Annotated in this window: 52 protein-coding genes and 1 pseudogene (2 of these 53 running past the window's edge); 30 read left to right on the top strand and 23 right to left on the bottom strand. The window is 70.4% G+C overall.

The genetic code is table 11. The annotated features are described in order from the left end of the window. Nucleotides 1–123, top strand: partial view of a coenzyme F420-0:L-glutamate ligase gene (locus tag ACZ4A5_RS15920; protein ID WP_467583203.1) — the end only. It extends 1209 nt beyond the left edge of the window; 123 of the gene's 1332 nt are visible here — the last part of the coding sequence; its start codon lies off the left edge, out of view; its stop codon occupies nucleotides 121–123. A gap of 266 nt (nucleotides 124–389) precedes the next feature. Here ACZ4A5_RS15920 and ACZ4A5_RS15915 read toward each other — a convergent pair whose 3' ends face one another. The 3 genes from ACZ4A5_RS15915 to ACZ4A5_RS15905 form a co-directional block, all read right to left on the bottom strand. Beyond that, nucleotides 390–1292: a DNA-3-methyladenine glycosylase family protein gene (locus tag ACZ4A5_RS15915; protein WP_467583201.1), complete on the bottom strand. Its 903-nt coding sequence runs from the start codon at nucleotides 1290–1292 to the stop codon at nucleotides 390–392. A gap of 76 nt (nucleotides 1293–1368) precedes the next feature. Then, nucleotides 1369–2451 (bottom strand): mannose-1-phosphate guanylyltransferase, encoded by a 1083-nt coding sequence (manB, locus tag ACZ4A5_RS15910; protein ID WP_467583198.1) that lies wholly within the window; start codon nucleotides 2449–2451, stop codon nucleotides 1369–1371. Between the two features lie 83 nt (nucleotides 2452–2534). Further along, nucleotides 2535–4037 (bottom strand): peptidoglycan recognition protein family protein, encoded by a 1503-nt coding sequence (locus ACZ4A5_RS15905; RefSeq protein ID WP_467583195.1) that lies wholly within the window; start codon nucleotides 4035–4037, stop codon nucleotides 2535–2537. Nucleotides 4038–4175: 138 nt separating this feature from the next. Between ACZ4A5_RS15905 and ACZ4A5_RS15900 the strand changes: the two genes are divergently transcribed. The 7 genes from ACZ4A5_RS15900 to ACZ4A5_RS15870 all read left to right on the top strand — a co-directional run bounded on the left by ACZ4A5_RS15900 (nucleotide 4176) and on the right by ACZ4A5_RS15870 (nucleotide 11588). Continuing rightward, complete coding sequence (locus ACZ4A5_RS15900) at nucleotides 4176–4928, top strand: TIGR03089 family protein (protein WP_398870287.1); 753 nt, start codon at nucleotides 4176–4178, stop codon at nucleotides 4926–4928. A 123-nt stretch (nucleotides 4929–5051) separates the two neighbouring features. Then, nucleotides 5052–6356, top strand: a complete 1305-nt coding sequence (locus tag ACZ4A5_RS15895; protein WP_467583192.1) for an LCP family protein — start codon at nucleotides 5052–5054, stop codon at nucleotides 6354–6356. A gap of 227 nt (nucleotides 6357–6583) precedes the next feature. Beyond that, nucleotides 6584–8374, top strand: coding sequence for an LCP family protein (locus ACZ4A5_RS15890; RefSeq protein ID WP_467583189.1), 1791 nt, complete (start codon nucleotides 6584–6586; stop codon nucleotides 8372–8374). A 152-nt stretch (nucleotides 8375–8526) separates the two neighbouring features. Next, nucleotides 8527–10260 carry an LCP family protein gene (locus tag ACZ4A5_RS15885; protein WP_467583186.1) on the top strand — a complete coding sequence of 578 codons (1734 nt, stop codon included), beginning with the start codon at nucleotides 8527–8529 and terminating at the stop codon, nucleotides 10258–10260. A 174-nt stretch (nucleotides 10261–10434) separates the two neighbouring features. Next, a complete protein-coding gene (locus ACZ4A5_RS15880) occupies nucleotides 10435–10896 on the top strand; it encodes a hypothetical protein (protein ID WP_467583183.1) in 462 nt (153 codons plus the stop codon). A 4-nt stretch (nucleotides 10897–10900) separates the two neighbouring features. Further along, entirely contained in the window at nucleotides 10901–11251 is a 351-nt protein-coding gene (locus ACZ4A5_RS15875) for a hypothetical protein (RefSeq protein WP_467583180.1), read from the top strand. 10 nt (nucleotides 11252–11261) lie between these two features. Continuing rightward, a complete protein-coding gene (locus ACZ4A5_RS15870; RefSeq protein WP_467583177.1) occupies nucleotides 11262–11588 on the top strand; it encodes a DUF4288 domain-containing protein in 327 nt (108 codons plus the stop codon). A 39-nt stretch (nucleotides 11589–11627) separates the two neighbouring features. Here the strand turns inward: ACZ4A5_RS15870 and ACZ4A5_RS15865 are convergent, their stop codons facing one another. Beyond that, nucleotides 11628–12644, bottom strand: coding sequence for a glycosyltransferase family 2 protein (locus tag ACZ4A5_RS15865; RefSeq protein WP_467583175.1), 1017 nt, complete (start codon nucleotides 12642–12644; stop codon nucleotides 11628–11630). Between the two features lie 221 nt (nucleotides 12645–12865). Here ACZ4A5_RS15865 and ACZ4A5_RS15860 point away from each other — a divergent pair, with 221 nt between their 5' ends. Beyond that, nucleotides 12866–14335, top strand: coding sequence for an LCP family protein (locus ACZ4A5_RS15860; RefSeq protein WP_467583172.1), 1470 nt, complete (start codon nucleotides 12866–12868; stop codon nucleotides 14333–14335). Between the two features lie 268 nt (nucleotides 14336–14603). Beyond that, a complete protein-coding gene (locus tag ACZ4A5_RS15855; protein WP_467583169.1) occupies nucleotides 14604–15392 on the top strand; it encodes a VOC family protein in 789 nt (262 codons plus the stop codon). 18 nt (nucleotides 15393–15410) lie between these two features. Here the strand turns inward: ACZ4A5_RS15855 and ACZ4A5_RS15850 are convergent, their stop codons facing one another. Beyond that, entirely contained in the window at nucleotides 15411–16709 is a 1299-nt protein-coding gene (locus tag ACZ4A5_RS15850) for an LCP family protein (protein WP_467583166.1), read from the bottom strand. 119 nt (nucleotides 16710–16828) lie between these two features. Here ACZ4A5_RS15850 and ACZ4A5_RS15845 point away from each other — a divergent pair, with 119 nt between their 5' ends. Continuing rightward, entirely contained in the window at nucleotides 16829–17377 is a 549-nt protein-coding gene (locus ACZ4A5_RS15845; RefSeq protein WP_398870276.1) for an acyl-CoA thioesterase, read from the top strand. 238 nt (nucleotides 17378–17615) lie between these two features. Here the strand turns inward: ACZ4A5_RS15845 and ACZ4A5_RS15840 are convergent, their stop codons facing one another. Next, nucleotides 17616–18776, bottom strand: a complete 1161-nt coding sequence (locus ACZ4A5_RS15840) for an acyl-CoA dehydrogenase (protein WP_361528501.1) — start codon at nucleotides 18774–18776, stop codon at nucleotides 17616–17618. A 207-nt stretch (nucleotides 18777–18983) separates the two neighbouring features. Between ACZ4A5_RS15840 and ACZ4A5_RS15835 the strand changes: the two genes are divergently transcribed. Continuing rightward, nucleotides 18984–20324 carry a UDP-glucose dehydrogenase family protein gene (locus ACZ4A5_RS15835; RefSeq protein WP_467583162.1) on the top strand — a complete coding sequence of 447 codons (1341 nt, stop codon included), beginning with the start codon at nucleotides 18984–18986 and terminating at the stop codon, nucleotides 20322–20324. A gap of 307 nt (nucleotides 20325–20631) precedes the next feature. Here the strand turns inward: ACZ4A5_RS15835 and ACZ4A5_RS15830 are convergent, their stop codons facing one another. From ACZ4A5_RS15830 to ACZ4A5_RS15820, 3 genes are read right to left on the bottom strand one after another with little or no spacing between them, the layout of a single operon-like run. Beyond that, the gene (locus tag ACZ4A5_RS15830) at nucleotides 20632–21813 is read right to left on the bottom strand and encodes a dipeptidase (RefSeq protein WP_467583248.1); all 1182 of its coding nucleotides are present in this window, start codon (nucleotides 21811–21813) and stop codon (nucleotides 20632–20634) included. 5 nt (nucleotides 21814–21818) lie between these two features. Then, nucleotides 21819–22349 carry a 5-(carboxyamino)imidazole ribonucleotide mutase gene (purE, locus tag ACZ4A5_RS15825; protein ID WP_467583159.1) on the bottom strand — a complete coding sequence of 177 codons (531 nt, stop codon included), beginning with the start codon at nucleotides 22347–22349 and terminating at the stop codon, nucleotides 21819–21821. Further along, nucleotides 22346–23497, bottom strand: coding sequence for a 5-(carboxyamino)imidazole ribonucleotide synthase (locus ACZ4A5_RS15820; RefSeq protein ID WP_467583156.1), 1152 nt, complete (start codon nucleotides 23495–23497; stop codon nucleotides 22346–22348). The genes purE and ACZ4A5_RS15820 overlap by 4 nt, the downstream gene beginning before the upstream one ends. Before the next feature lie 204 nt (nucleotides 23498–23701). Here ACZ4A5_RS15820 and ACZ4A5_RS15815 point away from each other — a divergent pair, with 204 nt between their 5' ends. Beyond that, nucleotides 23702–24208: a GtrA family protein gene (locus tag ACZ4A5_RS15815; protein ID WP_467583153.1), complete on the top strand. Its 507-nt coding sequence runs from the start codon at nucleotides 23702–23704 to the stop codon at nucleotides 24206–24208. 46 nt (nucleotides 24209–24254) lie between these two features. Here ACZ4A5_RS15815 and ACZ4A5_RS15810 read toward each other — a convergent pair whose 3' ends face one another. Both ACZ4A5_RS15810 and ACZ4A5_RS15805 read right to left on the bottom strand, forming a co-directional pair. After that, complete coding sequence (locus ACZ4A5_RS15810; RefSeq protein WP_467583150.1) at nucleotides 24255–25514, bottom strand: ATP-binding protein; 1260 nt, start codon at nucleotides 25512–25514, stop codon at nucleotides 24255–24257. Nucleotides 25515–25575: 61 nt separating this feature from the next. Next, a complete protein-coding gene (locus ACZ4A5_RS15805) occupies nucleotides 25576–26256 on the bottom strand; it encodes a response regulator transcription factor (RefSeq protein ID WP_366004334.1) in 681 nt (226 codons plus the stop codon). A 468-nt stretch (nucleotides 26257–26724) separates the two neighbouring features. Here ACZ4A5_RS15805 and ACZ4A5_RS15800 point away from each other — a divergent pair, with 468 nt between their 5' ends. Next, the gene (locus tag ACZ4A5_RS15800) at nucleotides 26725–28257 is read left to right on the top strand and encodes a peptide MFS transporter (RefSeq protein WP_467583146.1); all 1533 of its coding nucleotides are present in this window, start codon (nucleotides 26725–26727) and stop codon (nucleotides 28255–28257) included. 81 nt (nucleotides 28258–28338) lie between these two features. Here ACZ4A5_RS15800 and ACZ4A5_RS15795 read toward each other — a convergent pair whose 3' ends face one another. The 6 genes from ACZ4A5_RS15795 to ACZ4A5_RS15770 form a co-directional block, all read right to left on the bottom strand. Further along, complete coding sequence (locus tag ACZ4A5_RS15795; protein ID WP_467583143.1) at nucleotides 28339–29325, bottom strand: neocarzinostatin apoprotein domain-containing protein; 987 nt, start codon at nucleotides 29323–29325, stop codon at nucleotides 28339–28341. Next, nucleotides 29322–30155: a COG1470 family protein gene (locus ACZ4A5_RS15790; RefSeq protein WP_467583140.1), complete on the bottom strand. Its 834-nt coding sequence runs from the start codon at nucleotides 30153–30155 to the stop codon at nucleotides 29322–29324. The genes ACZ4A5_RS15795 and ACZ4A5_RS15790 overlap by 4 nt, the downstream gene beginning before the upstream one ends. Before the next feature lie 386 nt (nucleotides 30156–30541). After that, complete coding sequence (locus tag ACZ4A5_RS15785) at nucleotides 30542–31459, bottom strand: SDR family oxidoreductase (protein ID WP_467583137.1); 918 nt, start codon at nucleotides 31457–31459, stop codon at nucleotides 30542–30544. A 100-nt stretch (nucleotides 31460–31559) separates the two neighbouring features. Beyond that, nucleotides 31560–32969: an MFS transporter gene (locus ACZ4A5_RS15780; protein WP_467583134.1), complete on the bottom strand. Its 1410-nt coding sequence runs from the start codon at nucleotides 32967–32969 to the stop codon at nucleotides 31560–31562. Between the two features lie 5 nt (nucleotides 32970–32974). Further along, nucleotides 32975–34459 (bottom strand): 4-hydroxyphenylacetate 3-hydroxylase family protein, encoded by a 1485-nt coding sequence (locus ACZ4A5_RS15775; protein ID WP_467583132.1) that lies wholly within the window; start codon nucleotides 34457–34459, stop codon nucleotides 32975–32977. A gap of 72 nt (nucleotides 34460–34531) precedes the next feature. After that, nucleotides 34532–35791: a flavin-dependent oxidoreductase gene (locus tag ACZ4A5_RS15770; protein ID WP_467583131.1), complete on the bottom strand. Its 1260-nt coding sequence runs from the start codon at nucleotides 35789–35791 to the stop codon at nucleotides 34532–34534. Between the two features lie 245 nt (nucleotides 35792–36036). Between ACZ4A5_RS15770 and ACZ4A5_RS15765 the strand changes: the two genes are divergently transcribed. Then, on the top strand, nucleotides 36037–37008 hold the full coding sequence (locus tag ACZ4A5_RS15765) for an AraC family transcriptional regulator (protein WP_467583128.1): 972 nt from the start codon (nucleotides 36037–36039) through the stop codon (nucleotides 37006–37008). 6 nt (nucleotides 37009–37014) lie between these two features. Here the strand turns inward: ACZ4A5_RS15765 and ACZ4A5_RS15760 are convergent, their stop codons facing one another. From ACZ4A5_RS15760 to polX, 3 genes are all read right to left on the bottom strand, one after another. After that, nucleotides 37015–37842, bottom strand: a complete 828-nt coding sequence (locus tag ACZ4A5_RS15760; protein ID WP_467583125.1) for a polyphosphate polymerase domain-containing protein — start codon at nucleotides 37840–37842, stop codon at nucleotides 37015–37017. After that, on the bottom strand, nucleotides 37839–38453 hold the full coding sequence (locus ACZ4A5_RS15755) for a DUF4956 domain-containing protein (RefSeq protein WP_467583122.1): 615 nt from the start codon (nucleotides 38451–38453) through the stop codon (nucleotides 37839–37841). The genes ACZ4A5_RS15760 and ACZ4A5_RS15755 overlap by 4 nt, the downstream gene beginning before the upstream one ends. A 346-nt stretch (nucleotides 38454–38799) precedes the next feature. Further along, complete coding sequence (polX, locus tag ACZ4A5_RS15750) at nucleotides 38800–40518, bottom strand: DNA polymerase/3'-5' exonuclease PolX (RefSeq protein ID WP_467583119.1); 1719 nt, start codon at nucleotides 40516–40518, stop codon at nucleotides 38800–38802. Nucleotides 40519–40808: 290 nt separating this feature from the next. Here polX and ACZ4A5_RS15745 point away from each other — a divergent pair, with 290 nt between their 5' ends. Beyond that, nucleotides 40809–41453: a trimeric intracellular cation channel family protein gene (locus ACZ4A5_RS15745; protein WP_467583116.1), complete on the top strand. Its 645-nt coding sequence runs from the start codon at nucleotides 40809–40811 to the stop codon at nucleotides 41451–41453. A 78-nt stretch (nucleotides 41454–41531) separates the two neighbouring features. Further along, the gene (locus ACZ4A5_RS15740; protein WP_467583113.1) at nucleotides 41532–41975 is read left to right on the top strand and encodes a MerR family transcriptional regulator; all 444 of its coding nucleotides are present in this window, start codon (nucleotides 41532–41534) and stop codon (nucleotides 41973–41975) included. Here the strand turns inward: ACZ4A5_RS15740 and ACZ4A5_RS15735 are convergent. Next, nucleotides 41947–42831 (bottom strand): TIGR03619 family F420-dependent LLM class oxidoreductase, encoded by an 885-nt coding sequence (locus ACZ4A5_RS15735; RefSeq protein WP_467583110.1) that lies wholly within the window; start codon nucleotides 42829–42831, stop codon nucleotides 41947–41949. The genes ACZ4A5_RS15740 and ACZ4A5_RS15735 overlap by 29 nt on opposite strands. 431 nt (nucleotides 42832–43262) lie before the next feature. Continuing rightward, nucleotides 43263–44351 (bottom strand): beta family protein, encoded by a 1089-nt coding sequence (locus ACZ4A5_RS15730; protein WP_467583107.1) that lies wholly within the window; start codon nucleotides 44349–44351, stop codon nucleotides 43263–43265. Nucleotides 44352–45129: 778 nt separating this feature from the next. Between ACZ4A5_RS15730 and ACZ4A5_RS15725 the strand changes: the two genes are divergently transcribed. The 7 genes and pseudogenes from ACZ4A5_RS15725 to ACZ4A5_RS15695 all read left to right on the top strand — a co-directional run bounded on the left by ACZ4A5_RS15725 (nucleotide 45130) and on the right by ACZ4A5_RS15695 (nucleotide 49644). Then, nucleotides 45130–45414, top strand: coding sequence for a hypothetical protein (locus ACZ4A5_RS15725; protein WP_121796848.1), 285 nt, complete (start codon nucleotides 45130–45132; stop codon nucleotides 45412–45414). Beyond that, complete coding sequence (locus ACZ4A5_RS15720; RefSeq protein ID WP_467583102.1) at nucleotides 45411–45809, top strand: type II toxin-antitoxin system VapC family toxin; 399 nt, start codon at nucleotides 45411–45413, stop codon at nucleotides 45807–45809. The genes ACZ4A5_RS15725 and ACZ4A5_RS15720 overlap by 4 nt, the downstream gene beginning before the upstream one ends. 251 nt (nucleotides 45810–46060) lie before the next feature. Beyond that, on the top strand, nucleotides 46061–46210 hold the full coding sequence (locus ACZ4A5_RS15715) for a hypothetical protein (RefSeq protein ID WP_467583099.1): 150 nt from the start codon (nucleotides 46061–46063) through the stop codon (nucleotides 46208–46210). 144 nt (nucleotides 46211–46354) lie between these two features. Further along, entirely contained in the window at nucleotides 46355–46513 is a 159-nt protein-coding gene (locus tag ACZ4A5_RS15710) for a hypothetical protein (protein WP_467583097.1), read from the top strand. 497 nt (nucleotides 46514–47010) lie between these two features. Continuing rightward, nucleotides 47011–48099, top strand: coding sequence for a hypothetical protein (locus ACZ4A5_RS15705; protein WP_467583094.1), 1089 nt, complete (start codon nucleotides 47011–47013; stop codon nucleotides 48097–48099). A gap of 254 nt (nucleotides 48100–48353) precedes the next feature. Beyond that, nucleotides 48354–49292: pseudogene (locus ACZ4A5_RS15700) on the top strand (IS5 family transposase). After that, a complete protein-coding gene (locus ACZ4A5_RS15695; protein ID WP_467583092.1) occupies nucleotides 49222–49644 on the top strand; it encodes a hypothetical protein in 423 nt (140 codons plus the stop codon). Before ACZ4A5_RS15700 ends, ACZ4A5_RS15695 begins: the two are co-directional and overlap by 71 nt. A gap of 40 nt (nucleotides 49645–49684) precedes the next feature. Here ACZ4A5_RS15695 and ACZ4A5_RS15690 read toward each other — a convergent pair whose 3' ends face one another. Next, the gene (locus ACZ4A5_RS15690; RefSeq protein WP_467583089.1) at nucleotides 49685–50182 is read right to left on the bottom strand and encodes a DoxX family protein; all 498 of its coding nucleotides are present in this window, start codon (nucleotides 50180–50182) and stop codon (nucleotides 49685–49687) included. Between the two features lie 34 nt (nucleotides 50183–50216). Here ACZ4A5_RS15690 and ACZ4A5_RS15685 point away from each other — a divergent pair, with 34 nt between their 5' ends. The 6 genes from ACZ4A5_RS15685 to ACZ4A5_RS15660 form a co-directional block, all read left to right on the top strand. Then, nucleotides 50217–50822, top strand: coding sequence for a TetR/AcrR family transcriptional regulator (locus tag ACZ4A5_RS15685; protein WP_467583086.1), 606 nt, complete (start codon nucleotides 50217–50219; stop codon nucleotides 50820–50822). 410 nt (nucleotides 50823–51232) lie between these two features. Further along, nucleotides 51233–53680: a hypothetical protein gene (locus ACZ4A5_RS15680; protein ID WP_467583083.1), complete on the top strand. Its 2448-nt coding sequence runs from the start codon at nucleotides 51233–51235 to the stop codon at nucleotides 53678–53680. A gap of 2 nt (nucleotides 53681–53682) precedes the next feature. Further along, nucleotides 53683–54561: a thiopeptide-type bacteriocin biosynthesis protein gene (locus ACZ4A5_RS15675; RefSeq protein ID WP_467583080.1), complete on the top strand. Its 879-nt coding sequence runs from the start codon at nucleotides 53683–53685 to the stop codon at nucleotides 54559–54561. Nucleotides 54562–54678: 117 nt separating this feature from the next. Beyond that, nucleotides 54679–55698 (top strand): ABC transporter ATP-binding protein, encoded by a 1020-nt coding sequence (locus tag ACZ4A5_RS15670; RefSeq protein WP_467583077.1) that lies wholly within the window; start codon nucleotides 54679–54681, stop codon nucleotides 55696–55698. After that, on the top strand, nucleotides 55695–56456 hold the full coding sequence (locus ACZ4A5_RS15665; protein WP_467583074.1) for an ABC transporter permease: 762 nt from the start codon (nucleotides 55695–55697) through the stop codon (nucleotides 56454–56456). Before ACZ4A5_RS15670 ends, ACZ4A5_RS15665 begins: the two co-directional genes overlap by 4 nt. Nucleotides 56457–56510: 54 nt before the next feature. Beyond that, on the top strand, nucleotides 56511–56541 hold the beginning of the coding sequence (locus ACZ4A5_RS15660; RefSeq protein WP_467583071.1) for a hypothetical protein. The gene runs 404 nt beyond the window's last position; the window shows 31 of its 435 coding nt (coding positions 1–31); its start codon is at nucleotides 56511–56513; the stop codon falls past the right edge of the window.

Below are 56541 nucleotides of genomic sequence, written 5' to 3'. Positions count from 1 at the left end.
CGGTCCGTGCTCGGTCTTCCGGCGGGCTGGTCTCCTATGGGGGCGGTCGCGGTGGGGCGGGCCGCGGGGGAGCCTCGGGAGCGGGGGGCGCGGAGCGTGTCGTCTTTTATCGAGGTGCGGTGAGGTAGGGCGGGGGTCTGTGGCTGGGCGCCGTGGCCTTGTGCGGGCCGGTTCGCCGCCTGCGGCGGGAGCGGCCTGCGGCCGCGTCCTCAATCTCCCCCAGACTCCGTCCGGGGGTGCCCCCAACGGGCTGGTTTGTTCCCCAGCCCCGCCCCTTCCCGAAACCGGGGGCAAGCCCCCAGACCCCCGCACCCACCACAACCAAAGCCCGGCCGGCGCTTGAGGCCACCCCAACCGCAAGCCGACCACTCAGCAAAGCGACACGCGCCTCAGATCGCCCTGATGTCGTTCACCGAAAAGCGTGGAGCCCTGCGCGGCGGAGCCACCCCCGTGAGCAGGATCAGCCGGCACGCCCGGTGGCGCTGGCCCGCGTAGGGGGACAGCAGGTCGAGCATGGTCGCATCGTCCGCCCCCCGCCGCCCCGTCAGCGCATAGCCGACGATCTTCGGCAGGTGCAGGTCCCCGACCGTGACCGCGTCGGTCGCGCCGTTGCTTCGCTGGAGGGTTTCCGCGGCCGTCCAGGGGCCGATGCCGGGGACGGCCTGGAGGCGGGCGGCGGCCTGGCGTTCGTCCATGGTGGCGGCCTCCTCCAGGCGGGCGGCCACCCGGGCGGCGCGGACGATCGTCGCGGACCGCTTGCCGTCCACGCCTGCCCGGTGCCACTCCCAGGAGGGGAGCAGGGCCCAGCCCCGGGGGTCGGGCATGACGCGCATGCGGGGGGCGGGGCCGGGGGCGGGTTCGCCGTGGCGCTGGAGGAGGAGGCGCCAGGCGCGGTACGCCTCGTCGCTGGTGACCTTCTGCTCCAGGACCGAGGGGATGAGCGACTCCAGGACCAGCCCGGTGCGGGCCAGCCGCAGCCCCGGGTTGCGGCGGTGCGCCTGGTGCACGAGGCGGTGGCGGGGGGTGAAGGCGCCGGGGTCGTCCGAGCCGCCGAGGAGGGCCGGGAGGCGGTCCAGCAGCCAGTCGGCGCCGGGGCCCCACGCCTCGGCGCGCACCTCGCCGCCGCGGGCGGTCACATGGAGCGTGCCCGGACCGTCCGGGGTGCGGCTGGCGCGCCAGACGGAGCCGTCCGCCGCCACCTGATAGGCCGGGTCGCCGGGGCCGCGCGCGAGGACGCCGAGGGTGCGCCCCAGGTCGTACGGGCCCGACGGGACCCATGTGCGCGTCGCCATCCGGCCAGCCTACGTCGGCGGACCGACAATCGGAGGCCCTGAGTCCACTTAGCGGGCGGGAGCGGGCCCCGGCCCGCTACTGGTCGGAGGAGAAGCGGATCGCGCCCGCGTCGATCCGCGCGCCGCACCAGATCCGCGCCCCCGCCCGGAGCTCGTTGTCGGCGCCGATCTGCGCGCCGTCACCGATGACCGCGCCGTCCAGGACCGTGCGCGCCCCGATCCGCGCGCCCGCGCCCACCAGGGAGTCGCGCACCCGCGCGCCGGCCTCGATGACCGCGCCGTCGAGGACCGTGCTGCCGTCGATCCGCGCGCCCGGCTCCACGACGGCCCCGGCGCCGATCACGGTGCCGCCGGTGAGCTTGGCGTCCGGGGCGACGTCCGCGGTGTCGAGGACGAGCCGGTCGCCGCAGCGGCCCGGCACGGCCGGGGAGGGGGCCCGGCCGAGTACCAGGTCGGCGGAGCCGCGTACGAACGCCTGCGGGGTGCCGAGGTCGAGCCAGTAGGTGGAGTCGACCATGCCCTGGAGGTGCGCGCCCGCCGCGAGCAGCCCGGGGAAGGTCTCGCGCTCGACCGAGACGGGCCGGTCGGCGGGGATGGAGTCGATCACCGAGCGGTTGAAGACGTACGCGCCCGCGTTGATCTGGTCGGTGACGATCTCCTCGGGCGTCTGCGGCTTCTCCAGGAAGGCCGTCACCCGGCCGGTGGCGTCGGTGGGCACCAGGCCGAAGGCGCGAGGGTCCTCGACCCGCGTCAGGTGCAGGGAGACGTCCGCTCCCGTGGTGCGGTGGGTGCCGACCAGCGCCTCGATGTCGAGGCCGGTGAGGATGTCGCCGTTGAAGATCAGCACCGGCTCGTCCGGCGCCGAGCGCAGCCGGGAGGCGACGTTGCGGATGGCTCCGCCGGTGCCGAGCGGCTCCACCTCGGTGACGTACTCGAGGTGGAGGCCGAGGGCGGACCCGTCGCCGAAGTACGGCTCGAAGACCTCGGCCAGATAGGACGTGGCGAGCACGACGTGCTCGACCCCTGCGGCGCGGGCCCGGGCCAGCTGGTGGGTCAGGAACGGCACGCCCGCCGCCGGCACCATCGGCTTCGGCGTGTTCATCGTGAGGGGGCGCAGCCGTGTCCCCTTGCCGCCCACCAGGAGGATCGCTTCAGTCACCTTGTCGTCTCTGCTTCCTGCTGGGGACGGGGCTTGATCGGCGGCCAGTTTATGCAGACCGGCGGCTTCCGCCAGCCCCCCGGTCAGCGGCCCTGGAGGCGGGCGGCGGCCGAGCGGGCCGTGCCGAGCCTGCTGTAGAGGCGGTCTCCCGGGCACTCCGTGGCGTAGCCGTCGCGGTGTCCGGAGATGGCCTTGAGCTTGACGGAGGTCCCCTTCTTGAAGAGGTTTCCGCCGCCGGACACCAGGGTCGCGGTGCCGCGCGGGTTCACCCCGAACAGGCCGAGTTTCCATGCGGTGAGGGAGGACAGGGCGTTCACCGCGGCCTTGGGCGGGGTGGAGCTCGCGAAGCTTCCGAGGACGGCGATGCCCATGCTGTTGGTGTTGAAACCGAGGGTGTGGGCACCCATGACCGGCTTCGCCACTCCGCCCGCGCGGCCTTCGTAGATGGTGCCGCACTTGTCGACGAGGAAGTTGTAGCCGATGTCACGCCAGCCGCTGCTCACGACGTGGTAGCGGTAGATACCACGGATGACGGAGGCGGACTCGGAACAGCTGTAGTTGTTGCCGGAGGCCGTGTGGTGGACGAAGGCGGCCTTGACGGTCTTGGTGTACGCGAAGGCGCGCTCGCGGAGCGATTCGTCGGCTCCCCAGCCGGCCCGGGTGACGATACGCGGGCGGGAGGCGGTGTAGCGGCCGTCGGGGGCGGTGTGCTCGCCGGAGTCCGAGGGGCCGTCCTGGTCGTAGCCGTCGTCCGGGTCGCCGCTGACCCGGGAGTCGCCGCTCTCGTCGCTGTCGTTCCAGTCGCTGGAGTCGCCGGAGTCGTCGTTCTCGGTGTCCCCCTCGGGCTCGTCCGAGGGCATTCTGCCGCGGCCGGTGCCGGTGGCGGCGACGTCGGAGCGCGCGGCCTTCCGGCCCGCGGCGGGGATCTCGGTGGCGCCGAGCGGGGCGAGCGGGGCGTTGGCGGCGGAGCTGGCGCGTTCCTCGTCGGTGCCGGGCGGCACGACGGGAACGCGACGGGACTGGTGGGCCGGGGCGGCGCCGGGGTCGACGAGTTCGAGGCGCATGCCGGCGGGCAGGGCCCGGCCCTCGGGGGTGCGCTCGGTGGCGGCGTCGGGGCGGACGCGCAGCTGGATGGCGTCGGAGGCGCCGACCCACAGGGGTGCGGTGGAGCCGCGCAGCCGGCCGTTGCGCGCCTCGCGGGAGTCGAGGTCGGGACGGTCGTCGTCATGGGTCTGGACGTCCTGCCAGCCGGACCACGCCCGGCTGCCCACGGCACGGGTGCGCACCTGGGCGCGGCCGCGGAGCTCGGCACCGGCGTCGTCCCACACGATGCCGATCAGGGAGAAGGGCTTGACCTCGCGCTGGGGCACGCCCTGTTCGGCGGGTCCGTTGGTGCGCGCCCGGTCGAAGCCGCCGAGGCGGACCAGCGGCACGGACTGGGTCGAGCCGGGGACGGTGTTCGGGGCACCGGTGAACGAGGTCGTCCCGGAGGAGGCGTTCGCGGGGGCGATCCCCGGCGAGGTGGCCAGGAAGGGCAGGCTGAGGGCGGCGGCGCTGACCGTCGAGGTGACAAGGAATCCACGCATGACAGAAATCCTGGACATATACGGATAAGTCTGTCCATTCAAAGTGGGCCGGAAAGTGACGCCCAGTCGGCCCCCGCGCGGCCCCGCGCGCGCTTTCCCGACTGCCCGTCAGCGGCCTCGCCGCGTACCCTGGCGGCGATGAACGCCACCGATCGCACCCCCGCCGACCTGCTGCGTTCCGCGCTCGCCGCGGACCCGGCCCGCCCGCTCGTGACCTTCTACGACGACGCCACCGGCGAGCGCGTGGAACTGTCCGTGGCCACCTTCGCCAATTGGGTGGCGAAGACCGCCAACCTGCTCCAGGGCGAGCTCTCCGCCGAGCCCGGCGACCGGCTCGCGCTGCTGCTGCCCGCCCACTGGCAGACGGCCGTCTGGCTGCTCGCCTGCTCCTCCGTCGGCGTCATGGCCGACGTGGGCGGCGACCCGGCCGCCGCGGACCTGGTGGTGAGCGGCCCGGACACCCTTCAGGAGGCGCGCGCCTGCTCCGGGGAGCGCGTCGCGCTCGCCCTGCGCCCGCTGGGCGGCCGGTTCCCCCAGCCGCCGGAGGGCTTCGCGGACTACGCCGTCGAGGTGCCCAGCCAGGGCGACCGGTTCGCGCCGTACGCGCCCGTCGACCCGGACGCCCCCGCGCTCGCGGTGGACGGCCTGGAGCTGACGGGGGCCCAGCTGGTCGAGCGGGCGCGCACCGACGCCTTCCAGCACGGGCTGGGCAGCGGCTCGCGGATGCTCTCCGGCCTGCCGTACGCCACCTGGGACGGCCTCTCCGCCGGGCTGTTCGCGCCGCTCGCCGCCGGGGGCTCGGTGGTGCTGTGCCGCAACCTCGACCGGCTGTCCGGCGGCGGCCTGGACAAGCGCCGGGAGAGTGAGCGCGTCACCGTGACGGCCCTCTGACGCTGCCGCATCGCCGGGACCGCGCGATGATCGGGGATACGCGCCGGCCCCGAGCACACCGCCGGCACCGCACGGAAAGGCCCGGCAGAGGCACGTACCACCCCGTGAGGGAGGGACGCAGCTGTGAACGACGGCACCGACGCGCCCTTCCTCGCGCCCCGGCGGCGGCGCCGCTGGCTGCGCTGGCTGGCACTGGCCCTGGCCGTGCTGACGCTCGCGCTGGCCGCGGTGGGCTGGGTGCTCTACGAGCGGCTCAACAGCAACATCCACACCGACACGGACACCGCGAACGAGCTGGCGCAGTACGAGCGGGAGCGCCCGACGGCCCTGGTGGCCGGGGCGCAGAACATCCTGATCATCGGCTCCGACACCCGCGGCGGACCCGGCAACGGCGAGTACGGCGAGGACAGCGGGACCCAGCGCTCGGACACCACGATCCTGCTGCACGTGTCCGCCGACCGGCGGAGCGCGACGGCCGTCAGCCTGCCGCGTGACCTGATGGCGCAGATCCCCAGCTGCCGGCGCCCGGACGGCAGCCGGACGAACGAGCGGTTCGCCCAGTTCAACTGGGCCTTCGAGCTCGCGGGCCCGGCCTGCACGATCCGTACCGTCGAGAACATCAGCCATATCCGGATCACCCATCACGTGATCGTGGACTTCAGCGGCTTCAAGCGGCTGGTGGACGCGGTCGACGGGGTCGAGGTGTGTCTCAAGCAGCCGATCGACGACCACGAGGCGCGCCTCAAACTGCCCGCGGGCCGTCAGGTCCTGCACGGGGAAGAGGCGCTGGGCTTCGTCCGCGCCCGCTACAGCCTCGGCAACGGCAGCGACACGGAGCGGATGGGCCGACAGCAGGCCTTCCTGGGCGCGCTGTTCACCGAGATGCAGAGCGACGGCGTGCTGCTCAACCCGACGCGGCTCTACCCGGTGCTCGACGCGGCGACCTCCTCGCTCACCACGGACGCCGGGCTCGGCTCGCTGCGGAAGCTGTACGACCTGGTGCGCACGGTGCGGGGCATCCCGAGCGACCGGGTGCAGTTCCTGACGGTGCCGCGCCGCCCGTATCCGTACAACACGGACCGCGACGAGCTGGTGCAGCCGGACGCGGACCAGCTCTTCCGGCAACTGCGGGAGGACAAGCCGGTGTCGGTGAGCGCGAACGTCCGCCCGGCCGACAGCAAGCCCGGCGGCGCGCACCCGGGCGGTGGCACCGGCCGGCACGGCAAGGCCGAGGAGCCCGGGGCACCGGAGGGGACCGCGGGACCGGAGGCACCGGGCGGCTACCAGGCGCCCACCGATCCCGCCGCCCCGACGGACCCGGCCGGCACGGCATCCCCTCCCTCGACTCCCTCGGCTCCCTCGACTCCCTCGCCCACGGCGCCCCCCACGTACGAGGGAACCACCGCCGCTCGCGGCAACTGTGGATGAATCCCCCGAAACGTATGATCGGGTTTTTCGCGGCCGCGAAAGGATTGGGCAGATTGCCCAGTTGTAGGGGAGTGGAATTTGTCACCGGCGTCGCTCGACGCTGAACTGGGCGGATAGTGTGAGCGATCCGGTGCGCACGGCCGGGCTGACCGCGCACTGAAAGACGACGTGACCGAGCGCCTCGGGGGGCAGGCGCCGCGTGGCACCGACGGAGGATTCAAGCGACCGTGGACGCGCAAGGCCGTGGGCGGGCGGGCGGCATCGACCCCGCCGACCAGTGGGTCTTCGACCCCGAAACCGGCAGCTACGAGCTGCGCCTCGACCATGCCGAGGGGTCTGATCCGGCCTCCGCGCAGGGTTCGCCCCCCGCGGCCGTCACCACCCCGCCGGCCGCGACGAGTTCCTTCGTCCCCTCCGGGAGAATCTCCTCCAAGAGCCCGGGAACCGCGGCGCCCAAGGCGATGCCCGGGCAGCGCGGCACCGGCGGTGGCGGCGGGCGCAGGGGCGGCGGTCCCAAGGCGGCGGCCGCGGGCCGGCGGCGGCCCAGGCCGAAGAAGACCGCGAAGAAGAAGGTCCTGCTCTGGACGGGCGGCTCCCTCGCCTTCGTCCTGGTCGGCGGCTCGCTGGGCGCGTATCTGCTCTACGAGCACTTCAACAACAACCTCAGCAAGGTCGACGTCGGCGTGGACAACGCGGCCGTCACCAAGGGCCCGGTGAACATCCTCGTCATCGGCACGGACAAGCGCTCGGGCAAGGGCAACGAGGGCTACGGCGACGACGGCAGCGTCGGCCACGCCGACACCACGCTGCTCTTCCACGTCTCCGAGGACCGCTCCAACGCCACGGCGATCTCCATCCCGCGCGACATGATCACCGACATCCCGGAGTGCACGACCAAGCAGGACGGCAAGACGAAGACGATCCCCGGCTCCAAGGGCGTCCGCTTCAACGAGAGTCTGGGCCAGGAGGACCGCGACCCCGGCTGCACCTGGCGGACCGTCGAGGCGCTCACCGGGCTGAAGGTCAGTCACTTCATGATGGCCGACTTCAACGCCGTCAAGCAGCTGTCCACCGCGGTCGGCGGCGTCGAGGTGTGCCTGGGCAAGGACATCGACGACCCCAAGTCGCACCTGAAGCTCAGCAAGGGCCGGCACGACATCGAGGGCGAGGACGCGCTCGCGTTCGTACGGACCCGGCACAGCGTCGGCTTCGAGAGCGACCTGGACCGCATCAAGCTCCAGCAGCAGTTCCTGAGTTCGATGATCCGGAAGATGAAGTCCGGGGACACCTTCTCCAACCCCAAGAAGCTCTACGACCTCGGCGACGCGGCGACCAAGTCGCTCACCGTCGACACGGGCATAGGCTCGGTCAGTGACCTGACCAAGCTGGCGAAGGATCTCAGCCGCGTCAACATCAAGAACATCACCTTCGCGACCCTGCCCGTCCTCGACAACCCGGCCGACGGCAAGGTCCACAAGACCGTCGTCCTGGACAAGCCCAAGGCCGACCCCCTGCTGGCCATGGTCAAGCGGGACGTCTCCCTGACCGAGGTCAAGGAGAAGGAGAAGAAGGAACAGGACGCCAAGGACGCCAAGCAGCAGGCGCTGCTCAAGGGCCCCATGGCGGCGCCCGCGGCCGTGCGGGCCAAGGTGCTCAACGGCAGCGGCAGGATCGGCGCGGCCCAGGAGGCCGTCGCCTGGATGCAGAACTCCAAGGGCATGCCGCGCACCACCAACGGCGGCAACGCGCCCGGCGGCAAGAAGGTCGACAAGACCGTGCTGGAGTTCGCGCCCGACCAGGCCGACCAGGCGCGGCGGCTCGCCGACGCCATGGGGCTGCCGGCCGACGCCCTCAAGGAGACCGCGGCCGCCGCCGGTCCGATGGCGGACATGACGCTCACGCTCGGCGCCGACTTCAAGGCCGCCGGCACCCCCGTCTCCGCACCCGCGGCGCCCGAAAAGGCCCCGGAGGGCATTCAAAAGGTCGAAGCGGACGACAAGAACATCTGCGCCAAGTGAACCTAGGCGTGGCACACACGCATCTCACTGGTCGGGCCACCCTCCGGTGAGGCGCGTGGCCCGCCCGTGCGCGCGGAACGACCCGCGCCCACGGCGCACCAGAGACGGCATGCCTGCCCATCGGGCCGGAAGCACCATTCAGGGGAGGCCCGATGCGGCAGAGCAGTGTGCGGGGGTCGCGCTCGCGCGGCCGCGTCCCGGGAGCCCGTGACGGCGCGGGGAAGAAGAGCGGCGAGGGCGCGTCCGGCGACGGCGGCGCGAAGGGGACGCCGCCGTCCCGCCGCGCGCGCATAGCGCGAATAGCCCGCTGGACCGCGCTCTGCCTCGCGGTCCTGGTCCTCGGCACCTCCGCCGCGGGCTACTTCTACTACCAGCACCTCAACGGCAACCTCAAGAAGGACGCCCTCAACCTCGGCGACAAGCGCCTCGACCGGAGCGCCGCCAACGCCGAGGGCCAGCGCCCGCTGAACATCCTCCTGCTGGGCTCGGACAGCCGTAACACCCCCGAGAACGTCGCACTCGGCGGTGCCCGCGAGGACGCCGACCGCAAGCCGCTCGCCGACGTCCAGATGCTGGTGCACGTCTCGGCGGACCGTACGAACATGTCGGTCATCAGCGTCCCGCGCGACACCCGGGTGACGATCCCCAAGTGCACCGACCCGGAGGACGGAAAGGTCTACCGCGAGACCAGCAGCCAGATCATCAACACCAGCCTCATGAACGGCGGTCCGGGCTGCACGGTCGCCACCTGGGAAGAGCTCACGGGCATCCCCATCGACCACTTCATGATGATCGACTTCTCCGGCGTGGTGAGCATGGCCGACGCCGTCGGCGGCGTGCCGGTCTGCGTCGACAACAACGTCTACGACAGCAAGTCCGGGCTGCGGCTGGAGAAGGGCGAGCACAAGGTCAAGGGCGAGCAGGCGCTCCAGTGGCTGCGCACCCGGCACGGCTTCGAGGACGGCAGCGACATAGGCCGGACCCACGCCCAGCACATGTACATGAACGCGATGGTCCGTCAGCTGAAGTCCGGCACCAAGCTGAGCGACCCGGGCCAGCTCACCGGGCTCGCCGAGTCCGCCACCAAGGCGCTGACGGTCGACAAGGACCTCGGCTCGGTCAAGAAGCTCTACGACCTGGCCGAGGACCTGAAGCAGGTGCCGTCCGGCCGGATCACCATGACGACCATGCCGTGGGCCACCGACCCGCAGGACCCGGACGCGCACGTCGTCCCCAAGGCGGGCGACGCGGACAAGCTGTTCTCGCTCGTGCGCAACGACGTCGCGCTCGACGGCAAGGACAAGAAGAAGGACCCCAAGTCCGTCCCGTCGGCGCCCGCCGCGCCCAAGGGCAGCGTTCCGGTGACCGTCTTCAACGGCACGGGCACCGCGGCCCAGCCCGTGGCCACCGGCCGGGGCAGCGACATCGCGGCGTTCCTCGTCGGGAAGGGCTTCACCAAGGCCACCGCCGACTCCACCCCCCGTTCGCAGCTCGACACGACGCTCAGCTACTCCAAGGCGTCCCAGCGCGGTGACGCCGAAGCGGTGGCCAAGGCCCTCGGGCTGCCGGACAGCGCGCTGCGCATGTCCACCGCGGTCGACGAACTGACCCTGGTCATCGGCGCCGACTGGCGCTCGGGCACGGCCTACCCCAAGGACCGCGCCGGCGCGGACGACACGAAGGACGGCACCGACGGCAAGACGGACGGCGGCGCGTCCGGCGACAAGCCGGGCGACAAGGGCGACGACAAGTCCGGCGACAAGAACGGCGGGAAGTCCGGCGACAAGAAGAAGGACGCCGACAACAAGGCCCCGGAGAGCGCGGACCCGCTCAACGGCAACGACACCTCCGCCTGCATGAAGGTCAATTCGCTGAATCGTTTCTGACGGCGGAAGCCGCACGTCGGCCTTACGAGCGTACGGATGAGGGGCCGGACCCGGGCGGGGTCCGGCCCCTCACCGCCGTGACGGGTGAGAGTTCCGCGATCCCGGTGACTTCGCGTAGCGCTCCCGATACTCTCTGCGCCTGTGGCTCAGAAGCGCTCACGAAAGGCAGCTTGCATGAGGAACGTCTCCCGGGTCTGCGTACTCGCCGCGGTGAACCTGCTGGCGGCCCTCGCGGCGGTGACGGGGCAGGCCACGGCCGCCCCCGCCGAGAAGGCCCCCGGCGTCCGGGTGCTGGAGGAGTGCCGCAACGACGGCACGTCCTTCACCGACAGGCTCATCCCCGGCCACTGCCTCCGCAACGGCGGCTACCGCCTGGAGATGCAGTACGACGGCAACCTCGTCCTCTACTCCGGATCCCGCGCCTGCTGGGCCAGCGGCACCGACGGGACCAACGAGGTCTACGCGAAGTTCTCCGGGGACTGGAAGCCCGACTCCCCCTATATGACGCTGGAATCGCCCGTCGGGGAGCTGCGGAAGTACCGCGGGAAGTACACCGGGCTGCACAAGAGCGGCAACGTCAGCCTCAACAACAAGGGCGAGGTCTGGATCGCCTACGGGAAGATGGCGGGCTGCTGACCCGATGCGCACCCACCACCACGAACGCCGGGGTGCCGTGCGGGCGCTCGTGACCCGCTGCGTGCTGGCCGCCGTCCTCGCGGGCGGCGCGGCCACCGGCCTCCCCACGGCCGCGGAGGCGGCCACCGCTCCCGTACACCTCGCCCCCGGGCACCGTCTCGGCGACGCCTGCGCGGCGAACGACAACCTGGGGGAGATCGCCACCAACTTCATCTCCCGCTGCCGCAAGGGCTCCATCCGTTCGGTGTTCCCCGGGCAGCACTACGGCGACACCCTGGGCTATCTCAAGGGCTGCCGCCTGAGCACGTGCAACACCGCCTGGAAGCTCCTGAACGACAACCGCTTCAAGAAATAGCCGGGGAATCATGCCCACTTACGTCGCTGTCCTCCTGTGCGAGTCCTCGTCCGACATGGACGGTCACACCCCGCTCTACCAGGAGAGCTTCGTCCTGCTGACGGCCGAGGACGAGGCACGGGCCCGTGAGAAGGCCGAGGCGCACGGCAAGGGCCTGGAGACGAGTTATGAGAACGAGGCCGGTGAGCTGATCATCTGGCGGCTGCGGCACGTGGTCGACGTCAGCGAGGTGCTCGACGAGCGCCTGGCCGACGGCTCGGAGCTCTACGTCCGGCACTTCAGGAACTACACCGCCTACCGCTCCTTCGAGCCGCTTCTCTCGGGGGAGCGGATCTGACGCCTCCGTGGGGACCGGCGCACCGGTCCCCACGGACGGTCAGCCGTTCTTCACGGCCGGGCGGCGGCTGGCGATGACCTTCTTCGCCAGGGAGCGCGGGCTGGTCAGGAAGCCGTAGCCCCACGACATGTGCATGGTGGCCAGCGCGAGGGGGATCTGCGCCCGCGCCTTCAGGGGCAGTCCCTTGCCCGCCGGGACCGAGCCCGCCACGATGGCGGCCAGATAGCCGCCGGGCACGACCAGCGCCCACGGGCTGACGGTCGCCCCCGCGACCACACCCGCCGCGATGGCCACGACAGCGGTCGGCGCCGCGAGGTAGCGGAGGTTGATCGACCCCTGGTGGTAGCGGGCGACGACGTGCCGCCAGCGGCCGTAGTCCTTGTACTGCTTGGCCAGCGCCCGCACCGTCGGGCGCGGCCGGTAGGAGACCTTGAGCTCCGGGGAGAACCAGATCAGGCCGCCGGCCTCACGGATCCGGAAGTTCAGCTCCCAGTCCTGGGCGCGGATGAACTCCTCGTTGTAACCGCCCTGCCGCTCCAGCGCCTCGCGCCGGAACACGCCGAGATAGACGGTCTCGGCGGGCGCGGCGGCGCCGCCGGTGTGGAAGGCGGCGTTGCCCACGCCGATCTTCGACGTCATGGCGGCGGCGACGGCCATCTCCCAGGCGTTCTCGCCCTCGGCGTGCATGATGCCGCCGACGTTCTGCGCGCCGGTCTCGTCCAGCAGGCGCACGGCCGTCGCGATGTAGTCGGGCGAGAGCATGCCGTGCCCGTCGACGCGCACCACGACCGGATGGCGGGACGCCTTGATCGCGGCGTTGAGCGCGGCGGGCGTCCGCCCGGTGGGGTTCGGCACGGTGTGGACGCGGGGGTCCTCCTCGACGAGCTCGGCGGCGATCTCGTCCGTACGGTCCGTGGAGGGGCCGAGGGCGATCACGACCTCCAGCTCTCCGGCGTACTCCTGCTCCAGGATGTGCCGCACGGACGTGCGCAGGTGCCGCTCCTCGTTGAGGACCGGCATGATCACGGAAACGGCGGGCGGCTGCTGTTCGGGCATGGTTCCTCGGGGGTACGGGGGTCACCCACCCGGCTGGGCCGGGGTCGGCGGAATCGTCGGTCACGTTACCGCTAATGGCGGACACCGGCGCTGTCCGGCCGGGTGGCCCGGTGACCCGGAACGGCGTGGGGGCACGGCCCGCTGATCGTATTGACCTACCGTTGCCGGTCCCTGGCCCGCCCCAGGTCGCCCCTGCTGCCGTCCGTCGCGGAGGTCTCCCCATGACCGCACCGGCCCGCACGACCCGCACGAACGGACCGCGCCACGGCGCCCCCCGCCGACCACGCTGGGGGGTGCGCGTCGCCGCGGGCGTGGCGGCGGTGGTCCTGGGCACCGCGGGGGTGGGGCACGCGGTGGTCAGCGGGATCGACAGCCGCATCGGCCGGATCGACGTCTTCCGGGGGCTGTCCAACCGGCCGGCGAGCGGGCAGGGCACCAATCTGCTGATCGTCGGCACGGACGCCCGGGACAAGATCACCGAGGAGCAGCGGCGGCTCTACCACCTGGGCGGCGCGCCCTGTCACTGCACCGACACGGTGATGCTGGTGCACCTCTCCGCCGACCACGACCGGGCCACCGTGGTCAGCCTGCCGCGCGACACCTACAGCGAGATCCCCGACCACCTGGACGAGGCGGGCCGCCCGCACCCCACCCACGTGCAGAAGCTGAACGCGGCGTACGCGGAGGGCGGGCCGGCGCTGACCGTACGGACGGTGGAGCACCTCACCGGTGTGCACATCGACCACTATCTGGAGGTCGACTTCACCAGCTTCATGAAGACCGTCGACGAGGTGGGCGGCGTGCGGCTGTGCACCGACCGGCCGCTCCAGGACCCCTTCAGCGGGCTGAACCTGCCGGTGGGCACGAGCACGCTCAACGGCGGCCAGGCGCTGCAGTACGTACGCTCCCGCCACCTCGACGGGGCCGCCGACCTGGGCCGGATGCAGCGGCAGCAGCGCTTCCTCGCGGCGCTGCTGCACCGGGTGTCGCAGAGCGGGGTGCTGCTGAACCCCGTGATGTTCCAGCAGGTCGCCGAGACGCTGCTGGGCTCGGTACGCGCCGACCGGAGCTTCGACAGCGGCGAGCTGATCGGGCTGGGCCAGGCCATGCGCAATCTCAAGCCCGCCGCCACGGAGTTCCTGTCGGTGCCGATCGCCTCCGCGAACTTCCCGGTGCCGCGCGTCGGCTCGACCGTGAAGTGGGACGACGCCGCCTCCGCCAGGCTCTTCCAGGCCCTGCGCGAGGACCGGCCGCTGACCGCGCACGCGCCCTCCCGCCTCCACGACGCGAAGGCCCCGGCCCGGCGGCAGGAGGCGCCGACGCCGGTGGAGGTGGCGCCCTCGGAGGTCCGGGTGCAGGTCTACAACGGCAGCGGCCGCCAGGGCCTGGCCCGCGCCACGGACCAGGGGCTGCGCGCCATGGGCTTCAGCACGACGGGCCTCCCCACGGACGCGTCCGCGGGCCCCGCCCAGGCGCGCACGGTGATCGCCTACGACCCCCGCTGGGACCGCTCGGTCCGCTCCCTCGCCGCGGCCCTCCCCACGGCGGAACTCCACCCCGTCCCGGGCCAGGGCCCGCTGATGCGCGTCACCCTCGGCACGGACTTCACGACCCTCCACGCGGTCCGCGCCCGGGCGCCGCAGAGGGCGGGCGCGGAGGTGATGACGGGGGACCGGGTGGTGTGCCCTTGAGGGGCTCTACGGGCGTTCGGCGCGCACCAGGAGCGTGCCCTCGTCCTTGCCTTCCGGAGGGGCGACGACCTCAGTCGTGACGTGCGTGAAGCCTGCCGCTGCCAGCAGAGACGGCTCGCGCCTCGCGGAGCGCGGCTCCCGGTTCCTGCCCGGGGCGGGGCGGCTCGCGGAACCCCGGACGGGCCCCCGCCGCTGGCGGGGGCCCGGTGGTGCGCGGAGGGTGGAGACACGGGGGGTCACCGCATCGCGTCCCCGAGAGGCAGTCGACATGCCCGATGTAACCGGTCCGTACGCGCCCGGCACCCCCTGCTGGATCGACCTCATGGTGCCCGATCAGCAAGCCGCCCTGGACTTCTACCGTGATCTCTTCGGGTGGCAGGGCGAGGTCGGGCCGCCGGAGACAGGTGGGTACGCCGTCTGCACGCTGCGCGGCAAGCCGGTGGCCGGCATCATGACCGCGATGTCGCCGGACGGCGGGCCGACGCCGCCGACCGTGTGGACCACCTATCTCGCGACCGCCGACGTGGACGCCACCGAGCGGAAGGTCACGCAGGCGGGCGGCAAGGTGATGATGCCGGCGATGGACGTGATGACGCTCGGCCGGATGTCGGTCGTCTCCGACCCGGCCGGCGCGGTGGTCGGCCTGTGGCAGGCCCGGGACTTCCCCGGCGCGGGCGTCGTCAACGAGCCCGGCGCGCTGATCTGGAACGAGCTCGACACCAGCGACACCGGCGCCGCCTCGGCGTTCCTCTCCGCCGCCCTGGGCATCAAGGCCGATCCCATGGAGGGCGCGGACGGCTACTTCGCGCTCAGTGTCGACGGGCGGACCGTCGGCGGGATGCAGGGGCTCGACAAGCTGCCGGAGGGCACGCCCCCGCACTGGCTGACGTACTTCGCGGTCGACGACACGGACAGCACGGTCGACGCCCTCGTGCGCGCGCGGGGCAATGTCCTCGTGCCGCCGTTCGACATGATGGCGGGCCGGATGGCCGTCGTGCAGGACCCGCAGGGCGGCATCTTCGCCGTGATCAACGCGACCGGGCCGGAAGCCGCCTGACCCGGTGCGCGCCCGGCGTCACTTGTCGGCGGCGGTGACCTTCTCGTCGTTCTTGAGCTGGTCGAAGAGCTGCTTGGCCTTGACCGAGTCCCACTTGACCGCCACGCCGTCGCTCCGGGTGGGCAGGCTGGGATTGGAGATCGGCACGGTCAGCTGCTTGCCGTCGCCGCCGGTGACACCCTTCATCGACCAGAACATCGACATCAGGTCCGTCAGCCCCATGTCCTTGTCGACGACGAGCGTGTCCAGCCCGGAGCCGATGACGGGGTAGAGGCGGAAGGGGTTGAGGACCGTGGACGGCGAGGCCGCCTGCTTGGCGAGGGTGTTCAGGAACTTCTGCTGATTGCGCATCCGCCCCAGGTCCTGGTCGGCCTCCTGGTGGCGCTGGCGTACGAACGCGAGCGACTGCGTGCCGTTCAGCGTCTGGCAGCCCGCCTTGAAGTCCGCGCCGGAGTCACGGTCCTTCACCGGCTTGTCCAGACACATGTCGACACCACCGAGTGCGTCGACCAGATTGCGGAAGCCGCCGAAGCCGATTTCCGCGTAGTGGTCGATACGCAGTCCGGTGTTGTACTCGATGGTCTGCGCCAGCAGCTCCGCCCCACCGTCCGAATACGCCTCGTTGAGCTTGTGCGTGGACGCGGGGAACCGCTTGCCGGACTGCGGCCCGGTGAAGGCGGGGATCGTGACGTACGAGTCGCGGGGCAGGCTCAGCATCGTCGTGCCGTTGTCGCCCGTGTGCAGGATCATCATCGAGTCGGTGCGCTTGCCGTCCGCGGACCCGGTGTGGAGGTCCTTCTTGTCCTGGTCGGACAGGCCCTCGCGGCTGTCGGAGCCGACGATCAGGTAGTTCGTGCCCTTGCCGCCGGAGGGGCGGTCCTTCACCTTGCTGAGGTCGACCTCGCGGCGCATCTTCGAGTCGGCCCAGAAGTACGTGCTCACGGAGACCGCCAGCAGCAGCACGACGAACGCGATCAGGCCGACCGTGATCCGCTTGCGCCAGTTCGGCGGGCTGGTCCGGCCGCCGCGGCCGCGCGGGCCCCGGCCGTCGCCGCCACCGCCGCCGCCGTTCGGGCCCACCGGGCCGCCGTGCCCGTAGACCCGGCCCGTGTTGTAGCCGTCGCCGGGACGGGGGGCCGGGGGCGCGCTCGTGCCGCCGCCGGAGGAGTTCTGGCCGGGTACCGGCCGGTACGGGCGCGGCGGGGCGTCACGGCGGACATGCGGCATGGCGCGGACGCCCTCCGGCTCGGCGCTCGTGCTGCCGCGTCCGTACCGGTCCCGCCGCTCGTCGTTCCGCCCTTCGCGCCAATCACTCATGGAGTCGAGTGTGCCCGCCCGTACGGCCGACAGACGGGCGGCTACATGATCGGGGCAGGGCTGTTGCAGAGCTGATGCAAATCCGGTCCCGTGGAGCGCCCGGGCATACAGTGGTGGACATGACCATTCAGGACCCGGATCTGGAGTCGGATATATCGGGCAAGCCGACGTCCGCCTCGCGCACGACCCTCTCGCACATCATGACCGCGGGTGACACGAACCTCCTCGGTACGGTCCACGGCGGCGTGATCATGAAGCTGGTGGACGACGTCGCCGGCGCGGTCGCCGGCCGCCACTCCGGTGGCCCCGCCGTCACCGCCTCCATGGACGAGATGGCCTTCCTCGAACCGGTCAAGGTCGGCGATCTCGTGCATGTGCAGGCCCAGTGCAACTGGACCGGCCGCAGCTCCATGGAGATCGGCGTGCGGGTGATGGCCGAGCGGTGGAACGAGTCCACCCCCGCGGTCCAGGTCGGCAGCGCGTATCTGGTCTTCGCGGCCGTCGACGACGGGGGCAAGCCGAGGCGGGTGCCGCCGGTGGAGCCGGAGACGGAGAAGGACCGGCGGCGTTACCAGGAGGCGCAGATCCGCCGCACGCACCGGCTGGCCCGCCGCCGGGCGATCATGGAACTGCGCTCCTCGCGCGAGGCCGAAGGGCTGGCCGACTAGCGGGTTCGCGGGCGCGGGCGCCTGAAACGCGGCTGCGCCGCGGATCCGCAAGCGCCGGACGGGCCGCGTGAGGGCCGGGGCGGGCCGCGTGAGGGCCGAGGCAGGCCGCGTGAGGGCCGAGGCGGGCTCCTGCGCCACCCGGCGCGGACGGCCCCGCCGGAGGACAGCCCGGACGGCCTCGCAGAGCCCACGCGAACGGCCCCCGGCAGCACGCCGAGGGCCGTCACCCGCGAAAGCCCTACTTCGGCAGGTTGCGCGCCATCACGATGCGCTGGACCTGGTTCGTGCCCTCGTAGATTTGCGTGATCTTGGCGTCGCGCATCATGCGCTCCACCGGGTAGTCACGGGTGTAGCCGTAGCCGCCGAGGAGCTGGACGGCGTCCGTGGTGACCTCCATGGCGACATCGGAGGCGAAGCACTTGGCCGCGGCACCGAAGAAGGTGAGGTCGCCGTCGAGGCGCTCGGACTTGGCCGCGGCCGAGTACGTGAGCTGGCGGGCGGCCTCCAGCTTCATCGCCATGTCGGCGAGCATGAACTGGATGCCCTGGAAGTCGGCGATCGGCTTGCCGAACTGCTTGCGCTCCTGGACATAGCCCTTGGCGTAGTCCAGCGCGCCCTGCGCGATGCCCAGCGCCTGCGCCGCGATGGTGATGCGGGTGTGGTCGAGGGTCTTCATCGCGGTCGCGAAGCCGGTGCCCTCCTCGCCGATCATGCGGTCGGCGGGGATCCGGACGTTGTCGAGGTAGATCTCGCGGGTCGGGGAGCCCTTGATGCCGAGCTTCTTCTCGGGCGCGCCGAAGGAGACGCCCTCGTCGGACTTCTCCACCACGAAGGCGGAGATGCCCTTGGAGCGCTTCTCGGGGTCGGTGACGGCCATGACCGTGTAGAACTCGCTGACGCCCGCGTTGGTGATCCAGCGCTTCACGCCGTTGAGGACGTAGTGGTCGCCGTCGCGCACGGCCTTGGTCTTCATGCCGGCCGCGTCCGAACCCGCGTCGGGCTCGGAGAGGGCGTACGAGAACATCGCCTCGCCCTTGGCCAGCGGGCTCAGATAGCGCTTCTTGAGGTCGTCCGAGCCGGAGAGGACGACGGGCAGCGAGCCGAGCTTGTTGACCGCCGGGATCAGCGAGGAGGAGGCACAGACGCGCGCGACCTCCTCGATGACGATCACGGTGGCCAGCGCGTCGGCACCGGCGCCGCCGAACTCCTCGGGCACGTGCACGGCGTGCAGATCGGCGGCCACCAGCGAGTCGAGCGCCTCCTGGGGGAAGCGGCCCTCCTCGTCCACCTCGGCGGCGAACGGCGCGATCTTCGCCTCGGCGAGCGAGCGCACGACCTTGCGGAGCTCGTCGTGCTCCTCGGAAGGCCGGTACAGGTCGAAGTCCTTTGTTCCCGCCAAGGCGTGCTCCCCTGAGAGTTAACTACCGTTTAGTAACCCAATTCTAGAGGCGACGTCCGGACGGGTATACGTGAGCTTGCCGACAGCGTCCGCACGGCGGTCCGCACCGCGCCGGAGGGGTCATGGCGTCTCCCGAGATCCTTCCCGGGGCACGCCCCGACTATGCTCGGGCAGCGCAATCCGGCCCGTCAGCACATGGAGCACCGCATGGCCCCCAGGATCACCGTGATCGGCACCGGCTACCTCGGCGCCACCCATGCGGCCGCCATGGCCGAGCTCGGCTTCGAGGTGCTGGGCCTCGATGTGGTGCCCGAGAAGATCGAGATGCTCGGCCGGGGCAAGGTCCCGATGTTCGAGCCCGGCCTGGAGGAGCTGCTCGGCCGCCATGTGGCCGGCCTGGAGGGCTCGACCGGGCGGCTGCGCTTCACCACCTCCTGGGAGGAGGTCGGCGAGTTCGGCGACGTCCACTTCATCTGCGTGAACACCCCGCAGAAGCACGGCGAGTACGCGTGCGACATGTCCTACGTCGAGGCCGCCGTCACCGCCCTCGCCCCCGTGCTGCACCGGCCCGCGCTGGTCGTCGGCAAGTCGACCGTCCCGGTCGGCAGCGCGGCGCGGCTCGCGGGGCTGCTCGCCGGGCTGGCCCCGGCGGGCGCCGACGTCGAGCTCGCCTGGAACCCGGAGTTCCTGCGCGAGGGCTTCGCCGTCCAGGACACGCTGCGCCCCGACCGGATCGTCGTCGGCGTCGCCGGTGAGCGCGGCGAGAAGCTGCTGCGCGAGGTGTACGCGACCCCGATCGGCCAGGGCACGCCGTTCGTCGTCACCGACTACCCCACGGCCGAGCTGGTGAAGACCGCCGCGAACTCCTTCCTCGCCACGAAGATCTCCTTCATCAACGCCATGGCCGAGGTCTGCGAGGCGGCGGACGGCGACGTGGCGAAGCTCGCGGAGGCCATCGGCCACGACGAGCGGATCGGCAAGAAGTTCCTGCGGGCCGGCATCGGCTTCGGCGGCGGCTGCCTGCCCAAGGACATCCGGGCCTTCATGGCCCGCGCGGGCGAGCTGGGCGTCGACCAGGCGCTGACCTTCCTGCGCGAGGTCGACTCCATCAACATGCGCCGCCGCGGCCACATGGTCGAGCTCGCGCGGGAGGCGGTCGGCGGCAGCTTCCTCGGCCGTCGGGTGGCCGTGCTCGGCGCCACGTTCAAGCCGGACTCCGACGACGTACGGGACTCCCCGGCGCTCAATGTCGCCGGGCAGATCCACCTTCAGGGCGGGCAGGTCACCGTCTACGACCCCAAGGGGATGGAGAACGCCCGCCGCCTCTTCCCGACGCTCGCCTACGCGCCGACGGCGCTGGACGCGGTGCGGGGGGCGCATGTGGTGCTGCACCTGACGGAGTGGGGGGAGTTCCGGGAGCTTTCTCCCGCGGAGCTGGGGGGTGTGGTGGCTGAGCGGTGTCTGCTGGACGGGCGCAATGCGCTGGACGCTCGCGCTTGGCGGGAGGCCGGGTGGACGTTCCGGGCCATGGGGCGGCCGCAGGCTTAGTTTTTTGCGGCTCCGCCGCGGGGGGGGGCGTTCGCTTGCGCCTGCGGCGGGCTTTTTCCCCTACCCGCCCCTTCCCGAAACTGGGGCGCGTGCCCCAGGCCCCCGGCTGTCCCGCCGTTGCCGCCTGCGGCGGGAGCGGCCTGCGGCCGCGTCCTCAAACGCCGGACGGGCTGGATATCCAGCCCGTCCGGCGTTTGAGGACAACGCGCGAAGCGTGTTGCTGGGGGTCCGGGGTCTCCCCGGTCTCGGGAAGGGGCGGGTAGGGGAAAAAGCCCGCCGCAGGCGCAAGCAGCCGCACCCTGCGGGATCAGCCGTCCAGGGACTCTCGCGTCGCGTTCGACGGGCCCCTCGTCGTGGTGGCAGCCACGGACTCCGCCGCCCGCAGCACCCGCACCGCGTTCCCCCACGTCAGCTTCGCCAGATCCGCCTCCGACCAGCCGCGGCGCAGAAGCTCCGCGATCAGGTTGGGGTAGCCGGACACGTCCGGCAGGTCGGTCGGGGTGAAGGCCGTGCCGTCGAAGTCGCCGCCGATGCCGATGTGGTCGACGCCCGCGAGCTCGCGCATGTGGTCGAGGTGGTCGGCGACCGTCGATGTGGTGGCGAGGGGGCGGGGGTTGGCCGCCTCGAAGGCGCGGTGGACGGCCATCGCCTCGGCCGTGGTGTCGAGGTGGTGCAGGCCGTGGGCCCGCATGTTCTCGTCGGCGGCGCGGGTCCAGGCGACGGCCTCGGGGAGGATGAACTTCGGGACGAAGGTGGCCATGGCCATGCCGCCGTTCGCGGGCAGTGCCGCGAGGACGTCGTCCGGCACGTTGCGCGGGTGGTCGCAGACGGCCCGCGCGGAGGAGTGCGAGAAGATCACCGGCGCCTCGCTGACCCGCAGGGCGTCCCGCATCGTGTCGGCGGAGACGTGCGAGAGGTCGACGAGCATGCCGAGGCGGTTCATCTCCCGCACGACCTCCTCGCCGAAGGCGGTCAGCCCGCCCGCCACGGGCACGTCCGTCGCGGAGTCGGCCCACGGGACGTTGTCGTTGTGGGTCAGCGTCATATAGCGCACGCCGAGGCGGTGCAGGGCGCGGAGCGTGGCGAGGGAGCTGTTGATGCTGTGACCGCCCTCGGCACCCATGAGGGAGGCGATCCGGCCCTCGGCGCGCGCCGCCTCCATGTCGTCCGCGGTGAACGCGAGCCGCAGATCGGCGGGGTAGCGGGCGGTCAACTGGCGTACGGCGTCGATCTGTTCCAGCGTGGCGCTGACGGCCTCGTCACCGGCCATGTCGGTGCGCACGTACACCGACCAGAACTGCGCCCCCACGCCGCCCGCGCGCAGCCGCGGCAGGTCGGTGTGGAGGTCGGCGCTCTGGTCGGTGGCGAGGTCACGCCGGTCGAGGTCGTAGCGGACCTGCTGGCGCAGCGCCCAGGGGAGGTCGTTGTGGCCGTCGACGACGGGGTGGGCGGCGAGCAGTTCGCGGGCGCGGGCGAGGTGGTCGCTCACGGCGGTCACTTGCCGAAGCCGAAGCCGTCGTTGCCGGTGGCCTTCGCGCGCAGCCGGCGGCCCTTCTCGGTGGCCTGTTCGTTGAGCTCGTCCTGGAAGCGGCGCATCCGCTCCAGCAGGGGGCCGTCGTGGGCGGCGAGCATGCGGACGGCGAGCAGGCCGGCGTTGCGCGCGCCCGCGACGGAGACGGTGGCGACGGGGACCCCGGCCGGCATCTGCACGATGGAGAGCAGGGAGTCCATGCCGTCGAGGTACTTCAGCGGGACGGGCACGCCAATGACTGGCAGCGGGGTGACGGAGGCCAGCATGCCGGGGAGGTGGGCGGCTCCCCCGGCGCCCGCGATGACGGCCTTCAGCCCACGCCCGGCGGCCTGCTCCCCGTACGCGATCATCTCGCGGGGCATCCGGTGCGCGGAGACGACGTCGACCTCGTAGGGGACGTCGAACTCGTCGAGGGCCTTGGCGGCGGCCTCCATGACGGGCCAGTCGGAGTCGGAGCCCATGACGATGCCGACCAGGGGGGAGCTGTTCGTCATTCGGTGATCGTTCCTCGCAGGTATCCGGCGGCGTGGCTCGCGCGCTCGCGCACGTCGGCCAGGTCGTCGCCGTAGGTGTTGACGTGTCCGACCTTGCGGCCGGGCTTCACATCCTTGCCGTACATATGGATCTTCAGGCCCGGGTCCCGCGCCATGCAATGCAGATAGGCGGAGTACATGTCGGGGTAGTCGCCGCCGAGGACGTTGGCCATGACGGTCCACTTCGCGCGCGGGCGCGGGTCGCCGAGCGGGAGGTCGAGCACGGCGCGTACGTGGTTGGCGAACTGCGAGGTGATCGCGCCGTCCTGGGTCCAGTGGCCGGAGTTGTGCGGGCGCATGGCGAGCTCGTTGACGAGGACGCCGGGGGTGCCGTCCGCGTGGCGGATCTCGAAGAGCTCGACGGCGAGGTGGCCGACCACCCCGAGTTCCTTGGCGATCTTCAGGGCGAGCTGCTGCGCCTGGGCGGAGAGCGCCTCGGAGAGGCCGGGGGCGGGGGCGATGACGGTGTCGCAGACGCCGTCGGTCTGGATGGACTCGACGACGGGATAGGAGACGGCCTGGCCGTGCGGGGAGCGGACGACGTTGGCGGCGAGCTCGCGGACGAAGGGGACCTTCTCCTCGGCGAGCACGGGCACTCCGGCGCGGAAGGGTTCACCCGCCTCTTCTGCGTCACGGACGATCCAAACCCCCTTTCCGTCATAACCGCCGCGCACCGTCTTGAGGACGACGGGAAAGCCGTCGCCCTCGGCGGCGAACCGCTCGACGTCGGCGGGGTCCTCGACGATCCGGTGCCGGGGACAGGGCACTCCGATCGCGTCGAGCTTCGCCCGCATCACGCCCTTGTCCTGGGCGTGCACCAACGCGTCGGGCCCCGGGCGGACGGGAATCCCGTCCGCCTCCAGGGCCCGGAGGTGCTCGGTGGGTACGTGCTCGTGATCGAAGGTGATCACATCGCAGCCTTGTGCGAAAGCACGAAGGGTTTCCAGGTCGCGATGGTCGCCGATGACGACGTCGCTGACCACCTGGGCCGCCGAGTCCTGCGGGGTGTCACTGAGCAGTTTGAACTTGATGCCGAGGGGGATGCCCGCCTCGTGGGTCATACGGGCGAGCTGACCGCCGCCGACCATGCCGACTACCGGGAACGTCACGCCCCCAGGGTATCCGTACGCGCCAACCGCTCCCGCACCCTCTTGGAGGATCATCCCAAGAACGAGGGACTGCCGTGATGGCCGATATGGCGTGCGTTCGCTCCGCGTTCACCGATGCCCTCTCTCGGTGACCCGGAGCGCTGGATAGCATGAATGCCGCCCATGTCCCCGGACAGCCCCACACGACGGAGCCTGACGATCTTTATGAGTCAACGGCACACCATGCGTTCCCGGCTGCAGAGGCTGGCCCGCGAGATAGCGAAGTTCGGCGCGGTCGGGGCCATCGGGTTCGTGGTCAACTTCATCGTCTTCAACATCTGCGTCCACGGCTTCCACCTCGCGGTGGTGCGCTCGGGCGTGATCGCGACGGTCGCCGCCATCGCGACCAACTACGTCGGCAACCGCTACTGGACCTACCGCGACTGCGACACCAGCCGGCGCAGCCGCGAGCTGTCGCTGTTCCTGCTGTTCAGCGGCATCGGCCTGGTGATCGAGAACGGCATCCTGGCGCTCTCGCACTACGGCTTCGGCCTGACGACCCCGCTCGCGGACAACATCGCGAAGAACGTCGTCGGCCTCGGCATCGGCACGGTCTTCCGCTTCTGGTCCTACCGCACATGGGTCTTCCGGGCCCTCCCCGCGCGCGAGGCGGTGCAGACGGCGGAGTCCTTCCTCACGGAGGAGCCGCCGGCCCGGATCGACGCGCAGTGACCGACGCGCGGTAATCGACACACAGCGACCGACGCGCGGCAGCGGCTCAGGCCGCGCCGGCGCCGTCCGTCTGGTCCCCCTCGAGGCTGAGGAACAGCGCGAAGACCGGCGGGTTGGCCTGGAGGAGCTCCAAGCGCCCGCCGTCCGCCTCGGCGAGGTCGCGGGCGACCGCCAGGCCCAGCCCGGTGGAGTTCCGGCCGCTGACCGTCCGCTCGAAGACCCGCGCGCCCAGGTCCGGCGGGACGCCCGGCCCCTCGTCCGTGACCTCCACGACCGCCTGGGTGCCGGTGACGCGGGTGCGCAGGGCGACCGTGCCGTCCCCGTGCATCAGCGAGTTCTCGATGAGCGTCGCGAGCACCTGCGAGACCGCGCCCGGGGTGCCGACGGCCCGCAGCCCCTGCTTGCCGGAGCGCACGATGGCCCGCCCCTCGCTGCGCGAGGCGGGGCGCCACTCCTCGATCTGCTGCTTGACGACCTCGTCCAGGTCGAAGGTGACGGCCGAGCCGGCCTTGGGGTCGCGGGAGTTGGTGAGCAGCCGCTGGACGACGTCGGTGAGCCGCTCCACCTGGGTGAGGGCGATCGTCGCCTCCTCCTTGACCGTGTCCGGGTCATCGGTGAGCGTGATCTCCTCCAGCCGCATCGACAGCGCCGTCAGCGGCGTGCGCAGCTGGTGCGAGGCGTCGGCGGCGAGCCGGCGCTCGGCGGTGAGCATCCGGGCGATCCGCTCGGCGCTGGAGTCCAGGACGTCCGCCACCCGGTCCAGTTCGGGCACGCCGTAGCGGCGGTGCCGGGGGCGCGGGTCGCCGGAGCCGAGGCGCTCGGCCGTCTCGGCCAGGTCGATGAGCGGGGCGGTGAGCCGGTTCGCCTGCCGTACGGCGAGGAAGACGGCGGCCACCACGGCGAGCAGGGCCACCGCGAGGATGACCAGCAGGGTGCGGCCGACCTCACGGCTGACCGTGGAGCGGGACGCCTCGACCCGTACGGTCTCGCCCTGCCCGCCCTTGAGCTCCGCGGTGATGAGGCCGCCCTTGGGGCGGGTGCCGATCTCGATGACCGGCCTGCCGGGGATCTCGATCCGGGCGTAGCGCTGCGGCGTGATCTGCTCGCTGAGGATCCCCGACTCCACCCGCTCCCCGCCGACCAGCCGGCTGTCGACGATGGATTCCAGGCGCACGGCCTCCGACTGCACGCTCTCCTGCGCGCTGTTCTCGATCGTGCGGGTCTCGACGATGACGAGCGGGATCCCGAACACGGCGATCACGACGAGTACGACGGCGAGCGTGGAGTTGATCAGTCGGCGGCGCACGGTGCCCTCCGGGCGGGTGGTACGTAAGCAGCCCGGCAGCGGGGCTCTGGGCCGGGTCGGCTCAGCTCTTCTCGAAGCGGAAGCCGACGCCGCGGACGGTGGCGATGTAGCGCGGGTTGGCGGCGTCGTCCCCGAGCTTCTTGCGGAGCCAGGAGATGTGCATGTCGAGGGTCTTGGTGGAGGACCACCAGGTGGTGTCCCAGACCTCGCGCATCAGCTGATCGCGGGTGACGACCCGGCCGGCGTCCCGCACCAGCACCCGGAGCAGGTCGAATTCCTTCGCCGTGAGCTGGAGTTCCTCGTCGCCCATCCAGGCGCGGTGCGACTCGACGTCGATCCGCACGCCGTGGGTGGCGGGGGGCTGCTGCTGGGACTCGACGGTGCCGCGGCGCAGCAGCGCCCGCACGCGCGCCAGCAGTTCGGCGAGCCGGAAGGGCTTGGTGACGTAGTCGTCGGCGCCGGCGTCCAGGCCGACCACGGTGTCCACCTCGTCGGCGCGGGCCGTGAGGACCAGGACGGGGAAGCCGTGGCCCTCGGTGCGCAGCCGGCGGCAGACCTCCAGGCCGTCCATGCCGGGCAGCCCCAGGTCGAGGACGAGCAGGTCCACCCCTCCCTTGAGGCCGGCGTCGAGCGCCGTGGGACCGTCTTCGCGCACCTCCACCTCATAACCCTCGCGGCGCAGGGCGCGTGCGAGCGGTTCCGAGATGGACGCGTCATCCTCGGCGAGCAGTACTCGGGTCATGGCTTGATGGTAGTCCGCCCGGGCACACGTCAGAGGTGCACTCAGAGCTACCGACGGCAACACTTCTCCAAGAGCAAACTCACCTTCGAACGTATGCGAATGGTTCCGGTCTCACCTGTGATCCATGTCTCAACTCCTTCCTTATTCGGGCGGGGTGTGACGTATGGTGACCAGACGTCTGTAGCACCATCGGGGGACCTTCGGCACGACCACATCTCGCCGGAGGTCTCTGTTGTGCGCGGGGCTGTTCCCTCAGCCTTGTTACACAGTGAATGACCTGTCGGCCGGGTCCGCCGCGCGAAGGTGCGCGGGGGCGTGGATCCCGGTGTACGGCTGTCCTGCCGGTCCCTCGCGGGGGATCGAACCCCTTAGGGCGTGGGGGCGGGCAGCGCAGTAGCCGGTGCCGGCCAACCCCCACCCGGGCGCGTCACAGCTCCATCGCGCGTCCCGAGCACACAAGGATCGACCATGGCGTCCAGCCTGACGAAGGGTGCTGCTCCTCAGGAGACCACTCCTGCTCCCAGCGGCAAGACCTTCCTTGGCCACCCCAGCGGGTTGGCCATTCTCTTCATGACCGAGATGTGGGAGCGGTTCTCCTACTACGGCATGAGGGCCCTTCTTGTCGTCTATCTGATCGCCGGTGGCCCGGACGCCAAGCCCGGCAGTCAGGGCGGCGGTCTGGCGATGCCCGAGGCCACCTCGGTCGCCATCTACTCCGTCTATGTGGCGATGGTGTACCTGCTCGCCATGCCCGGCGGCTGGTTCGGTGACCGTGTCTGGGGCCCGCGCAAGACGGTGGCCATCGCGGCCAGCGTCATCATGGCCGGTCACCTGGTCCTGGCCATCCCCGGTAAGCCGACGTTCTTCTTCGGCCTCGCGCTGGTGGCGATCGGTTCCGGTCTGCTGAAGGCCAACATCTCGACGATGGTCGGCCACCTCTACGACGGTCCCAAGGACCCGCGCCGTGACGGTGGCTTCACGCTCTTCTACATCGGCATCAACGTCGGCGCCTTCGCCGCGCCGCTGGTGATCGGCACCGTCGGCCAGAAGTACAACTGGCACCTCGGCTTCGCGATCGCCGCCGTCGGCATGGGCCTCGGTCTGCTGGTCTTCCTGCTGGGCACCCGCCACCTGAACGCGAAGAGCAGCCAGGTCCCGACCCCGCTGACGGTCGCCGAGCGCAACTCCTGGCTGAAGAAGGGCCTGATCTGGCTCGTCATCGCCGCGGTCTTCTACGGCATCGTGATCGGCACCGGCGTCTACACGATCAACTGGGCCCTGGTCCCGATCGCGCTGCTCGGCCTCTTCATCCCGATCTTCGTGCTGGCGCGCATCAAGCGCGACAAGGAGCTGACGGAGACCGAGCAGACCAAGGTCAGCGGCTACATCTGGTTCTTCGTCGCGGCCGCCGTGTTCTGGATGATCTTCGACCAGGGCGGGTCGACGATGTCGACCTTCGCCGAGAAGAAGACCGCGGACAACATCTTCGGCTTCGACTTCCCGTCCACCTGGTTCCAGTCGGTCAACTCGCTGTGGGTCGTGGCGCTGGCGCCCATCTTCGCGGCGCTGTGGCTGGCGCTGGCCCGCCGCAAGAGCGAGCCCAGCACCACGGTGAAGTTCGCCGCGGCGATGGTCTTCGTCGGCCTCTCGTTCGTCCTCTTCGCCCTCCCGATGTCGATGGCGTCGGACGGCACGAAGGTCAGCCCGATGTGGCTGATCGCGATCTACGGCCTCCAGACCGTCGGCGAGCTGTGCCTGTCCCCGGTGGGTCTGTCCCTGACCACCAAGATGGCGCCGGCGAAGTACGCCAGCCAGATGATGGGCGTGTGGTTCCTCGCGGTCACCGCGGGCGACTGTGTGATGACCCTGCTGATCACGGCGGGTGCCGACCTCAACGGCACCGGCGTGATCCTGGGCGAGGCCGCGGCCGCCGTCCTGGCGGGCGCCGGCATCTGGCTGAACCGCAAGAAGATCGTCGGCCTGATGGGCGACGTCCGCTGACGCGGTCCGCTCGGTAACGTTCCGTGACTCGGAGTGCCCCTCGGGGCGATGGCGCGCCATCGCCCCGAGGGGCGCTTTGGTTTACGCCTCGTCCATAGGACGCGCCTTCGCGCGGGTGGTGGACGGGTGGTGCACACCCCCGTCCGGAGCCTCCGTGGCGCGTGTCGGGTCCGCCTCCGGGCTGAACCACGGCAGGGAGCCGTCGCGAGCCTCCTCGGGCCGCTCGGGCGGCCGTACGCGCCCCACCACCGCCATGCCCACGCGGAACACCCCCACCGACACCACCACGCACAGCAGGATCCAGAAGAGCGTCACCCCCCACGGCCGTCCCACGTCCCACGGCTCCTCCACCAGCATCTTGTCCCCGTACTTCAGGGACACCTGGTAGTCGCCGTACGCCCCGGCCGCCAACTCCACGTCCAGCCGGACGCGGGCCCGCGCGCCCGCCGCGATCGTGCCCCGCCAGTGCTGCTTCTCCCACTCGGGCGCGAGCACCCCGTGCGAGGTGCCGACCTCGAAGACGGGGTCCTTGGCGGGCGTGGAGCCCAGATTGCCGAGGGTGACGACCAGACGCCGCCGCGGCGGCGCCCCGAACCACGTGAGCAGCCCGCTGCTCCCCTCCAGCCGCGCGTCCAGGACCCCGAGCCGCTCCCCGCCGGTGCGCGGCGGCAGGGACGCGACGGGGTGCCCGGCCACCTTGAGCGCCGCGTCCACGGCCACCGGGTCGCCCATGACGGTCGCCACGTGCACCACGCAGGGGCACGGCTTGGGCGGCTCGGCGACCGGGATCCGTGTGCTGAAGCGGCCGTCGGCGCCGGTGGTCGCGGTGCGCCCGTCGGCGTTGGCGCAGCTGTCGGTGCCGCCGATCATGTCCTGGCCGCAGACGAGGAGCGTGAGCAGGGTCCGGGGCCGCCATCCGGTGCCGCTGACGGTGAGGACGGTGCCCTTGCCCGCCTCGGTCCGGTCGAGCCGCAGGGCGGGCCCGTCGGCGCTCGCGCGGGCGGCGGGCAGCAGCACACACGCCAGAGCCAGCAGCAGGGCCACCGCGCCCGCGCCACGGGCCTTCACGCCGCCGCTCCCGCACGCCGGGCGCGCCTGGAGCGGCGTACGAGCAGGAGCGCCGCCGCGGCGAGCACCGCGGCGAGCCCGCCCAGGGCCGGGAACAGCCACGGGAGGGGCGTGTACGAGCCGGAGGCGGTCGCGCGGGCGCCGCCGGGCGCGGTGGCGGTGAGACGGACCCGTACGGAGTCCAGGCGCGGCGCGTCCGCCCACCGCTCCGCCAGCCGCACGCTCCGGCCGGGCGCCAGCTCCGCGGGCACGCCCGTGGCCGTACGGCGCCAGACCGTGCCGAAGAGGCCGTCCGCGCGGATGTCCAGGCGCGGGGAGAGCGCGGTGTTGCCGCGGTTGACCAGTGCGTAGCGGATGACCGCGGCGCCGCCCTCGCGGCTGACGCGTACGTGCTCCACGGCGAGCGCGGGCAGCGCGGCGCCGCTCACCCGCACGGTCAGCGGTACGCGCACCCGCCGCCCCTCCCCGCTGACGACGAGCGCGCCCGGATGATCCCCCGGCGCCGCACCGGCGGGCACGGCCACGGCGAACGGCACGTCCGCGCGGGTACGCGCCGGGACCTTCACCGTGCGCACGGCGAGCGACACCCAGGACCCGTCCGCCCGCACGGCGAAGGAGCGCGCGGTGTCACCGGGATTGATGACGGACAGCTTGTCCTGGAACACGGTGCCGGGATCGCCCTCCAGCTCGAACGCTCTGCGGTCGTCGGGGCGGGGCGTGCTTTTGCCTGCGGGGGCGGGGGTGGCGGTCCATTGCCGGGGGTCGGCGGCGGCGGTGGGGGCGGCGGCGAGGAGGACGATGCAGATCGCTGCGAGGTGGTGCGGCTTCATGGGCGGCTCCCGGTGTGCGTCTGCGCCTGCGGCGGGCTTTTCCCCAGCCCCGCCCCTTCCCGGCTGCATCTGATGTGCGGCTCCGCCGCGTGGGGGCGCGTGCCCCAGACCCCCGACTGCCGGTCCGTTGCCGCCTGCGGCGGGGGCGGCCTGCGGCCGCGGGGGGGGGAGGGGAGGGGGGGGGGGGGGGGGGGGGGGGGGGGGGGGGGGGGAGGGGGGAGGGGGGGGGGGGGGGGGGGTGGTTGTGTGGGGGGGTTAGCAGGACCCAGCGATCTGTTGGGGTTTTCTCTTTTTTTTTTTTTTCTTTTTTTTTTTTTCTTTTTTTTTTTTTTTTTTTTTTTGTTCCCCCCCCCCCCCCCCCCCCCCCCCCCACCCCGTCCGTCGTGCTAGTCGTTCTTCTTGGCCCAGATGTGCCAGGGCTGCGCGGAGATCCACTCGCTCAGCGGCGTCAGGCGCACACCCAGCTTCTGCGCGGTGGCCTGCGGGTCGGCCGCGAACAGCTCCGGCTCGTCGCCGGAGGCGGCCCAGCGGTAGATGCCCGCGACACCCGCGGCGGCCTCGGCGCCGATGACCTGACCGAGGCCGGCCTCGAACTCCGCCGGGTCCAGGGCGAGGTAGCCGACCTCACGGCCGAGCGCACGGGCGAAGGCCGCCGCGAGCTCGGGACCGGTGACGGTCTCGGCGCCGCCTATCTCCAGCGTCTCGCCCTCCAGGCCCTCGGCGTCGAGGGCGGCGGCCACGGCCGCGGCGAGGTCGGTGTGGGACAGCCAGGACACACGCCGCTCGGCGGGCAGCGGATAGGCCAGCACACCGTCGTCGACGAGGGCGGGGCCGTTCCAGGGGCTGAAGAGGTTGTCCAGGTAGACCGGCGGGCGGACGACGACCAGCGGCACACCGCTGTCGCGGAGGACGGCCTCGACGGCGCGGCGCGTCTCGAAGGAGGCGTACGGCGTCTCCGCCTTCGGCAGCGGGGTGTTGACGTTGTAGACCAGACGCTCGACCCCGGCCGCCTTGGCGGCCTCGGCGATGTTCCTCGCGTAGGTCTCCACGGTCGCACGGTCGTAGACCAGCGGCATGACCACGGCGGCGTGGGTGACGCCCTCGAAGGCGGCGCGGACGGCGGCGGCGTCGGCCAGGTCGCCCTGGACCATGGTGACGCCGTCGACGGCCTTCTCCGCCTCGACCTGGCGGCGGGCGAAGCCGCGCACGGCGTGGCCCCGCTCGGCCAGCAGGCGGGCGACTGCCCCGCCCTGGAATCCGCTGGCACCGAATACCAGGTACTGGCGCCCTTGCGTGTCGGTCATGAGGTTTTCCTCGCAGAAGTATGCACTGAACAGATGTGTTCGAGCCTGTCAGTTGCGCTCCGGCGGCTTCAATTAGCAGCCGGTCGGACGTACTTAACAATCAGCCATTGGCCACGTCCGCCCTGGCCGGGGCGGGCCGTGCGGCCCCGGCACGCAGCGCGAGGCTCAGGAGCGCGCCCGCCAGGGAGATCCCGGCCGCGACGAGGAAGGCGGCCTGGAAGCCGTTCGTCAGGGCCACCGGGTCGTCGGAGGCGCCGGTACGGGCCGACGCGACCGCCGTGAGCACCGCGAGCCCGAGCACGGAGCCGAACTGCTGGCTGGTGTTGATCAGCCCGGAGGCCAGTCCGACCTCCTCCTCCCCCGCGTCCATGGTCGCCGCCACATTGGTGGTGACGGCGGCCAGCGGCAGCCCCACCCCGAGGACGATGCTCGGCGCGAGCACGTCGGCGGAGAAGGTGCCCTGGGCGGAGAGCGTCGACAGCCAGCCGAGCCCGGCCGCGATCAGCGTGAAGCCCGCGGTCATCACGGCCCGTAGCCCGAACCGGCCGATGAGCCGGTCCGCCGTGCCGGCGACCAGCACGACGACCAAGGACAGCGGCAGCAGCCCCAGCCCTCCGGCCACCGGTTCGAACCCGAGCACCGCCTGCATGTACAGGCTGACGAGGAAGAACATCGGGAACAGCGCCATCTGCGAGAGCCCGCCGAGCACGTTGGCCAGGCGCAGCGTGGGCCGCCCGAGGACCCGCAGCGGAAGCAGCGGCTGCGCGGCCCGCGACTCGATCGCGACGAAGGTCACGAGCAGGACCGCGGCCAGAGCCGCCGGGACGAGCGTGGTCGCCGCGGTCCAGCCCGCCTCTCCGGCGTTGACCAGCGCGTAGGCGAGGAGGCCCAGTCCGCCGGTGACGGTGAGCGCTCCGGCGACGTCGAAGCCGCGCCCCGCGTCGTCCTCCCGGGCCTCGGGCAGCAGCCGCCGGGCGCAGACGATCAGCACAACGCCGGCCAGGACGTTGAGCACGAAGGTCGACCGCCAGCCGAGCCAGCTGGTGAGCACGCCTCCGAGCACGGTGCCGGCGGCACCGCCCGCGCCGGCCATCGCCGCGAAGACGCCCAGCGCCTTGTGGCGTTCGGGCCCGTCGGCGAAGAGGGTGAGCAGCAGGGCGAAGGCGGAGGCCGCGGCGAGGGCGGCGCCGATGCCCTGGACGGCGCGCGCCGTGATCAGCCAGGCCGCGTCGTCCGCGAGGGCACCGGCCAGCGAGGCGAGCACGAGGAGGGCGAGGCCCACGACGAACAGCTTCTTACGGCCGAACAGGTCGGCCGCGCGGCCGCTGAACAACAGCAGCCCGCCGAAGGTGATCAGATAGGCGTTCGCCACCCAGGACAGGCCGGTGGGCGAGATGCCGAGCTCGCTGCCGATCGACGGCACGGCGACGTTGATGATCGCTGTGTCGAGGATCAGCATGAACTGGGTGCAGGCGAGCAGCGCGAGCGCGAGCCGGCGGTGGGGTGCCATGGAGGTCACTGCGCGAACCCTGCGGGCTCGTCGGCGAGTTCGTACCCGTCGAGGCAGGACTGCGCGAGGCGCTCGCAGAGCTCCGGGCTGCCGTCGCGGACCATGGACGGCAGATAGATGTGCGGTGCGCCGTGGTAGAAGCGCTCGTACTGCTCGTGACGTCCGGCGAACTCGGAGCCCAGAGCGTCCCAGGCGAGCTTGAAGAGCTTGACGCGCTTCTCCGGCCCGGCGCCGGGCGAACGGACGTACTTGGCGACCAGGTCGCCGATGACGGGGTGGCGCAGGTCCAGACCGGATGCCGGGAGCTGGATGAGCCCGCCGCCGGCGAGCGTCTTGATCTCCTGGAGGACCTTGGGGTAGACGTCGGCGGCCATGAAGCGGTGCGCCGAGGCGATCTCCTTGTTGATCTGCACGGCGCCGTCGCCGCCCGGCACCGCCTCGTAGCTGGCCTCGGCGGCGAGCAGCATGGACTTGGCCATGTTGAGCCAGCCCATGAGGCGGCCGATCTGGATCTGGACGGGAGGCAGTTCGTAGGTGCCGTTGGCCTTGGCGATCAGGATGCCCAGGCCGACGAGGAACTCCAGCTTGGTCCAGAAGCGGGTGGCCGCCTGGTGGACGAAGTTCCAGTAGGCGGGGGTGATCCACCACTGCTTGAAGGAAGCCTCGACGTCGCGGTAGACCAGTACGTTCTCCCACGGGACGAAGACGTCCTCGCAGATGAGCATCGAGTCGTTCTCGTCGAAGCGCGAGGACAGCGGGTTGTCGAAGACCGTGCGCGCGGCGGCCTCGTAGGAGGTGCGGGAGATGAACTTCAGGCCCGGGGTGTCCAGCGGGACGGAGAAGCTGAGGGCGTAGTCGGCGTCCTTGGCCGGGAGGGGCTCGATGGTGCCGACGATGATCTCGTTGCCGAAGATGGCGGCCGTGCCGATCATCTTGGCGCCGCGGACGACGATGCCGCCGTCGAGCTCCTTGACGACCCGGATGTAGAGGTCGTCGCGCTCCTGCTCCGAGGCGGCCTTGGTGCGGTCGGCCTGCGGGTTGGCGAGGGTGAACGACTGGTAGAGGTCGCCCTGGGACATCCTGCGGTAGTAGGCGTCGAGGTTGGCGGTGCCGTCGAACTCCGCGCCGGCGAAGACGCCGGGCAGGGCGGCGAAGCCCGCGATGCCGGAGGCCATGTAGTCGGGAGAGCGGCCGAGGAAACCGTAGCTCGCCTCCGACCAGGTCTTGAACGCCTTGCGCCGGGCGATCAGGTCCTCGTGGGTGCGCGGGACGGCGTAGGCGCGGTGGATCCGCTGGTCCGTGCCGGCGGGCCGCACGGTGAGGACGTCGCGGAATGCCGGATCGTGCGTCATGTCGTACAGGCCGGCGATCGAGCGGACCGTGTTGCGGAATGCCGGGTGACGGGTGACGTCCTTGACGAGTTCACCGTCGAGCCATATCTCGCGTCCGTCGCGCAAGGACTCGATGTACTCCTGGCCAACGCGGGTCATTGTTCTCCTGAGATGGTTCTTCGTGCCGGCCGGAAACCCTGGGTTTCCACGGTGTTCCGGCTGTGCGGTGGGTCAGACTGTCCAGGGCGAGCCGGTGCTGGCCGCCGCCGGGTCGAAAGCGCCGATTCGGGCGTGGTGCCGGGCGACATCCGCCAGTTCGGCGGCGGGTATCACATCGGTGGCCTGCCGGAATCCGGCGGGCGCCCGGTCGTAGGCCATGTCGATGACGATTTCCGGGCCCATATTGCGATTGGCCAGCTGGAGTTCGGTCATTGCGGGGCGGCGATGCTCCTCGTACGCGGTGAGCGCGGCCTCGATGTCCCCGAACGTCGCGAGGCAATAGGCGAGGGCTCGGGCGTCGATGACGGCCTGGGTCGTGCCGCCGGATCCCATCGGGCACATCGCGTGTGCCGCGTCGCCGAGCAGTGTGGTGTGCCCGAAGGACCAGCGGGGCAGCGGATCGCGGTCGAGCATCGGATACTCGAATGCGCCGGAAGCGCCGGCGAGGAGAGCCGTGACATCAAGGAATCCGAGATCCCAGTCCTGGAAGTGCGGCAGGAACTTCGCCTGCGGCACCGGCCGGTTCCAGTCACTGCGGTCCGCCTCCGCTCCGCCGTCGGCGGGGCGCGAGGCCGCCCAGTTGACGAGGGTGCGGCCCTCGCGGTCGAGGTCCGGCGACATCGCGTAGGCGACCACCTTCTGGGTGCCGTCGCCGGTGACGAGCATCGAGGTACCGCCGAGGAACGGTGGCATCCGGGTCGTGCCCCGCCAGACCGTGGTGCCGTTCCAGGCGGGGCCGTCCTCGTGCGGGTGGAGCGTGGCGCGCACGGCGGAGCGGATGCCGTCGGCACCGATGAGGACATCGGTGTCCAGCGTGGAGGACGAGACCCCGCGGCCGTGGCGAAGGGTGGCCCGGAGCCTGCCGCCGGGCAGCTCGGTGAAGCCGGTGAGCCGGGAGTCGGTGACGATGGCGTCCGCCCCGAGCCGGGCCCGGACGGCCTCGGTCAGCACGGTGTGGAGCCGGCCGCGCTGGAGTGACAACTGGGGCCAGCGATGGCCGGATCCGGCGCTGCGGTCGTCCCGCCAGATCAAGCCGCCGGTGCGGGCGTAATAACGGATTTCATCGGTGCGGGCGGCGGCCGTGACGAGTTCATCGAAAAGCCCGAGGGCGGCCAGCTCGCGCACGGCATTGGGCAGCAGATTCACCCCGGCACCGAGCGGCCGCAATTCGGGTGCCGCCTCGACAATACGGACCCTGTCGAATCCTGCGTGCTGCAGACTCAGGGCGGCTGCCAGCCCGCCAATTCCCGCCCCTGTTACCAGAATATCCACGGAACCCCCGTTCCCACTGTTCCGAACATGCCAGAGCAGATCCCCGCGCGGTTCCGTGAAACCCGCCCAGGGTTGTACGTCTGTGGTGATGTTCACCTGTGACCTGCGACTCGCAATGCGAACACTGCGATCGCCCCCACCCACCGGCCCCCCGGCCGGCCTCGGTGACTTCCCTGAGAAGAATCCTGACCCCGGCCTGGTTAGGATTCAACTAACAAGAATCCTGCTGCTTTTAAGGATCGTCCATGAGCCGCGTTGACGACACATTGAGCGACCTGCTGATGCCGCTCCGGCTGCACAGCGTTTTTCACAGCAGATGGCTTGCCCGCGGACCCTGGGCGATTCAGGGACAGGACGAGAGCTGCGCGATCATCCATTACATACTCCGCAACGACTGTTGTGTGAGCTTTCCCGGGGATTCCTCGCCCGTCACCCTGCGCGAAGGCGATCTCGCGGTCTTCCCGCACGGCACGGGACACACCATCGCGGACCGCGCCGTGCCGCTCGCCCCCTCGCTGGACACGGTGCTGCCGGAGCGCCGCCCAGGCGCCTCGGGCATCGTCGAGATCGGCTCGTCCGGCCCGGAGACCGAGCTGATCTGCGGCAGCCTGCACTACGACGCCGTCAGCAAGCCCCCGGTCTACGCGGCCCTCCCCGACGTCATCGTCCTGGAGCGCGACATGCTGGCGAAGGAGCCGCTGCTGATGCGCACCCTGGAGAGCCTGACGGCGGAGACGGCCCGGCGGGAGCCGGGCAGCCAGCTCATCGTGACCCGCGCCTTCGAGATGGTCTTCGTGCTGTCGCTGCGGGTCGCGCTGGAGCAGCTGGCGGAGAGCTCCCCGGAGCTGCACGCGCTGCGCCACCCCGGCATCAGCAAGGCGCTGCTGGCGATCTACCGGGAGTACGCGGAGCCCTGGACGATCGACTCCCTCTCCCGGCAGGCCGGGATGTCCCGGTCGGCGTTCACGAAGACCTTCCGCGAGCTGGTGGGCGAGGGGCCCGGCCAGCACCTGACGAAGCGCCGGATGCAGAAGGCCGCGACGCTGCTGTCCGAGACCACGGTCCCCCTCGCCACGATCCCCGAGCTGGTGGGCTACCAGAGCTCCGTGGGCTTCCACCTGGCGTTCCGCAAGATGTTCGACCTCCCTCCGGGCGAGTTCCGACGACAGGCACAGGAGTCCGGCACCCGGGTCCTGGAAGGCGCCGGGCAGCGCTGACCCGGGTCAGCCGCCGGGGCCGAAGGCGCGGCGTGCCGCCCGGCGCCAGCGGTTGGCGGGCAGTTCCGGTCTCAGTGCCGCGAACGCGCCGCAGTATTTGGTGAAGACAGCGGGGCGTACGCCGTACGCGTGCAGCAGCAGGTCCGCCTCCGTGAGGTGGCCGGTGGTCTTGGTCTCGACGAGGACGAGCCGCGGGTCGCAGTGCACGGCATGTCCGGTGTGGAGGTCCGTGCAGGTGAGTGCCGCGTCGCAGGTGATGCGCTGGCCGTCGGCGACGAAGGTGGTGCGGAGGTAGTCGGTGGTCAGGGTGGGGGTCAGGTGGGCCGGGGCGCCGATGCCATAGGCACGGCGGAGGGTGTGGGTGACGAAGTCGCGGTTGCCGGGGTCGAGGGGCGCGGTATGACCGGACAGAGGGCGGCGGTGTTTGACGGTGTCCCCGCGGCCGCCCTTGAGCTTGATCTCGAGCTGGCGCTCGCCGGTGTCCTGGTAGTGGCGTTCGCGGATCTTGAAGCGGAGGCGGCGGCCTTGGCGGTGGTCGTGGAAGGAGCGGAGGGCGGGAGTGTCGTAGTAGACGGAGTGATAGCGGAAGGCGCGACGCCCGTCGATGGCCAGGGCGCGGAAGGGTCCGTCGGGCCGTCGAGGGTCGGTGAGGCGCCGGGCCATGCGCAGGAAGACGGGGACGGGCACGAGGTAGCTGTGGTCGAAGCGGGCGAGGAGAGCGGAGCGCTCGTTGACCTCGGCGAGTGAGACCGGCGCGGTGGCGTACGCGGCCTCGCTGACCGCCTCGGCGGCCGTCTGCGCACACACCCGCGGGGGCGCGGCCGGGGCGCTCATACCGGCTCCCAGGCGGGCACCTCGCGGCGGACGGGTCCGGTGGCGGCGGTCGGCCGGGGCTCGCGGTAGCGCACGTCCACGACCGTCAGATCGCGTACGAAGTCGACCTCGGTGACGGTCCATTGGAGCGGTTCACCCAACCGCCGTGCCAGATCGTCGCGCAGCGCGACGGGATCCCGGTGGACGCTGTCCAGGGTGACGACGGCGCGGCGGGAACGGGCCAGGAGCCGGGGATGGTCGCCGGCCCATACGACGAGGAGCAGGGCGGCGCTCAGCCCGGCCTCCAGCGGGAGCCCCAGGTGTGGCAGGCCGCAGACGAGCCCGAGGACCAGGGTCGTGAAGTAATAGGCGACCTCCTCATGCTGCACCGAGTCGGAGCGGAGCCGGACGATCGACAGGACCCCGAAGAGCCCCAGCCCGAGCGCCGCCCCACCGCCGCCGCCCATCTCGCCCAGAGCCGCGACGACCGTGAACAGCCCGGCGTTCAGGGCGAGATACGCCGGGACGAGATCTCGTCGACGGTGGCGCGGACAGTAGACCGCGAAGGTCAGCAGGCACACGGCGACGAGGTCGAGTGCGAAGTGGGCGGCGACGTGCCGCAGTACGTCCATGATGCGAATCCCCCTGAGTGGCCATTGCGTGGCAGTGCTGCCGCCACCTGGCGATGCGCCTTTGCGTGGCGATCTGAAAACAGAGAGTAACCGCAACTCATTCGAACATGGTTTGCCTGTGGAGAAACATTTCTGCGGGGCGGCTCCGACGCGTGCGGGGAGGCGGATGCCGACCAGGGCGGGTGTCGACGCGGCTAGTGGCGGCAGAGCGGGTACGGCGAAGCGAGCGCGGGCAGAGCAGGTGCCGGCAGAGCAGGTGTGGCGAAGCCAGTGCGAGCAGAGCGGACGCGGGCAAGGCGAGCGCCCGCAGAACGGGTTTCGGCGAAGCGAGTAGAGGCAGAGCGCGTCAGCCCGGCCGCAGGAAGCGCCGCAGCCGTTGCAGAGGCCAGGTGTTGATCACGTCGTCCTTCGTCAGCCAGCCGCGCTGCGCCGTACCCACGCCGTACCGCATGTACGGGAGGTGGGTGGTGGCGTGCGCGTCGGTGTTCACCGCGAACTTCACGCCGTACCGCCTCGCGCGCAGGATGTCCTCGTCGCCCAGGTCGAGCCGCTCCGGGTGAGCGTTGATCTCCAGCGCCGTGCCGGTCCGCGCGCACGCCGCGAAGACGGCGTCGAAGTCGGCGTCGATGCCGGGCCGTTTGCCGATCAGCCGGGTCGTGGGGTGGCCGAGGATCGCCACGTGCGGGTTCTCGCAGGCACGCACGATCCGCCGCGTCAGGTCGTCGCGGCTCTGGTTGAAGTGGGAGTGCACGGAGGCGACGCACAGGTCGAAGCGGTCGAGGAACTCGTCGGGCCAGTCCACGCCGCCCTCGGGTCCGATGTTGAGCTCGGTGCCGTGCAGCACCCGCATCCGGTGGTGCTTCCCGTCGAGTTGGCGCACCTGGTCGCGCTGGGCGAGCATCTTCTCGTCGGTCATGCGCTGCATGGCGAGGTCGGGGGCGTGGTCGGTGACGGCGTAGTAGGCGTAGCCGCGCGCGGCCGCCGCGGCGACCATGTCCTCCAGGGAGGCGAGCCCGTCCGTGAGGTCGGTGTGCGTGTGCAGGTCGCCGCGGATGTCGTCCTCCGCGATCAGCTCGGGGAGCTCGTCCCGCAGCCCGGCGGCGATCTCGCCGCGGTCCTCGCGCAGGGTCGGGGGGATCCAGGGCAGTCCGAGCCGGGCGTAGATGTCCTCCTCGGCGGCGGAGGTGATCTTCCGTCCGCTCTTGACGTGGAAGAGGCCGTACTCGGAGAGCTTGTACTTGTGGTGGACCGCGATCTCCCGGATGCGGATGTTGTGCGCCTTGGAGCCGGTGAAATACAGAAGTCCCGCTCCCCAGGCGCCGGGAGGCAGCACGCGCAGGTCGACCTGGAGCCCTTTCAGCGTGCGGATGGAGGTCTTCTTCTGGCCGCGCACGATGACCTCGGCGACGTCCGGGAGTTCGCAGAACGCCTCCATGAACGGGGCCGCCCGCTCGGCGGCGACGAGGATGTCGATGTCCCCGATGGTCTCCCGCATCCGGCGCAGCGATCCCGCGTAAGTGCAGCCCGCGCAGCCGTTCACTTCGGAGAGCGCGGCGACGAACTGTTCGGCCGCGTCCATGGCGGCGCCGAGGAGGATGCGGCCGCCCGCCTTCTGCATGAGTTCGATGCCGTGGAGGATGTTGGCCTCGGTCTTCTCGCCGAAGCCCTTGAGGCCGCGCAGGCGCCCTTCGCGGACGGCGTCGAGAAGTTGCGCCACGGAGGAGATGCCCAGTTCCTCGTGGAGGATCAGGGCCTTCCTCGGTCCGAGCGTGGGAATGCCGATGAGTTCGCGGACCCCGGCCGGGACGGCCGTCCTGCTCTCCTCGATCGCGGAGACGTGGCCGGTGCGCAGGTATTCCTCGATCTTCTCGGCGATCGACTTCCCGACGTTGGGGATGTCGCGCAGGGCCTTGGCGTCGAGCTTCGCCACGTCGACCGGGTGCCCGCCGATCGCCCGCGCGGCCTTCTCGTAGGCGCGCGCCTTGAAGGCGTCGCCACCGGTGATCGCGACGAGGTCGGCGTACTCCTGGAGCAGCGCCTCGATCTCGGCATTGCGCCGGGCCATGGATTCAGCGTGCCACCGGTCGGCCGTGGGCGCGCGTCCACGGGCGGTGCCGTTGCCTCTCCTGTCCGGTGACCGGCTGCGCCGGCCCGGACGGCGCCTCCGAGTGCCGACAGACAGGCCCCGCCGGAGCCGGCCGGGCGGAAATGGGCCTTTCGGCCGTATACGTATGGCCGAAAGACCGACGCCGAGGCCCGGGCGGCCCTGGTTGGCTGGCGTGGTTGTGCGCTGGGTCGAGCCTGGGTCGAGGTCGCCCCGCCGAAGTCATACGCGTCATCCGGCGGGAGGCAGACATGGTGCTGTACGTGCTCTACCTGACAGGGATCGCCGCCTTCGCGGCCAGCGGCGTGCTCGCCGCCCACCAGGCACGGCTGGACCCCTTCGGGGGCCTGGTCCTCGCCTTCGCCGCCGCCATCTCCGGCGGCACCCTGCGCGACCTCATCCTGGACCGGCACCCGCTGTACTGGACGCACGACTGGGTCCTGCTCACCGTCGTCGCCGCCACGGCCGTCGCCACGATGATCCTCCTGCGCCACCGGCGGCTCCCCCACCGCAGCCTGATGACCGTGGACGCGGTGGGTCTGTCGGTCGTCACGGTGATCGGCGCCCGCGCCGCCGTCGACGCGGGTGTCACCCCGCTCGCGGTGATCATGCTGGCGGTGCTCACGGGTGTGACCGGTGAGGTCGTACGCGACCTGCTGTGCGGCCAGTTCCCGCCCCTGCTGCTGCGCGAGGACATCTACGCCACGGCGGCCGCCGCCGGCGCGGGCGTCTACCTGCTCCTGCACTGGGCCGGCACGGCCCCGACTCCCACCACGATCGTCGCGGCCGCGACGGTCTTCATGATCCGCATGGCGGCACTCCACTTCGACCTGCACTTCCCGAGGCTGGCGGGGCGGAGCGCGGCGCCGCCGACCGAGCCGCCGGCCGCTTCCTGAGTACACGGGATGATCCACCGGGCCGTTCCGGTTGAACCCGGCGGGACACATCCAGTGCGTCGGGAACAGGGGGCGGCAGTGTCGGCAGGACTCGGCGAAGCGATCACCGCAGGGAAGACGCGCGAGCGCGGTCCCGATGGCGCGGCGGCGCGGCCCCGTCGGCACCTGCGCATCGGCGAGATGTCCGGTGCCACGGGAGTCAGCGAACGGCTCCTGCGCTATTACGAGAGCCGCGGCCTGCTGAGGCCCCACCGCACCGACCTGGGGCACCGTCTCTACGACCCCGAGGACGTGTCCCGGGTCCTGCTGATCAGGTTCCTGCTGGACGGCGGTGTGAGCACCCAGAACATCTCCCTGCTCATCGACTGCGCGCACGAGGGGATCGACATCTCCACCACGTGCGAGGAGCTGGCCGCCATGCTCGACGACGAATACGAGCGGATCTCGCGCGAGATCGCGTCGCTGAGCCGTACGCGCCAGTACATCGCGGTGCTCACAGGGCGTGCGGCCTCCCTGGCCTGATCGCCTGGACCCCGCTCTCCCCGCCGAGGGCCGCGCGGAGGCTCGCTTCGAAGGGCGCCAGGAACGCGCGGATCTCGGCCAGCGGGGCCGACGGCGCGAGCGTCGCGACCTGGTCGACACCCGCCGCGGCCAGCGACTCGATGACGCGCGGGTCGTGCGGCACACCCATCACGACGACCGGGATGCGCCGGCCCGTCTCCTGCTCCAGCTCCCGCACCCGCTCGCGCCGGGCGAAGAACGTCCGCGGATCGACGGACCCGTAGTCGGGCATCCAGCCGTCCCCGAAGTCCCGGACGCGCTCCACCGACCGCGGCCCCGCCCCGGCGACGTAGACCGGCGGCCCCGGCCGCTGCGACGGGGTGGGGCGCACGACGATCTCCTCGAACGAGACGTACGGCGAGGAGAACGTGACCGGCTCACCGGACCACAGCGCCTTGACCGCACGGGCGTGCGCGGCGAGATGCCCGTTGCGCCGCTTCGGATCGACGCCGTGGGTCACCATCTCGTCCTCGATCCACCCGGCCCCCACACCGACGTCGAGCCGGCCTCCGACGAGCCGGTCCAGCGTCGCGAGCCGCTTCGCCATGGCGATGGGCTCGTGCTGGGCGAGCAGCGAGACGGCGGACCCCACCCGCAGCCGCTCGGTCACCGCGGCGGCGGCGTGCGCACTGACGAACGGATCGAAGGTCTCCCGGAAACGCCGCTCCAGATCCGGCTTCTCGCGTGCGACGCGCGAGGACTGGTGCGTGTGCTCGCAGAAGTAGAGGGCGTCGTAGCCCCGCTCTTCGAGGTCACGCGCGAGGTCCTGGACGGGGGCGGATTCGGTGGTCTGGAAGGTGGAAACGCTGACTTTCATGGTGCGGCGGGTACTCCAAGTCGAGGATGTCGACGATGCGGGCCAGGCCCGGCGGTCAGGCGGAACCACGTCGTCTGTGTCACGTGGAGGACGCTAGGGGCTGACATGGTGTCAGGGCGTAATGCGGGCGGTTGTGATGCGGCGCACCGTCGCTGTTTTCAGCACCCCATGGGATCTCTACGCGCAGCCCTCGGAGGCTTACCGGCCCGTGTATCCACCACGGGGGTATCAAGCGGGGGCAGTCATTGTGAGCACCATCCCTGCCGGCGAGGCCGGCCACCGCGTCTCCGCCGTCTCCGTCCTCGACGACGACCCATCCGCTTGCGCGGCGTGAAGCGCGCGAGTTGCTGGCCCGGATACGGAGATGACGGACCCCGAAGGAGGCCGTGCTCAACAGCCGGGCGCCACGCGGCGGGCCAGGGTGCCGCGCCCTACACTCCGAGGCTCCGGACGACGTAGGTGATGTGCTGGACGTTTCCGACCCACAGCCAGGTCTCGGCATTGCCCGTGCCGGTACCGCCGTGGGCAGGCACCACGCCCTGTGCGCAGTCGCGGAGCCAGGTCTCGCCGGCGCTGGTCCCGGGCCCGCGAAAGCCGTCCAAGCCGACGATCCGACGGGCGGCGGCGCGGTTCGCCTCAACGTGGTCCGGCCCCCGTCGCCACACCGTGCACAGGACGAAGGAGCGGTCGGTCGTGTAGCGGAGCGCACCCCAGGCCGGGCCTCCCTCGCTCTTCTTGAGAGGACATGCGCTGGCATCGGCCGGGAGAGTGCCGTAGTCCCCATAAGTGAGCTGCGGGAGATACGAACGGTGGCCATGGCCCATCTCGTGCCATATATCCCAGTCCGTACGGGGCTCCTCCCACAACCCCTGTTCCGCCATATCGGCCTTAATGTCCGGAAAGCCGCCGGACAGCGTCGCGACGGTGCGCCAAGGGGCCAGAGGAACCAGGACATCGAGACCCCGCAGTGCTTCTTTCGCGGCATCAGGGCGATCGGCGAGCACACAGCCGAGATCGAGGAGCAGGTCCAGGCGTAGGGATGGGCCGACGCGGGCAAGCAGGTCGCGTACCTCGCCGACCAGGCCTCCGTCCCACTCGCCTGTGACGAGCACCCGTACGCCCAGCCCTTTACCGGAACGCCGGGCGCAGCCAAGCACGGCGTTCTGTTGGCCAGTTGGGCGTCGTGGGCCGGTCACAGGACGCAGCGCGCCAAGCATGTCCGTGGTGTCGAGCAGCGTACGGGTCTGCGTCTCGTCGGATAAGGGCATGTCGAACCACCCGGCATGATGCCGGTGCACTCCCCTCACCGCCTCCAGATCCTTCCGGATGGCAGTGGCCGTTTCCGTCGGCGGCACCCCGGAATGGGGCAGGAGGTTCCAGAGCGGCACAACGGCTTCCCGAACCGGGGGCCCGAGCTTCCGATAGGCAGTCACAGCGTGTGGCCTCGCCGGCAGGACAGGTATATACAGCGGTCCGGACACGACGGCTCCCCCTCGGCTGTGCCCACCGTTTCCCTCCATGCCAGGGTCGGTATGAGCCGAACTCGACGGAAGAAGCGCTGTCCAGCCTGGGCGGCCGGGATACGGCATGCCGGAGATGCGTCCATGAATGGCGCATCATCATGTTCCTGTGACGCTGATCGCCCCACGAGGGAGTTGCGGCCGGCGAGCTGGTGAAGAGCGCGGCTGAAAGTACCCGGCAAACGGCTCGGGTCGATCCTTCTCGGCCGCCGCCCGGTGCTCGGGATGTGCGGAACCAAGCGCAGCCGGCAGCCCGGACGGGGCTGCGACAACGCTGCTCACGCGGCGGACTCAGCCCGGTCCCGTTTCGGACAGCATCGGCAACCGCGTCACGCACACCACGCTGCGCCGGCGTACGGCCGGAACCCCCGAAGGCGCGGGAGACGAGCGGCTCGTCTCAGACACGGTCGGCCATGACCGCGAGCTCCACCCGAGCTGTCAAGCCCGTGGGGAGGGGCGCCCGATGAGCGTCAGAACCCCTGACGCTCATCGGGCACACCACATAAAACCCCAGCTCAGACGCGATCCCCCGTGGGCTTGAGAATCGCCACACACTCCACATGATGCGTCATAGTAAAAACGTCAACGGAAACATGTCAAAGAAAACTGCAGGTCAGCGACTTGCGCGACGCAAATCGGGCGCAAGATCAATGTGCATTGCGGGCACTATGGGCGCTACGTGCGCACTTTCGACGCGCGCCCGCCAACCCAGAGGGGCCCTGAGGTCACCACCGCCGGAGATCTCGCCTTGTGGCATTTGAAATGCCATACTCGGGTCATGGCTGACGACGACACCGATTTCCCTCCCGGCGACGGCCCCACCAGCGGCATCTCCGTCTCCCTGACCGCCGGCACCCTGCAGGCGATCCGTGAGCGGGTCGGCAAGCGGGGTGTGTCCGCGTACCTGGAGAGGGCCGCCCAGCGGCAGATCGAGCGCGACAACCTGGACGAGCTGATCGCCGACTTCGACAAGACCCACGGCCCCGCCGACCCGGAGGCCGTGGCTGCCAAGCGGGCCAAGCTCACCAGTGGCACCTCCTCCGAGGCCGGGGCAGCCGCGTGAGCGGCGCGCTCATCCTGGACAGCGAGGGCCTGGCCAAGGCCGTACAGCGCGACCGCGAGGTCCACGAATGGCTCACCGCCGCCCGCGACGCCGACCTTCCGGTGATCACATCCGCCGCGGTCCTCGTTGAGGTGATCCACCCCCGGATCAACGACGCCGCCCTGAAGTGGACGCTGTCCCGGCTGCGGGTCGAGCCGGTCACCCAGGCCCTCGCCCAGTCCGCCGCCGGTCTGCTGCGCACGACCGGGCTGCACGGCCACAAGTACGCCATCGACGCCATGCTCTGCGCCACCGCCCTCGCCCAGCCCGGCCGCGTCACGATCCTGACATCCGACGTCGAGGACATCACCATCCTCACCGCTGACCACCCGCGCGTGACCGCCGAGAAGGTCTGACTCCTTCCTACACGGACCCGTCATGCTCGCCACCACCATCCTGGGCGCAACGGGACCGGTCACGATCGTCACCTCGGCCCCCAAGGACACATCGGCTCTCCGTGGGGGCCAGCACCGCCGTGATCAAGGTCTGACGCACGGCCGTGATGCCGTCGGAGAGGCTCCGTCCTCCCGTTGTCAGTGCCAGTTCCTGAGGCTGCCTTCGTGGTCGCCGCACAACCTCCCACACGCGGTCATGGAGGTCGGAACGCATGGAGCTCGACTACGACCATCTGGTCGCTCTACGCAGGCAGAGTGCCGCGTGGCGGCTGCTCACGGCCGACAACGCGGCGCTGATGCTGAGCTTCTTCAACAAGGTCTCGTCGAGCAGGGCACCCGCTCCGTCCCCGGTCCGGAGCTGACCGAGCGGCTCGACGACGAGCTGTTCGCGCTCAACGATCGACTGGGGCACCGAAAGGGAGGCGCACTACACGTACACCGACCCCCTCTCCGCCGGGTCATGCGGCAGGCGATGCACGGAGTGCGGGGAAGACCACCAAACGATCGTGGCCTTCGAACCCATCGGACTGCGTGGCGAGCCACCGGAAGCAACAGAACCCCTACCTCCGCCGCCGAAGAAGAAGCTGACACGAGCCGAACTCGAACTACGTGTTAAGACGCTGGAGAAGGAGAACGAACGCTTGCGCGCGAAGTTCAGTGGCTGAAGGTCACGGAGGCCGAGCTGACAGCAACGCTGAAGACGTCGCCCGCGCGGGCATCGACACGGCCCACGCCACCCCCGCTCGTTCGAGCGAATTGTTTCGAACCACCCGTCGCTGGCGAACGGAACTGACAACATGCCGCCGTCGTACGTCAACCTGGAGTCGAAGGCGGCCCATTGGAACGGCAGGTCAATGAGCGGCAGCTCTCGGTGCTGCAGTGGGTGGAAGACGGGTGCCCTGTCGGCGTTTGGAAGACCAGCTCCTACAAGACCACCTGTCAGGCACTGCAGAACCGGGGCCTGGTCACGGTCTCCCGGAAGGGCGGGCAGTGGAGCGTCGCCCTGACGAGCGCCGGCCAGCACTATCTGGCGCACGGCACGTACCCTCCCCGCGGGTCTCGCCCGCGGAAGGCTCAGGCCGCTGCTCCGCAACCCCCGTCCGCTCGAGCGCAGGAAGCCCCGGCCGCCGGGCGGAAGCCAAGCCCTCCATCACAGCCTCGCGTGACGTTCACGGAGCAGCTGTTGCAGGAGCTCGCGGAGGCCGACGGCCGGATCGTCAAGAGCGGCAGCGGTCCGGACCTGGAGAAGTGGCCGTCCCGCGTCGCCGCGGCACGCAGGTCGGGAAGGATCCCGGAGACGAAGGAGCTGTACGGGGGCTGGTGCCGTGGCGGGTACGAAATCAAACTGGTCGACATCCCCGCCTGGCGCCTCGCCGTCCTCGCACCCGTCCCCGTTCCCTCTCGGCTCACGCGGCCTCACGCCGTGGTCCGGGCCATGCAGAACGAACCCCAGCCGCTGGGCCTGGCCAAGCCCGTCCAAGGACGTGCCCTCCGGCTCATCCAGGCGCTGATCACCGCCGCCGAGACCGTAGGACACTCCAGTTCGGCAGGACAGACCGGCTCCGCACCTCCGTCTCATCGCCGCCGCAGAGCAACTCCTCACTTCACCATCACCGCACAGGGCCAGACTGTGGGGTTCCTCGTCCTCCAGGAGCAAGACCGGACCGAGCACGTCGCTACCGAGAAGGAACTCGCCGAGGCCAAGAAGAACTCCTGGATCAGGATCCCCCGCTTCGACTACACCCCGTCCGAACGGCTCCGCTTCGTCCTCAGCGGCGGCCAACCGCACCGGGCGAGCGAATGGGCCGACACCCCCGGCCGCGCCCTCGAAGACCAGCTCGCAGAGATCGCCCACGAGGTCACCCTCCGCGGCGAAGCCGCCGAACGCAGACGCCAGGACGAGATCGAAGCGGCACGCCAGAAGCGCATCCGCTGGGAAACCGCCATGGAAGAAGCCCGCATCCAGTACGCGGAGGCCTACCGCGTCCAGCACCTCGAAGCGCAGGAAAGAGCGTGGCGTCACGCAGCGGGCTTGGCCGAGTACATCAGCGCGCTCCGCCTCCACGCAGAGACTCTGCCGACCGGACCGACCAGGGACGACGTCGAGACATGGATCGCATGGGCAGAGAGCCACGTGCAACACCTGAACCCCTTCAACGGTTCACCGTTGCTGCCTGCAGTCCCTGCGCCCCGCCCCGAGGATCTCAAGCCATTCTTGAGCGACTGGAGCCCGTACGGCCCCAGCTACTGAGCACCCGCACCGCCAGACGTCCGCCCGCCAAAGCACGGCGGGAGCACACCTGCCACCGCAACCAGCGGCGCCGGAACCCCAGCCGCCTTCCTTCAAGTCCCCGCAAAGACATTCCTCGGGAGCACGCCTCCCACCCAGCTAGAGGGCGTCTGAGAGGGCGTTCTGCGAGTCTTGGGCGGTTCCCGTAGGGCTTGAAGGCAGGTTGTCCGGTTCCGGGCCTTGCGGTTCGCCGCGGCTGCGGTGTGCTGGTGGACGTGTGTGAGCGGCCTGCGTACCCGAGCGATCTGTCGGATGGAGCCTGGGAGCTGATCCGGCCAGTCATCACCGCCTGGAAGGCGAAGCACCCTTCGGTCAGCGGGCACGAGGGACAGTACGAGATGCGGGAGGTCGTCAACGCCATCCTGTACCAGGCGCGCACCGGCTGTCAGTGGCGCTACCTGCCCCACGACCTGCCGCCGAAGAGCGCGGTGTACTACTACTTCGCCAAACGGCGCGACGACGGCACCGCCGAGACCCTCCATGACCTGCTGCGCTGGCAGATCCGCGAAAGCCGCAAGCGGCGCGAGGACCCCACCGCCGTTGTCCTGGACTCCCAGACCGTGCGGGCCTCGACGAACGCACCGAAGGAGACGACCGGGCAGGATCCAGGCAAGAGGAGCCCGGGCCGCAAACGGGGCATCGCCACCGACGTCCTCGGCCTGATCATCGCGGTCGTCGTGGTCGCCGCGAGCGTGCACGACAACGCGATCGGCATCACGCTGCTGGACAAGGCCGCCGCGAGCGCGCCGACCGTGACGAAGGCATAGGCCGACGCCGGCTTCAAGGAGGCCGTCGTGGAGCACGGCGCCCGCCTCGGAATCGACGTCGAGATCGTGCAGCGCGAGCCGGGGACGAAAGGGTTCACCCCGCAGCCGAAGCGATGGGTGGTCGAGCAGACGCTCGGCACCCTCATGCTGCACAGACGCCTCGTGCGCGATTACGAGACCAAGCCGGCCAGCTCAGTGGCCTGGATCCACTGGTCCATGACCGGCCTCATGCTCCACCGCCTCACCCGCACCACCACTGCGACCTGGCGCGACCCGCCCACCCGACACCCCTCGCCTCCGACGAACCGGAACATCGATGAAGCATCTCCTGGACAAGATCGAGGCCCGGCAGCAGCTGGTACGCGAGACGGCCGGACAACTGCGTGAGCAGATCGCACTGCTCACCGAACAACTCGCCGCCGCCGAACGCACCCTGGAACGCCTGGACATCACTCGCGAGACGATGCTGGAACTGGCCTCCGAGGACGGTACCGAGCCGCCCGAGCCGCTGCCGCCCGGCTACCGTGAGGTCCTCGCTGCCTTCGAGCAGGCTGGGTACGGGCTCCGCGCGAAGGAGGTCTGCGAGACGCTGGGCATCGGCACCGAACCGCGGCACACCGAGAGCATCCGCGCCAAGCTGAAACGCCTCGTCGACCGCGACATCCTCGCCGAGCCCGAACCTGGCCTGTTCACCCTGGCTCAGCCCGCACCGGCCACCCCGGACCTCAACTCAACCTGAAATTCGGCGAACCAACACAGGACACCAAGTCAGAGGTCGCTCAGGAGAGCGCGACCGCGAGGCAGGCCGTCAGGAAGACGATCTGCAGTACGGTGCGCGGAGCGAGCCGACTGAGGGGGCTAAGCAGGACGCCGCTTCGGGCCGCGCGAACGTTGGCCGGGAACATCACCACCATCAACACCCCCAGGCACCCCGCCGCCAGACGGCTGGTGAGGGGGACGAGCAGCCCGACCGCCCCGGCGAGCTCCAGCACACCGGTGATCGTGACGAGCAGTTCGGGCCTGGGCAGGCGCGCGGGAACGATGCGGGTCAAATCCGCGCGCCGTCGGGTGAAGTGCGCCGTGCCGGTCAGCGCGAACATCGCGGCCAGACCGACTCGCAGCGCCGCCTGCCATCCTTCCAGCGCGTCCACGCCTGCCAGCCCCAGCAGCCACGCCAGAGCAGATCCGACGAGCAGGGTCATCAACGGCGCCATGCGCACCTCAATCATTCCGTCTTCAATCTTTCCAATGGCAAGATCGAAATCTATGTACGGCATCTTGTCAATGTCAAGATTCGGCTAGACTGCCGCGATGAACGCCCCCCTCAACGGACGGACACAGCAGTACCACCACGGAGATCTACGGCGCGCACTGCTCAACCACGCGGCCGCCGCCATCTCCGAATCCGGCGTGGCAAAGGTCAGCCTCCGCGAACTCGCTCGGCGTGCAGGCGTCTCGCACGCCGCACCGACGCACCACTTCGGCAGCCGTGAGGGCTTGCTGACGGCGCTGGCGACCCAGGGCTTCCACGCACTGGCCGACCTGATGCACAACGCACAGGAACAGACCGCCGACTTCGCGGAGATGGGCGTGGCCTACGTACAGTTCGCACTCAGCCACCCCGCACATTTCGAGGTCATGTTCCAGCCCCACCTCCACCAGGGCGACGACCCGGCACTGCGCGCCGCTCAGCAGCGCGCCGGCGAACTCCTCTATGGCGCCCCCAATCTGCCCGGCACCGGAACCCGGGACGCGGGCATCGCCGCCTGGTCGCTCGTGCACGGTTTCGCCACCCTCTGGCTGAGCAACGCCCTCCCCACCGAACAGGGCACCCCACCAGAACAGCGGGCCCGCCAGGCGATCCGCGCCTTCCTCGACGGCCGCAACAACGGGGACCTGGCTGCAAACGACGGCTGAGCGGTCCCGGGACGGCCGCTCGGGCCCGTGCGCCCTCACCCAGGGCACCGGCCAGCCCAGACGTAAACTCAAGCTGAAACCGGTGAATCCTCGCAGAACACCCACTTACTGGTCATCAACGTCAACCCGCTGATGCCGAGTGACGGTTACACGGCGATCGAAGCGGCTACCGGAGTCACCAACGGCCGCGGCAGGGCCTTCGCACTGCTGCGCCACACCACCCGACGCCAGCCACTGCCTGCGCATCTCGCCAACCTCACTGTGCGGGCCCGCCGTGGCTACATGGCGTACGGGGTCTTCTCCGTGGCCTATGCCTGCTTCCTTGCCTTCGCCATGCTCCACGCGCTGCCGACTACCGTGGACCTCGTGCTCTCGGTGGTAGGCCGATGATCTCTCCTCTTGTCTCGCCCGTGCTGCTGACCAGGGTGGCAGGCCTGCCCTCCGACGCGCTGGACCTGGTAGCCCCAGCAACTTGCAAGCTGCTTTGTGAACTTGCTTCAACATCCAAACGATTAAGCACGCTGGCACCCGAACTCATCGACGCCCTCTTCGAACTCGTCCCCCAGCTCGACGATAACGTTCCGCTACGCCGCAAAGTCCTGGCCGGAAAGCGGTCTGTCAACCGGCTGGCCCCCCTCCCCTGGGGCGAGGACGTACGGCGCAGCCTGGCAGAACAGCTAGAGCCCCAGCAGTCCGCACTCCTGGATGCCTGGATACGGATCACCGAGGAGCGGGAGGGGCTGCTGGAGCAGCTCCGTGTGCAGCTCGGCGAGGACCGGGAACAGGCGGTCCGCGCCCTGCACCAGGCACTTGAGGACGCCGCTTCCGAGGACGGGGAGAGCAGGTTCGCCGAGTCCCTGGCGCTTGCCGCTCCCGACTGGATCCAGCATCGCCACCGGAAGGCGCGCTCGACCAGGAAACTGAAGACCTGGTACTCGTACGTCGCCCGCGCAGCCGTGAAGACCAGCCCCTTCTCCGGACTGACCACAGTCGGCGAGGCCGGTACGCCGGGACAGCGCCGGGCGCGCAGCCGTACGTCCGCCACTTTGGCTTATCTGGCACTGCGCAGACTGGCGCAGGACGAGTCGACAGCGGGGCTGCTGCGCTACCGGGTCGCCCCCATCCGACCCGGCACCCCCACCGAACCCGACGGGCTGCTGCTGCACAGCGAGGTACTCATCACCGAAGGGGTCATCTGGCGCCACGACCGAGCGGTCGAGGCGGACCATGCACTCCCCTTGCTCGTCGGACTCCCGCCGCACGTCACCCTTGCCGAACTCCTCGCCACTCTCGGCGGCGCCCGTCCCTTCGCCCGGTTCCGCCGACTGCTGGGCGCCGGGCTCGTGCATCCAGTGCCGCCCTGGAACCAAGGCGAGGACCCCTTCCCGGCCATGGCCAGGCTGTTGGACAGCGACGTATCGGCCTCCCTGATCGCGCGCGCGGACCTACAGCGGGCGCACGTCCTCGGCGCCCGCGCCCGGCATGAGAACGTAGGAGGCCGGATCGCCGCCGTCGCGGGGCTCCGCGAACTGACCGCTGGTTGGAATGAGCACAGTGACCGCAGCGAGCGCAAGCCCAGCGGACTGATCTACGAAGACCGGGAGACTGGCCTTGACCTGCCCGATCCACTGACCGTGTCCGAGGTCCGAGCGGACCTCACTGCGCTGGGCGAGCAGATGCGGCCGTACCTTTTCCGATCGCATCTCTACGACTTCCTCCTGGACAGCTTCGTCGCAGAGTTCGGTATTGGCGGTGTCTGTCAGGATCCACTCAGCTTTCTGATGCGGCTCACCGTTGACCGGGATGCCAACCTGCCGCTCGAACATGCCCTGTTCGCAGACATGACGAGTCGGCGCAAGCCGGGAGACCGGGCCTGGCTTCCGGTCGGACCGACCAGTGCACCGCCGAACGTCGGCGTCTTCTTCCAGCTGGAGGCCGCCAGCCAGGGTGCTGTCAGGGCGGGCCAATACCGGCTCGTGGTCAATCAGTTCGGGGCAGGCAGTGGAGGGCTGTTCACAAGGTTCAGCAAGCTGCTCGGCGGCGGCTTCCGGAACCGCCTCGCCTCGCATATCGAACACTGCTGGAACGGAGTGCGCTGCCGGGAGCTGGTGGTGTGGACCGACTGCAACACCGTGCAAGCCGAATGCGGCGGGCTGTTGCCGCCGTTGCTACTGCCGGGAGAGGTCGGTGCGAATGATGGGATGACGCTGGACAAGACCGTACTGGCCCACGACCCGGACAACCACACCCTCTCCCTCTTCGACCGGGCCGGCGACCCCATCGGCCTTGCCTACCTGGGACTCATCCCACAGCATCTGCTCCAGTCGTACATCCGGCTGCTCGCCATACTCGCCGACCCATGGGTCAACGGGTCGCCGCACTCCGACTACACAATGACGAAGGCCTACGAGCTGAGTTCGCACTGCGGCAACGACGTGGTGACGCTACCCCGAATCACAGACGGTCCGCAGGGCCGCGTCGTCACTCGGCGCGCCTCATGGATCGTGCCGACCAGAACGATCCCACGTGCTGAAACCGGCGAGCACGATGAAACCGGACTCATGGTCCGGATCGATGAGTTCCGGCGAGCCCACGGGATCCCTGAGGAGGTCTTCGTGCATCAGCTCGCCAACACGGGCGCCACCTTTGGTATGGCGGCCGACCGTAAGCCGATGTGGGCTTCCCTGGCTTCGCCGCTCTCTATGGATGTACTCCATCAGTGGTTGAGCCCGGAGACCAACTACCTCCGCCTGGTAGAAGCTCTTCCCGAGCGCTCTCTGCACCCGCAGCGCGATGCCCTTGGCCGACCACGGGCCACCGAGCACGTGGCCCTGCTTTCCTGGCCCAAGGAGAACTGACCGTGGAGCTTCTGGACCGTACGGACCGATACAAGCAGGCTGTGGACACGGACTGGTGGTACGTCCGTGCTTACCCCGGGCACCCGGACCTGATGGACGAGGCCACCCGCGTACTGACCTCTTGGCTCGCATCGCGGGCGGCCGAGGAGAAGGCCCCGGCCTGGTTCTTCACCCGCTACTGGGATATGAGCGGCCACCATCTGCGGCTGCGCCTCAAGTGCTCCGCCGACGGCGTCGACCGTATCCACGACCGGCTGCCCGAGCTCGTCCAGCTACTCAACTCACTCGGCAGGCCCGTCGCCGCGGAACGCCTCATCCCCGGCTCTGTGCCTCAGGGACTGCCCCTGGTCAAACAGGCCCGCTTCTGCGTGTACGCGCCAGAGCTCGCCAAATATGGCGGGTCGGCCGGGGTGGCGCGGGCCGAAGTGCTGTTCACGGCATCCTGCCGCTGGTACAACGACCACGGGCTCGGCTCCCTCGACCCACTGTTTGACCGAGCAGCGCTGGCCGTCACGTACATGGGAGCTCTCGTGCAAGCGGCGCTCCACGAGGGAGCGCGGGCGGAGTTCTGGACAGCGCACCGGCGCCAGTGGGGCCGACAGTTACGCATGGCCGCCCCGGAGCAGGAGGAACTGCGCCGTCTTCTCTCCCGTGCGGCGAATGGCACCCGTACAGCCGCCGCACGCCTCGGCTCTGGCCTCAGAGAAGGCATTGAGGCACACATCGAGGCAGTTGTACGCACCCTCGACGGGGCTGCGGGGGACCAAAACCCCGTGCCAAGGCAGGTGTTGCTTCTTCACTACCTGCACATGGACCTCAACCGCTGGGGATTCGTACCAGCCGAGGAGAGCCTGCTCGGCGTCCTCGCCTCGGCCAACTAGGCTCCGCTGCCCGCAGGTTTCCTTCTGTGCACCCACTTGCCGATTCGGAAAGTTAGTGCCAGAGTTACATCCGGCACAGCGAGATCTCAGCGGCAACCGATGAGAGGCAGACGCGGAATGCCTGAACACGACCCGTCTTATGACGCGGCGATCATGCTGACGAACGTCACCAAGCGCTATCCGGGCCCCAACGGCGACATCGTGGCTATGGCCGGCATCGACCTGGCTGTGCGGCCCGGAGAGATCTTCGGTCTGCTCGGCCCCAACGGCGCCGGGAAGACCACCACCATCGAGACGCTGGTCGGTCTGCGCCGCCCCACTGGGGGCACAGTTCGAGTCCTCGGCTATGACCCCGTTGCACAGCGCTGCGAGGTGCGCAAGTGCGTTGCGATCCAGCCGCAACAGGCCGCGGTGTTCGAGCAGCAGACAGTGGCGGAACTGCTTCGGGTCTGGGCCTCCTTCTTCACCGACCCTGACACCCCCGACGCCATCATCACCAAGATGGGTCTGACGGACTCACGCGACGTCCGGGTGGCGAAGCTCTCGGGCGGCCAACGGCAGCGATTGCTCGTGGGTACGGCGCTCATCTCCCGCCCGCACCTGCTGGTGCTCGACGAGCCGTCGACCGGCTTGGACCCTAACGCACGGCAGGAACTGTGGAACGCGGTCCGTAACCACCGCAAGGCCGGTGGCACCGTACTGCTCTCGACCCATTCCATGGAGGAAGCCGAGATGCTCTGCGACCGGGTGGCCGTGCTGCACAAAGGCACGGTCGCCGCTTGCGGAGCCCCGCGGGACTTGATCAGCACCCACTCACCCGATCGAGAACTGCACTTCACCGTCCCCACAGGCACCGATCTGACCGAACTGCGAGGCACGGCCGGGGTATCCAGCGTGGACACCCACGCCACCGACGACGGCACCCGGGTGGTGGTTCGGACCAGCGACTCCGACGCGGCGTTCGCCCTGCTCGCAGGCCCGCTCGGCGCCCGGCAGATCCAGCTCAAGGAGGCCGGACTGGGAGCTGTCTTCCGCCTCCTGACCGGGGTCTCCTTCCATGAGGCAGCCGACGGAGCAAACGCAGGCGGAGCGGACACCAGCAAAGAGTCCGCCGAAGCGGAAGGCGTGATGGCGTGATCTCCCTGACCTCTCGTGAACTGGCGCTCCTCCACGTGCGTGAACTCATCCGCGACCCGAAGTACTTCTACTTTGCGCTGTTCTTCCCCTTCGGCATGCTGGGCATCTTCCTCTGCATCGGCTCGGTCATTCCGCAGAAATCCGACACCCCTGACTTCCTCCAGCTCGTCATCCCGATGGCGATCTTCCTGGCCGTCACCAGTTCCGCACTGACCGTCACCGCAGGACCTCTGGCCAACCTGCGCGCCAAGGGCACGCTGCGGCTGCTCGGCACCACCCCTGTCGGCCGGGCACGGCTGGTGTTCACGCACATGCTCGCCAGGGTCGTCATGGTCATCGCCCAGGCGGCCGTGCTGCTCACGCTGGCGGTTGCCCTCGGCAAAGTGGAGCCGAGTCGGCTTCCGGCCCTCTTCGGGATCGCGCTGCTGGGCCTGGCAATGTTCGGTGGGTTCGGCTACCTGATCGGCGGGCGGCTGTCCTCACCGGACGCTGCTGCCAACGTGGGTACGCTCGTCCAGCTCGCGGCGCTGTTCCTGAGCGGTCTGGCATTCCCGCTGGATCTCATGCCCGCTGCCGTCCGCACGACGCTGAGCCTGCTGCCTACGTCCTTCTTCGCAGACCTAATGCTCACACAGATGTCGCATGGTGACCCGTACCACCCAGTGTGGCTGTCGCTCCTGGTCGTTACCGCCACCACCGTCGTGGCAGTCTTCCTTGCCGTGCGTACGTTCAAGTGGGACCAGGGCGAAACCGGGTAAGTACGAGCGCCGGACCGTATTCCCCAGTGTCACACCGAGAAAGAAGGCACCACAATGGACAAGAAGGAAGCAAGGGAAGCCCTCG

The sequence above is a fragment of the Streptomyces sp. NPDC025618 genome (assembly GCF_055558795.1).
Note: the sequence above shows the minus strand (reverse complement) of the source record. Positions and strands in the feature narration are given on the sequence as shown.

Bases quoted from the DNA above. Each gene is read 5' to 3' on its own strand.
- ACZ4A5_RS15915 (WP_467583201.1), bottom strand. From the start codon at position 1,292: ATGGCGACGCGCACATGGGTCCCGTCGGGCCCGTACGACCTGGGGCGC.
- ACZ4A5_RS15905 (WP_467583195.1), bottom strand. From the start codon at position 4,037: ATGCGTGGATTCCTTGTCACCTCGACGGTCAGCGCCGCCGCCCTCAGC.
- ACZ4A5_RS15900 (WP_398870287.1), top strand. From the start codon at position 4,176: ATGAACGCCACCGATCGCACCCCCGCCGACCTGCTGCGTTCCGCGCTC.
- ACZ4A5_RS15885 (WP_467583186.1), top strand. From the start codon at position 8,527: ATGCGGCAGAGCAGTGTGCGGGGGTCGCGCTCGCGCGGCCGCGTCCCG.
- ACZ4A5_RS15880 (WP_467583183.1), top strand. From the start codon at position 10,435: ATGAGGAACGTCTCCCGGGTCTGCGTACTCGCCGCGGTGAACCTGCTG.
- ACZ4A5_RS15875 (WP_467583180.1), top strand. From the start codon at position 10,901: ATGCGCACCCACCACCACGAACGCCGGGGTGCCGTGCGGGCGCTCGTG.
- ACZ4A5_RS15870 (WP_467583177.1), top strand. From the start codon at position 11,262: ATGCCCACTTACGTCGCTGTCCTCCTGTGCGAGTCCTCGTCCGACATG.
- ACZ4A5_RS15865 (WP_467583175.1), bottom strand. From the start codon at position 12,644: ATGCCCGAACAGCAGCCGCCCGCCGTTTCCGTGATCATGCCGGTCCTC.
- ACZ4A5_RS15860 (WP_467583172.1), top strand. From the start codon at position 12,866: ATGACCGCACCGGCCCGCACGACCCGCACGAACGGACCGCGCCACGGC.
- ACZ4A5_RS15855 (WP_467583169.1), top strand. From the start codon at position 14,604: ATGCCCGATGTAACCGGTCCGTACGCGCCCGGCACCCCCTGCTGGATC.
- ACZ4A5_RS15850 (WP_467583166.1), bottom strand. From the start codon at position 16,709: ATGAGTGATTGGCGCGAAGGGCGGAACGACGAGCGGCGGGACCGGTAC.
- ACZ4A5_RS15845 (WP_398870276.1), top strand. From the start codon at position 16,829: ATGACCATTCAGGACCCGGATCTGGAGTCGGATATATCGGGCAAGCCG.
- ACZ4A5_RS15835 (WP_467583162.1), top strand. From the start codon at position 18,984: ATGGCCCCCAGGATCACCGTGATCGGCACCGGCTACCTCGGCGCCACC.
- purE (WP_467583159.1), bottom strand. From the start codon at position 22,349: ATGACGAACAGCTCCCCCCTGGTCGGCATCGTCATGGGCTCCGACTCC.
- ACZ4A5_RS15815 (WP_467583153.1), top strand. From the start codon at position 23,702: ATGAGTCAACGGCACACCATGCGTTCCCGGCTGCAGAGGCTGGCCCGC.
- ACZ4A5_RS15805 (WP_366004334.1), bottom strand. From the start codon at position 26,256: ATGACCCGAGTACTGCTCGCCGAGGATGACGCGTCCATCTCGGAACCG.
- ACZ4A5_RS15800 (WP_467583146.1), top strand. From the start codon at position 26,725: ATGGCGTCCAGCCTGACGAAGGGTGCTGCTCCTCAGGAGACCACTCCT.
- ACZ4A5_RS15790 (WP_467583140.1), bottom strand. From the start codon at position 30,155: ATGAAGCCGCACCACCTCGCAGCGATCTGCATCGTCCTCCTCGCCGCC.
- ACZ4A5_RS15785 (WP_467583137.1), bottom strand. From the start codon at position 31,459: ATGACCGACACGCAAGGGCGCCAGTACCTGGTATTCGGTGCCAGCGGA.
- ACZ4A5_RS15780 (WP_467583134.1), bottom strand. From the start codon at position 32,969: ATGGCACCCCACCGCCGGCTCGCGCTCGCGCTGCTCGCCTGCACCCAG.
- ACZ4A5_RS15775 (WP_467583132.1), bottom strand. From the start codon at position 34,459: ATGACCCGCGTTGGCCAGGAGTACATCGAGTCCTTGCGCGACGGACGC.
- ACZ4A5_RS15765 (WP_467583128.1), top strand. From the start codon at position 36,037: ATGAGCCGCGTTGACGACACATTGAGCGACCTGCTGATGCCGCTCCGG.
- ACZ4A5_RS15760 (WP_467583125.1), bottom strand. From the start codon at position 37,842: ATGAGCGCCCCGGCCGCGCCCCCGCGGGTGTGTGCGCAGACGGCCGCC.
- ACZ4A5_RS15755 (WP_467583122.1), bottom strand. From the start codon at position 38,453: ATGGACGTACTGCGGCACGTCGCCGCCCACTTCGCACTCGACCTCGTC.
- polX (WP_467583119.1), bottom strand. From the start codon at position 40,518: ATGGCCCGGCGCAATGCCGAGATCGAGGCGCTGCTCCAGGAGTACGCC.
- ACZ4A5_RS15745 (WP_467583116.1), top strand. From the start codon at position 40,809: ATGGTGCTGTACGTGCTCTACCTGACAGGGATCGCCGCCTTCGCGGCC.
- ACZ4A5_RS15735 (WP_467583110.1), bottom strand. From the start codon at position 42,831: ATGAAAGTCAGCGTTTCCACCTTCCAGACCACCGAATCCGCCCCCGTC.
- ACZ4A5_RS15730 (WP_467583107.1), bottom strand. From the start codon at position 44,351: ATGGAGGGAAACGGTGGGCACAGCCGAGGGGGAGCCGTCGTGTCCGGA.
- ACZ4A5_RS15725 (WP_121796848.1), top strand. From the start codon at position 45,130: ATGGCTGACGACGACACCGATTTCCCTCCCGGCGACGGCCCCACCAGC.
- ACZ4A5_RS15715 (WP_467583099.1), top strand. From the start codon at position 46,061: ATGGAGCTCGACTACGACCATCTGGTCGCTCTACGCAGGCAGAGTGCC.
- ACZ4A5_RS15695 (WP_467583092.1), top strand. From the start codon at position 49,222: ATGAAGCATCTCCTGGACAAGATCGAGGCCCGGCAGCAGCTGGTACGC.
- ACZ4A5_RS15690 (WP_467583089.1), bottom strand. From the start codon at position 50,182: ATGCCGTACATAGATTTCGATCTTGCCATTGGAAAGATTGAAGACGGA.
- ACZ4A5_RS15685 (WP_467583086.1), top strand. From the start codon at position 50,217: ATGAACGCCCCCCTCAACGGACGGACACAGCAGTACCACCACGGAGAT.
- ACZ4A5_RS15670 (WP_467583077.1), top strand. From the start codon at position 54,679: ATGCCTGAACACGACCCGTCTTATGACGCGGCGATCATGCTGACGAAC.